General features: G+C 65.3%; 55 protein-coding genes and 1 pseudogene (1 of these 56 running past the window's edge). 41 read left to right on the forward strand and 15 right to left on the reverse strand.

Going from position 1 to position 56,279, the window contains the following annotated elements:
• A protein-coding gene (locus FGU64_RS17860; RefSeq protein WP_139954391.1) for a hypothetical protein crosses the window boundary here: on the reverse strand, positions 1–24 show its beginning. 315 nt of this gene lie to the left of the window's left edge; the window shows 24 of its 339 coding nt (coding positions 1–24); its start codon is at positions 22–24; its stop codon lies off the left edge, out of view.
• Between the two features lie 197 nt (positions 25–221).
• Here FGU64_RS17860 and FGU64_RS17865 point away from each other — a divergent pair, with 197 nt between their 5' ends.
• The 9 genes and pseudogenes from FGU64_RS17865 (at position 222) to FGU64_RS17905 (ending at position 6,496) form a co-directional block, all read left to right on the forward strand.
• Complete coding sequence (locus FGU64_RS17865) at positions 222–758, forward strand: sigma-70 family RNA polymerase sigma factor (RefSeq protein ID WP_139954392.1); 537 nt, start codon at positions 222–224, stop codon at positions 756–758.
• Position 759: 1 nt separating this feature from the next.
• Positions 760–1,395 (forward strand): NrsF family protein, encoded by a 636-nt coding sequence (locus tag FGU64_RS17870; RefSeq protein WP_139954393.1) that lies wholly within the window; start codon positions 760–762, stop codon positions 1,393–1,395.
• 64 nt (positions 1,396–1,459) lie between these two features.
• The gene (gene lepA, locus FGU64_RS17875; protein ID WP_139954394.1) at positions 1,460–3,274 is read left to right on the forward strand and encodes a translation elongation factor 4; all 1,815 of its coding nucleotides are present in this window, start codon (positions 1,460–1,462) and stop codon (positions 3,272–3,274) included.
• A gap of 394 nt (positions 3,275–3,668) precedes the next feature.
• On the forward strand, positions 3,669–3,860 hold the full coding sequence (locus FGU64_RS17885; RefSeq protein ID WP_139954396.1) for a DUF2283 domain-containing protein: 192 nt from the start codon (positions 3,669–3,671) through the stop codon (positions 3,858–3,860).
• A gap of 28 nt (positions 3,861–3,888) precedes the next feature.
• A pseudogene (locus FGU64_RS17890) lies at positions 3,889–4,071 on the forward strand (hypothetical protein); the annotation flags it as partial.
• Positions 4,072–4,135: 64 nt separating this feature from the next.
• Entirely contained in the window at positions 4,136–4,240 is a 105-nt protein-coding gene (locus FGU64_RS23755) for a DUF6471 domain-containing protein (RefSeq protein WP_281405279.1), read from the forward strand.
• A 23-nt stretch (positions 4,241–4,263) separates the two neighbouring features.
• Entirely contained in the window at positions 4,264–4,353 is a 90-nt protein-coding gene (locus FGU64_RS23760; RefSeq protein ID WP_281405280.1) for a DUF6471 domain-containing protein, read from the forward strand.
• Positions 4,314–5,177: a hypothetical protein gene (locus FGU64_RS17900; RefSeq protein WP_180375561.1), complete on the forward strand. Its 864-nt coding sequence runs from the start codon at positions 4,314–4,316 to the stop codon at positions 5,175–5,177. Before FGU64_RS23760 ends, FGU64_RS17900 begins: the two co-directional genes overlap by 40 nt.
• A 698-nt stretch (positions 5,178–5,875) precedes the next feature.
• Positions 5,876–6,496, forward strand: a complete 621-nt coding sequence (locus tag FGU64_RS17905; RefSeq protein ID WP_139954398.1) for a hypothetical protein — start codon at positions 5,876–5,878, stop codon at positions 6,494–6,496.
• On the opposite strand, the gene hutC is transcribed toward FGU64_RS17905, so the two are convergent.
• The gene (gene hutC, locus FGU64_RS17910) at positions 6,439–7,194 is read right to left on the reverse strand and encodes a histidine utilization repressor (protein ID WP_139954399.1); all 756 of its coding nucleotides are present in this window, start codon (positions 7,192–7,194) and stop codon (positions 6,439–6,441) included. The genes FGU64_RS17905 and hutC overlap by 58 nt on opposite strands.
• On the reverse strand, positions 7,191–8,477 hold the full coding sequence (locus tag FGU64_RS17915) for a formimidoylglutamate deiminase (protein ID WP_246671366.1): 1,287 nt from the start codon (positions 8,475–8,477) through the stop codon (positions 7,191–7,193). Before FGU64_RS17915 ends, hutC begins: the two co-directional genes overlap by 4 nt.
• Before the next feature lie 184 nt (positions 8,478–8,661).
• Between FGU64_RS17915 and hutI the strand changes: the two genes are divergently transcribed.
• The 10 genes from hutI to FGU64_RS17965 all read left to right on the forward strand — a co-directional run bounded on the left by hutI (position 8,662) and on the right by FGU64_RS17965 (position 19,473).
• Positions 8,662–9,900: an imidazolonepropionase gene (hutI, locus tag FGU64_RS17920; RefSeq protein ID WP_139954401.1), complete on the forward strand. Its 1,239-nt coding sequence runs from the start codon at positions 8,662–8,664 to the stop codon at positions 9,898–9,900.
• Between the two features lie 11 nt (positions 9,901–9,911).
• Positions 9,912–11,447, forward strand: a complete 1,536-nt coding sequence (gene hutH / locus FGU64_RS17925) for a histidine ammonia-lyase (protein WP_139954402.1) — start codon at positions 9,912–9,914, stop codon at positions 11,445–11,447.
• 237 nt (positions 11,448–11,684) lie between these two features.
• A complete protein-coding gene (gene hutG, locus FGU64_RS17930) occupies positions 11,685–12,488 on the forward strand; it encodes an N-formylglutamate deformylase (RefSeq protein WP_139954403.1) in 804 nt (267 codons plus the stop codon).
• Between the two features lie 15 nt (positions 12,489–12,503).
• Complete coding sequence (hutU, locus tag FGU64_RS17935; protein WP_139954404.1) at positions 12,504–14,189, forward strand: urocanate hydratase; 1,686 nt, start codon at positions 12,504–12,506, stop codon at positions 14,187–14,189.
• Between the two features lie 21 nt (positions 14,190–14,210).
• Positions 14,211–14,780 carry a HutD family protein gene (locus tag FGU64_RS17940; RefSeq protein WP_139954405.1) on the forward strand — a complete coding sequence of 190 codons (570 nt, stop codon included), beginning with the start codon at positions 14,211–14,213 and terminating at the stop codon, positions 14,778–14,780.
• Between the two features lie 61 nt (positions 14,781–14,841).
• On the forward strand, positions 14,842–15,327 hold the full coding sequence (locus FGU64_RS17945) for a hypothetical protein (RefSeq protein WP_139954406.1): 486 nt from the start codon (positions 14,842–14,844) through the stop codon (positions 15,325–15,327).
• Positions 15,328–15,448: 121 nt separating this feature from the next.
• Positions 15,449–16,327 carry an ABC transporter permease gene (locus FGU64_RS17950; RefSeq protein WP_139954407.1) on the forward strand — a complete coding sequence of 293 codons (879 nt, stop codon included), beginning with the start codon at positions 15,449–15,451 and terminating at the stop codon, positions 16,325–16,327.
• Complete coding sequence (locus FGU64_RS17955; RefSeq protein ID WP_139954408.1) at positions 16,324–17,166, forward strand: ABC transporter permease; 843 nt, start codon at positions 16,324–16,326, stop codon at positions 17,164–17,166. The genes FGU64_RS17950 and FGU64_RS17955 overlap by 4 nt, the downstream gene beginning before the upstream one ends.
• The gene (locus FGU64_RS17960; protein WP_136354939.1) at positions 17,163–18,305 is read left to right on the forward strand and encodes an extracellular solute-binding protein; all 1,143 of its coding nucleotides are present in this window, start codon (positions 17,163–17,165) and stop codon (positions 18,303–18,305) included. The genes FGU64_RS17955 and FGU64_RS17960 overlap by 4 nt, the downstream gene beginning before the upstream one ends.
• A 4-nt stretch (positions 18,306–18,309) precedes the next feature.
• Complete coding sequence (locus tag FGU64_RS17965) at positions 18,310–19,473, forward strand: ABC transporter ATP-binding protein (protein ID WP_139954409.1); 1,164 nt, start codon at positions 18,310–18,312, stop codon at positions 19,471–19,473.
• 18 nt (positions 19,474–19,491) lie between these two features.
• On the opposite strand, the gene dapF is transcribed toward FGU64_RS17965, so the two are convergent.
• Positions 19,492–20,391, reverse strand: a complete 900-nt coding sequence (gene dapF, locus FGU64_RS17970; RefSeq protein WP_139954410.1) for a diaminopimelate epimerase — start codon at positions 20,389–20,391, stop codon at positions 19,492–19,494.
• A 370-nt stretch (positions 20,392–20,761) separates the two neighbouring features.
• Here dapF and FGU64_RS17975 point away from each other — a divergent pair, with 370 nt between their 5' ends.
• Positions 20,762–23,092, forward strand: a complete 2,331-nt coding sequence (locus FGU64_RS17975; RefSeq protein ID WP_139954411.1) for a membrane-bound PQQ-dependent dehydrogenase, glucose/quinate/shikimate family — start codon at positions 20,762–20,764, stop codon at positions 23,090–23,092.
• 24 nt (positions 23,093–23,116) lie between these two features.
• Here the strand turns inward: FGU64_RS17975 and FGU64_RS17980 are convergent, their stop codons facing one another.
• The 4 genes from FGU64_RS17980 to FGU64_RS17995 all read right to left on the reverse strand — a co-directional run bounded on the left by FGU64_RS17980 (position 23,117) and on the right by FGU64_RS17995 (position 30,066).
• Positions 23,117–24,232: a helix-turn-helix transcriptional regulator gene (locus tag FGU64_RS17980; RefSeq protein ID WP_139954412.1), complete on the reverse strand. Its 1,116-nt coding sequence runs from the start codon at positions 24,230–24,232 to the stop codon at positions 23,117–23,119.
• A 160-nt stretch (positions 24,233–24,392) separates the two neighbouring features.
• Positions 24,393–25,730, reverse strand: a complete 1,338-nt coding sequence (locus FGU64_RS17985) for an AcvB/VirJ family lysyl-phosphatidylglycerol hydrolase (RefSeq protein WP_139954413.1) — start codon at positions 25,728–25,730, stop codon at positions 24,393–24,395.
• Positions 25,727–28,345: a bifunctional lysylphosphatidylglycerol flippase/synthetase MprF gene (gene mprF / locus FGU64_RS17990; protein WP_180375562.1), complete on the reverse strand. Its 2,619-nt coding sequence runs from the start codon at positions 28,343–28,345 to the stop codon at positions 25,727–25,729. The genes FGU64_RS17985 and mprF overlap by 4 nt, the downstream gene beginning before the upstream one ends.
• A 182-nt stretch (positions 28,346–28,527) precedes the next feature.
• Complete coding sequence (locus FGU64_RS17995; RefSeq protein WP_139954415.1) at positions 28,528–30,066, reverse strand: DegQ family serine endoprotease; 1,539 nt, start codon at positions 30,064–30,066, stop codon at positions 28,528–28,530.
• Between FGU64_RS17995 and FGU64_RS18000 the strand changes: the two genes are divergently transcribed.
• Positions 30,065–30,280: a hypothetical protein gene (locus FGU64_RS18000; protein ID WP_139954416.1), complete on the forward strand. Its 216-nt coding sequence runs from the start codon at positions 30,065–30,067 to the stop codon at positions 30,278–30,280. The two genes, FGU64_RS17995 and FGU64_RS18000, sit on opposite strands and share 2 nt — an antisense overlap.
• A 193-nt stretch (positions 30,281–30,473) precedes the next feature.
• On the opposite strand, the gene uxuA is transcribed toward FGU64_RS18000, so the two are convergent.
• The gene (gene uxuA / locus FGU64_RS18005; protein WP_139954417.1) at positions 30,474–31,664 is read right to left on the reverse strand and encodes a mannonate dehydratase; all 1,191 of its coding nucleotides are present in this window, start codon (positions 31,662–31,664) and stop codon (positions 30,474–30,476) included.
• Between the two features lie 213 nt (positions 31,665–31,877).
• On the opposite strand from uxuA, the gene FGU64_RS18010 reads away from it, so the two are divergent.
• The 4 genes from FGU64_RS18010 to FGU64_RS18025 all read left to right on the forward strand — a co-directional run bounded on the left by FGU64_RS18010 (position 31,878) and on the right by FGU64_RS18025 (position 34,990).
• Positions 31,878–32,327, forward strand: coding sequence for an Rrf2 family transcriptional regulator (locus FGU64_RS18010; protein WP_139954418.1), 450 nt, complete (start codon positions 31,878–31,880; stop codon positions 32,325–32,327).
• A gap of 85 nt (positions 32,328–32,412) precedes the next feature.
• Positions 32,413–33,609 (forward strand): MFS transporter, encoded by a 1,197-nt coding sequence (locus tag FGU64_RS18015; RefSeq protein ID WP_139954419.1) that lies wholly within the window; start codon positions 32,413–32,415, stop codon positions 33,607–33,609.
• Positions 33,610–33,642: 33 nt separating this feature from the next.
• A complete protein-coding gene (locus FGU64_RS18020) occupies positions 33,643–34,104 on the forward strand; it encodes a MaoC family dehydratase (protein WP_139954420.1) in 462 nt (153 codons plus the stop codon).
• 196 nt (positions 34,105–34,300) lie between these two features.
• A complete protein-coding gene (locus FGU64_RS18025; protein WP_139954421.1) occupies positions 34,301–34,990 on the forward strand; it encodes a glutathione S-transferase family protein in 690 nt (229 codons plus the stop codon).
• Positions 34,991–35,115: 125 nt separating this feature from the next.
• Here the strand turns inward: FGU64_RS18025 and FGU64_RS18030 are convergent, their stop codons facing one another.
• A complete protein-coding gene (locus tag FGU64_RS18030; RefSeq protein WP_139954422.1) occupies positions 35,116–36,618 on the reverse strand; it encodes an MFS transporter in 1,503 nt (500 codons plus the stop codon).
• Positions 36,619–36,677: 59 nt separating this feature from the next.
• Between FGU64_RS18030 and FGU64_RS18035 the strand changes: the two genes are divergently transcribed.
• Both FGU64_RS18035 and FGU64_RS18040 read left to right on the forward strand, forming a co-directional pair.
• Positions 36,678–37,319 (forward strand): TetR/AcrR family transcriptional regulator, encoded by a 642-nt coding sequence (locus FGU64_RS18035; protein ID WP_210239035.1) that lies wholly within the window; start codon positions 36,678–36,680, stop codon positions 37,317–37,319.
• Positions 37,320–37,366: 47 nt separating this feature from the next.
• Positions 37,367–37,852, forward strand: a complete 486-nt coding sequence (locus FGU64_RS18040; RefSeq protein WP_139954423.1) for a DUF6653 family protein — start codon at positions 37,367–37,369, stop codon at positions 37,850–37,852.
• A gap of 58 nt (positions 37,853–37,910) precedes the next feature.
• On the opposite strand, the gene FGU64_RS18045 is transcribed toward FGU64_RS18040, so the two are convergent.
• A complete protein-coding gene (locus FGU64_RS18045; RefSeq protein ID WP_139954424.1) occupies positions 37,911–39,335 on the reverse strand; it encodes an MFS transporter in 1,425 nt (474 codons plus the stop codon).
• Between the two features lie 105 nt (positions 39,336–39,440).
• Between FGU64_RS18045 and FGU64_RS18050 the strand changes: the two genes are divergently transcribed.
• Positions 39,441–40,037, forward strand: coding sequence for a TetR/AcrR family transcriptional regulator (locus tag FGU64_RS18050; RefSeq protein ID WP_139954425.1), 597 nt, complete (start codon positions 39,441–39,443; stop codon positions 40,035–40,037).
• Between the two features lie 36 nt (positions 40,038–40,073).
• Here the strand turns inward: FGU64_RS18050 and FGU64_RS18055 are convergent, their stop codons facing one another.
• Positions 40,074–41,051 (reverse strand): zinc-binding dehydrogenase, encoded by a 978-nt coding sequence (locus tag FGU64_RS18055; RefSeq protein WP_139954426.1) that lies wholly within the window; start codon positions 41,049–41,051, stop codon positions 40,074–40,076.
• Positions 41,052–41,146: 95 nt separating this feature from the next.
• On the opposite strand from FGU64_RS18055, the gene FGU64_RS18060 reads away from it, so the two are divergent.
• On the forward strand, positions 41,147–41,539 hold the full coding sequence (locus FGU64_RS18060) for a helix-turn-helix domain-containing protein (protein WP_139954427.1): 393 nt from the start codon (positions 41,147–41,149) through the stop codon (positions 41,537–41,539).
• A gap of 54 nt (positions 41,540–41,593) precedes the next feature.
• On the opposite strand, the gene FGU64_RS18065 is transcribed toward FGU64_RS18060, so the two are convergent.
• On the reverse strand, positions 41,594–42,142 hold the full coding sequence (locus FGU64_RS18065; RefSeq protein ID WP_246671367.1) for a CGNR zinc finger domain-containing protein: 549 nt from the start codon (positions 42,140–42,142) through the stop codon (positions 41,594–41,596).
• A gap of 133 nt (positions 42,143–42,275) precedes the next feature.
• Here FGU64_RS18065 and FGU64_RS18070 point away from each other — a divergent pair, with 133 nt between their 5' ends.
• Positions 42,276–43,208 carry an alpha/beta hydrolase gene (locus tag FGU64_RS18070; protein ID WP_139954429.1) on the forward strand — a complete coding sequence of 311 codons (933 nt, stop codon included), beginning with the start codon at positions 42,276–42,278 and terminating at the stop codon, positions 43,206–43,208.
• Positions 43,209–43,272: 64 nt separating this feature from the next.
• Here FGU64_RS18070 and FGU64_RS18075 read toward each other — a convergent pair whose 3' ends face one another.
• On the reverse strand, positions 43,273–44,178 hold the full coding sequence (locus FGU64_RS18075) for a LysR family transcriptional regulator (protein WP_139954430.1): 906 nt from the start codon (positions 44,176–44,178) through the stop codon (positions 43,273–43,275).
• A 105-nt stretch (positions 44,179–44,283) separates the two neighbouring features.
• Between FGU64_RS18075 and FGU64_RS18080 the strand changes: the two genes are divergently transcribed.
• The 5 genes from FGU64_RS18080 to FGU64_RS18100 all read left to right on the forward strand — a co-directional run bounded on the left by FGU64_RS18080 (position 44,284) and on the right by FGU64_RS18100 (position 47,979).
• Entirely contained in the window at positions 44,284–44,898 is a 615-nt protein-coding gene (locus tag FGU64_RS18080) for a nitroreductase family protein (RefSeq protein WP_139954431.1), read from the forward strand.
• 149 nt (positions 44,899–45,047) lie between these two features.
• The gene (locus FGU64_RS18085) at positions 45,048–46,265 is read left to right on the forward strand and encodes a molybdopterin-dependent oxidoreductase (RefSeq protein ID WP_139954432.1); all 1,218 of its coding nucleotides are present in this window, start codon (positions 45,048–45,050) and stop codon (positions 46,263–46,265) included.
• 11 nt (positions 46,266–46,276) lie between these two features.
• Positions 46,277–46,588: a cytochrome c gene (locus tag FGU64_RS18090; protein ID WP_139954433.1), complete on the forward strand. Its 312-nt coding sequence runs from the start codon at positions 46,277–46,279 to the stop codon at positions 46,586–46,588.
• A gap of 99 nt (positions 46,589–46,687) precedes the next feature.
• A complete protein-coding gene (locus FGU64_RS18095) occupies positions 46,688–47,221 on the forward strand; it encodes an RNA polymerase sigma factor (RefSeq protein ID WP_139954434.1) in 534 nt (177 codons plus the stop codon).
• Positions 47,222–47,238: 17 nt separating this feature from the next.
• On the forward strand, positions 47,239–47,979 hold the full coding sequence (locus tag FGU64_RS18100; RefSeq protein WP_139954435.1) for a hypothetical protein: 741 nt from the start codon (positions 47,239–47,241) through the stop codon (positions 47,977–47,979).
• 341 nt (positions 47,980–48,320) lie between these two features.
• Here FGU64_RS18100 and FGU64_RS18105 read toward each other — a convergent pair whose 3' ends face one another.
• The gene (locus FGU64_RS18105) at positions 48,321–48,806 is read right to left on the reverse strand and encodes an Lrp/AsnC family transcriptional regulator (protein WP_139954436.1); all 486 of its coding nucleotides are present in this window, start codon (positions 48,804–48,806) and stop codon (positions 48,321–48,323) included.
• A gap of 288 nt (positions 48,807–49,094) precedes the next feature.
• On the opposite strand from FGU64_RS18105, the gene FGU64_RS18110 reads away from it, so the two are divergent.
• Genes FGU64_RS18110 through ugpC form a run of 6 tightly spaced genes read left to right on the forward strand, consistent with a single transcriptional unit; the run spans position 49,095 to position 56,087 of the window.
• On the forward strand, positions 49,095–50,819 hold the full coding sequence (locus FGU64_RS18110; RefSeq protein ID WP_139954437.1) for a methylmalonyl-CoA mutase family protein: 1,725 nt from the start codon (positions 49,095–49,097) through the stop codon (positions 50,817–50,819).
• A gap of 12 nt (positions 50,820–50,831) precedes the next feature.
• On the forward strand, positions 50,832–51,242 hold the full coding sequence (locus FGU64_RS18115) for a cobalamin B12-binding domain-containing protein (RefSeq protein ID WP_139954438.1): 411 nt from the start codon (positions 50,832–50,834) through the stop codon (positions 51,240–51,242).
• Complete coding sequence (locus tag FGU64_RS18120; protein WP_180375563.1) at positions 51,235–52,776, forward strand: AMP-binding protein; 1,542 nt, start codon at positions 51,235–51,237, stop codon at positions 52,774–52,776. The genes FGU64_RS18115 and FGU64_RS18120 overlap by 8 nt, the downstream gene beginning before the upstream one ends.
• Positions 52,773–53,954, forward strand: coding sequence for a thiolase family protein (locus FGU64_RS18125; RefSeq protein ID WP_180375564.1), 1,182 nt, complete (start codon positions 52,773–52,775; stop codon positions 53,952–53,954). Before FGU64_RS18120 ends, FGU64_RS18125 begins: the two co-directional genes overlap by 4 nt.
• Positions 53,954–55,003: a methylmalonyl Co-A mutase-associated GTPase MeaB gene (gene meaB / locus FGU64_RS18130; RefSeq protein WP_139954441.1), complete on the forward strand. Its 1,050-nt coding sequence runs from the start codon at positions 53,954–53,956 to the stop codon at positions 55,001–55,003. The genes FGU64_RS18125 and meaB overlap by 1 nt, the downstream gene beginning before the upstream one ends.
• A gap of 1 nt (position 55,004) precedes the next feature.
• Complete coding sequence (gene ugpC, locus FGU64_RS18135) at positions 55,005–56,087, forward strand: sn-glycerol-3-phosphate ABC transporter ATP-binding protein UgpC (protein ID WP_139954442.1); 1,083 nt, start codon at positions 55,005–55,007, stop codon at positions 56,085–56,087.
• The last annotated feature ends 192 nt before the right edge of the window (positions 56,088–56,279 follow it).

Below are 56,279 nucleotides of genomic sequence, written 5' to 3' on the forward strand. Positions count from 1 at the left end.
CGTGATCCGGGCGGAAAGGGTCATCGTGGTCTCCTGTGTCGTCGGGGCGCCCGGTCCGGGCGATGGCAAGATCGCCTTGCTCATGGCCGGGATTTCGGCGGCGGGCGGCGGATGTTACCGTAGCCGTGCTACACGGATGCGTGATCGCGCCGTTGCTTGGATAATTTCCGCCGAGGCCGTAACAACGGGCGGCAACCGCCGAAGCACAGGGAGACGACTGCGTGCGCAGCGCCGGCGAAGAGGAGCTTGCGGATTTGCTGAGGGCATCGATCGCCGGCGACGAGCGGGCCTATGCGGCGTTTCTGGAAAACGTCGCCGCGCGCGTGCGCGCCTTCGCCCGCCGCCGCATGGCGCTGGGCGGCGCCGATGCCGAGGACATCGTGCAGGAAACGCTGCTGGCGATCCACCTGAAGCGCCACACCTGGCGGCAGGACGCGCCCGTGCTGCCATGGGTGTTCGCCATCGCGCGCTTCAAGATGATCGACGCATTCCGGCGCTCGGGGCGGGCGAAGGAGGTCGACATAGAGGCGTTCTCCGAGACGCTGGCCGAGCCGGAGACGGAAAGCGCCAGCCGCCGCGACATCGGCCGGGCGATCGAGGCGCTGACGCCGGCGCAGAAGGCGGTCGTCTCCTCGATCTCGGTCGAGGGCTGCTCGATCGCTGACACCGCCCGCGCGCTTGACATGAGCGAGGGCGCCGTGCGCGTCGCCTTCCATCGCGGGCTGGCGGCCATCGCCGCCCGCTTCGGGAAGCCCTGAGATGGAAACCGAGGACCTCATCAAGGCCCTGGCGCGGGATGCGCGCGCCGCCGGGCCGTCGCTTGCGGCGACGCTGGCCGGCGCGCTGCTGCCGGCTTTGCTGGTCGCCGCCGTCGTCTTCTTCGCCGTGCTCGGCCCGCGCCCCGATTTCATGGCGGCCGCCGCCACGCCGCGCTTCCTGCTCAAGTTCGTCGTCACCGGCGTGCTCGCCGCCACCGCCTTCGCCTGCCTGCCGGCTTTGCTGCGGCCGGGCGCCAAGAACCGCGCCATGCCGCTGCTGCTGCTCGCCCCGGCGATCATCGCCGTCGCCGTGCTCGGCGAATTCGCCGCCATTCCCCGGGTGGACTGGGCGGCGCGCTGGATCGGCACCAACAACCTCGTCTGCCTCGCCTCCATCCCGCTGATCGGCGCCGGCCCGCTGGCGCTGTTCCTGGCGGCGCTGCGCCGCGGCGCGCCGACGAGTCCCGCCCTGGCCGGCGCCGTCGCCGGGCTTCTGGCCGGCGGCATCGGCGCGCTGTTCTACGCCGCCCACTGCACCGACGATTCGCCCTTCTTCGTGGCGACCTGGTACGGCATCGCCATCGCCGTGCTCGCCTTGCTGGGCGCGGCGCTCGGCCGGCGCCTTCTGCGCTGGTAGGGATGCGCCGGCGAGTCCGCTGCCGCTTGCCGCCGCACCGCCCCCCTGCTAAAGGCCGCGCACCATGACAACGCCGCTTTCCCACATCCGCAACTTCTCCATCGTCGCCCATATCGACCATGGCAAGTCGACACTCGCAGACCGGCTGATCCAGCTGACCGGCGGTCTCGACGCGCGCGAGATGGCCGGCAAGGAGCAGGTGCTCGACAATATGGACATCGAGAAGGAGCGCGGCATCACCATCAAGGCGCAGACCGTGCGCCTGAACTACCGCGCCAGGGACGGCGAGAACTACGTCCTCAACCTCATCGACACGCCCGGCCACGTCGACTTCGCCTACGAGGTGTCGCGCTCGCTCGCCGCCTGCGAAGGCTCGCTGCTGGTGGTCGACGCCAGCCAGGGCGTCGAGGCGCAGACGCTGGCCAACGTCTACCAGGCCATCGACAACAACCACGAGATCGTCGTGGTGCTGAACAAGATCGACCTGCCGGCGGCCGAGCCGGAGCGCATCAAGGAGCAGGTCGAGGAGGTCATCGGGCTCGACGCCTCGAACGCGGTGGAAATCTCGGCCAAGACCGGCCTCAACATCGACGCCGTGCTGGAGGCCATCGTCCACCAGCTTCCGCCGCCGCGCGAAGGCGACGCCTCGGCCCCCCTCAAGGCCATGCTGGTCGACTCCTGGTACGACGCCTATCTCGGCGTCATCGTTCTGGTACGCGTCATCGACGGCGTGCTGAAGAAGGGCCAGACCATCCGCATGATGGGCACCGGCGCGAAATACCCGGTCGAGCGCACCGGCTTCTTCACGCCCAAGATGGTGCAGGCCGACGAGATCGGCCCCGGCGAGTTCGGCTTCATCACCGCTTCCATCAAGGAGGTGGCCGACACCCGCGTCGGCGACACCATCACCGAGGACCGCCGCCCGACCGCGAAGGCCCTGCCGGGCTTCAAGCCGGCGCAGCCGGTCGTTTTCTGCGGCCTGTTCCCGGTCGACGCCGCCGACTTCGAGGACCTGCGCGCCGCCGTCGGCAAGCTGCGTTTGAACGACGCCTCCTTCTCCTATGAAATGGAAACGTCTGCCGCGCTCGGCTTCGGTTTCCGCTGCGGCTTCCTCGGCCTGTTGCACCTGGAGATCATCCAGGAGCGGCTGGAGCGCGAGTTCGACCTCGACCTGATCGCCACCGCGCCCTCGGTCGTCTACCGCATGAACCTCAACGACGGCACGACGAAGGAACTGCACAACCCGGCCGACATGCCGGACGTCGTCAAGATCGCCTCCATCGAGGAGCCGTGGATCCGCGCCACCATCCTCACGCCCGACGACTATCTCGGCGGTATCCTGAAACTGTGCCAGGACCGGCGCGGCATCCAGGTCGACCTCTCCTACGTCGGCAAGCGCGCCATGCTGCAATACGACCTGCCGCTGAACGAAGTCGTCTTCGACTTCTACGACCGGCTGAAGTCGATCTCCAAGGGCTACGCCTCCTTCGACTACCACCTGACCGACTACCGCGAGGGCGACCTCGTCAAGATGTCGATCCTGGTCAACGACGAGCCGGTCGACGCGCTCTCCATGCTGGTCCACCGCACGGCGGCGGAAAAGCGCGGCCGCGCCATGGTGGAGAAGCTGAAGGAGCTGATCCCGCAGCACATGTTCAAGATCCCGATCCAGGCGGCCATCGGCGGCCGCATCATCGCCCGCGAGACGATCTCGGCCCTGCGCAAGGACGTCACCGCCAAATGCTACGGCGGCGACGTCTCCCGCAAGCGCAAGCTGCTCGACAAGCAGAAAGAGGGCAAGAAGCGCATGCGCCAGTTCGGCAAGGTGGACATCCCGCAGGCGGCGTTTATCGAGGCGCTTAAGATGGGGGATAACTGAGCCGCTGCCCGCCGCCACCGTTTCTGGTTTCCCCTCAGGAAATCAACTCCTGATTGCATTTGGAGAGAAAACAATCTTGTAAGATGCGTTGTAGTCTGGCAGGAGTATGATAATATTCCTACGGGCTGTTTGATATGAACTCCCTAAAGCCAATTTTCTATACGGCGCATGCCGCGACAGGAATTCGTGAACGGGAAATCGAGCGCCGTTGGGTTGAACGAACCGCTCGCGAACCGGAATGGAGCACGAGCGACCCCGGTCATGTTGAGGTCGAACGGCGCTTCAGGCTCATACCCGAACGCGATGACCGTATCCTTCGCGTCGCCGTAGTGGAAACGCCCGAGGAAATCCGTATAATCACGGCGTTCCTCGACCGCCGTGCGAGAAAGCCGATATGACGCCGAAGTTCGAATACGATCCCGAGGCCAACGCGGCCTATATCCGTTTCTCTTCCGAGCCCATACTTGAGAGCGAGGAAGTCTCCGATGGCATCGTTCTCGACTATGACAACGAAGGGCATATCGTTGGCATGGAGGTACTTGACGCACGGCAACATCTGCCCGCCGCGATGCTCAAGGCCGCCTGACTGCAACAAGTTCCCGTAGGTCATTTTCGCCCGCGAGACGATTTCCGCCCTGCGCAAGGACGCCCCCGCCAAATGCTACGGCGGCGACGTCTCCCGCAAGCGCAAGCTGCTCGACAAGCAGAAAGAGGGCAAGAAGCGCATGCGCCAGTTCGGCAAGGTGGATATCCCGCAGGCGGCGTTTATTGAGGCGCTGAAGATGGGGGATAATTGACGACGGCGATCCGACCGTAGGTCGGTCGCCGGAAAATCGATCCGGTGGATCGATTCTGGGCAATATGGCAGAAAAGGACTTTGAAACCCCAGCGGCGAACCTCCTGAAAGCCGAGTCGAAGCGGAAAGGCGTCACCTATTCCCAGCTTGTCGAGAGGCTGGCTACATAAGCATTGACGGGAAGGAAGTGAACGTGCGGAATACGCCCTCTAGGGGCAAATTCACGGCGGCGTTTCTTCTGCAATGTCTCACGGCGATAGGGGTGGGTTCTCTAAGGCCATAACCGCTGCATTTGCGGCTATTTTTGTTGTCTTGATCCTTGTCGCGACGTGGCATCTGGCGGCGTTAAATTCCAAATATAGACAAACCGCGAACCAGCAGGCCAGCCAATATACCGGCAACGTTCAAGATCGCATAACCAACACCTGCGCCGACTTCACGCCGTCCGTGTATGTGGAATGCGCAAGCCAGATAATACGATCCACCGAAGAGACTACAGCCGCTCAATATGGTCTAGCCGCTCAGCGCAGCATGGTTTTGTGGGCAGCTGCTATGTTTTGGGCTACGGTAGGAACGGCTTTCATCGCAGCAATCGGTATTTATTACGTTCGCAACACTTTGCTTGAAACTCGCAGAATTGGACAAGCCCAGGTTCGAGCTTATCTCGGCGATGACAGCGCCAAGTTCGAGTGGGACGATTCTACCAAGCGCCCAAGGGTATCTAATATCGAAGTAAGTTGGAAAAATTTTGGGCAATCGCCCGCTTTGTTTTGCGGTCTGTCTATCCTCGTTCACGGCATTACTGACGACGAATATGGGAAGCCGCTGCCCGAGAGTGATATTGCACTTTCAAATCAGGAGTTTGGTACGCTTCATATCTCTTCCGGCGCCCGAAATTGGTGTGGCGGCGCAAGCCTTTCCGAGCATGAAACAGCCGAGTGGCTTGCGGGGAAAACTCACATCATCGTTCATGCTGTCGCCAGATATCGAGATGTCTTTGGTAAAATTCATACGAGCGAGTTTTGTCAGTCTGCGCATCATGTCGTATCGACAGATAGGGCTATCGTGCGCTTCCGTGTTTATCCCCATCACAACAACGCTACATAGCGCTACAAGTTGGATACACTTCCATCTGCGCATAACGCAGCCCTTTCTGTAGGACCGGCTCAAATGCAGGTCAGCAGGCCGTGGCGCATTTGACCAAGACGCGGCGAGGCGCTCCCTTCTCCCCTTGTGGGAGAAGGTGGATCGGCGCGCAGCGCCGAGACGGATGAGGGGTGTTGGACGACGTGCGACAGCGCCAAGCTGGAGTACCCCTCATCCGACCGCGCTTTCGCTTCGCTCGGCGCGGCCACCTTCTCCCACAAGGGGAGAAGGGAATGCTCTCGTCGCACCTCCCTCCAAAAAATCTATCCCCCTCCTCTCCACCTCCCGCATAATCCCCTCCGTCTCTCCTGCCGGGAACGTTTCCGGAGTCGTTCGCAAGCGGGGAGGGATCGGCGCCTCCGTTCCATGGCCGACGAAGCCGTGGGGCCGGGGAGGTCGCGTCCGAGGGTTCCCCTGGGGGTAATACGGCCCCCGCGCGCTGGACGAGCGCTGCAAGCTTCGGCCGGTGGCGGCGCAAATGCCGTCATCGTGTGCCGTGGCGAAGCGGAACGGACGCGGACAGAAATCGCCGGGCGGCGGTCTTCGGATCGCAGACTTTAGAATTCGGCAGCGCTCCGAAGGCCGCCGTCTTCCCGGACTTTCCTTTCAACCGGCTTCGCGGCGCGGTGATGCGCCCGCGCGCCCAGCGGAGACTTGTCATGCGCCCCAAGCCAAGACCCGCCGCCGAGAAGCCCTTGCTGTCGCAGGCCGGCAATCCCTATCCGCCGGGGCTGGAGCCGGTCGTCATCGACTTCACGCCGCTGCCCGGCGTGCCGCTCGAGCGCATGTGGCCGCGCCCGCTCGATCCCGACCCGCCGCCGCCGGACCGCGCCGGCATGGTCGCCTTCGACACCTATCTCTATGAGGCGGACCCGGACGTGCCGCACCTGACGCTGTGGCTGGAGCGGCAGCGGCCGGACGAGAGCGACGAGCGCTACGCGCATTACCGCGCCGACCTCGAGCATCACTTCCACGTCCACGCCGTCGCGCTGAAGATCGTCCAGCGACTCGCCACTGTCTCGGGGTCTTGCGCCTCCTGCCGCGAGCACGCCTGCCGCCGGCAGGGACGTTGCGTCGGCGTGCGCGACACCGGCCGCTTCGACCTGCCGTTCGTCCTATACCCGCCCTGCGTGCCGCTCGACCTGGAGATCATGGAGACGTTCCGCCAGGCGGTCGGGCGGCTGCTCGACGAATGGGAGCGGGAGGAGGCGGCGCGGGCGGCTCAGCCGCCGCCGGCCGGCGTGAAGGAGGCGACCAGCGAGTGCCGCTCGCCCGGATAGGTGAAGGTGGCGTGGGTGATCGGCCCGCCATTGTGCCAGGTCCGGCGCTCCACCACCAGGCAGGCGGTGCCGGGCTGGACGGCGAGCCGCGCGGCGGTTGAGGCGTCGGCGGATGCTGCGTGGATGCGGTGCTCGGCAGCACTCCACGGCACGCGCTCCACCAGCCAGCGGCCGGGCGCGGTGGCCGAGAAGTCGGCGTCCGCCGCTTCCGGCACGGCGGAAAGGTTGATCAGCCGCTCCTCCAGGCAGAAGGGGGCGGGGCCGGCGCGGTGCAGGGCGGTGACGGCGAGCACCCGGGCCGAGCCGTCGAGGTCGAGCCGGGCGCGCTCGGCGGCGGTGGCGCGGTGCACCGCATGCGCGACGATGGCGTAGGAATAGGGCAGGCCGGTCTGCTCGACCTCGCGCGAGATGTCGTGGATCTCCAGGATCGCCGCCTGCGCGCGCGGCTGCGCCACGAAGGTGCCGGACTTGCGCCGCCGCTCCACCAGCCCCGCCTTGGCGAGCTGCGTCATCACCTTGTTCACGGTCATGCGCGCGCAGCCGTACTGGCGGGCAAGGTCGACCTCGAAGGGCAGGCGGTGGCCGGGCGGCCATTCGCCCGAGACGATGCGCGTCTCGATGTCGGAAAGGATGCGCTGGTGCAGCGTCCTGTCCGTGCCAGTGACCGCGTCGGGCGGCGGTGCGGCGTCGTCGCTCATGCCGAGGTCAGCGCGCGCATGGCGGCGGTGAAGCGCGCCGAGATCGCCTCGCGGTGGATATGGCGGCCGTCCTCCACCACGCGCCGGCCGCGCGCCCACACCGTCTTCGGCCTCAGCGCGCCGGCGAAGATCCAGGCGTCGAGGCATTGTGCGGCGTCGAGATACGGCACGGCGGCCGTGTCGAGCGAGACGAGGTCGGCGGGCTGGCCGGGCTCCAGCTTCGCCGCGCAACCCAGCGCCTGCGAACCGCCGGCCAGCGCGCCGGAAAACAGCGCCGCACCGGTGGACTGGCCGGGCCGGGCCGCGACGTTGCGGGCACGGTTGCCGAGGCGCTGCGAATATTCCAGCAGCCGCAGTTCCTCAGCGACCGAGATCAGCACGTTGGAATCCGAGCCGACGCCGAAGGCACCGCCGGCATGTGTGAAATCCGGCAGCGGGAAAATCCCGTCGCCGAGATTGGCCTCGGTGATGGGGCAAAGGCCGGCGACCGCGCCGGACCGCGCCAGCCCCGCCGTCTCGTCCGCCGTCATGTGGGTGGCGTGGATGGCGCACCAGCGGCGGTTCACCGGTGCATGGCTGAGCAGCCACTCCACCGGCCGCGCGCCGGACCAGGCGACGCAGTCCTCCACCTCCTTGACCTGCTCGGCGACATGGATGTGCACCGGCCCGTCGCCGGCAAGTTCGGCGGCGGCGATGAGTTCCTCCGGCGTGACGGCGCGCAGGCTGTGCGGCGCGACGCCGATCACCGTGCCGGGCAGGCCGACTGCGATTTCACGGCTGCGCTCCATCAGCTTGGAAAAACTGTCGAGCGAATTGATGAAGCGGCGCTGGCCGTCGGCGGGAGCGGCGCCGCCGAAGCCGGCATGGGCGTAGAAGACCGGCAGCAGCGTCAGCGAAATGCCCGTCTCCTGCGCGGCGGCGGCGATGCGCGCACCCATCTCGGCAATGTCGGCGTAGGGGCGGCCGTCGCTGTCGTGATGCAGGTAGTGGAACTCGCCGACGCGCGAGAAGCCGGCCTCCAGCATCTCCATGTAGAGCTGCGCCGCCACCGCCTCGACCTGGTCCGGCGTCATCGACAGGGCGAACTTGTACATCAGCGTGCGCCACGACCAGAAGCTGTCGTCGGCGGGGCCGCGCACTTCCGTCAGCCCGGCCATGCCGCGCTGGAAGGCGTGGCTGTGCAGGTTCGGCATGCCGGGCACGACGAGGTCGTGCCGCTCGTCGCCGACCTGCGGCGCGGCGTCCGGCTCGACCGAGCGCAGGACTGCGCCGTCCAGTGTCAGCCGAACGTTCGAGGCCCAGTCGCCGTCGAGCCAGGCGTTCCGTGCGAAAATCGTCTCCACCCTGCATCTCCCTTTCGAGCGTATTATCATGCGGCTTGCGGGCGTCGATCGGAAATCGAATTCGCCCTCTTGCCAACGCAACTATTATGTATATACATGATCGCAGAAAAGGGAAGTGGGTCGCATGGCTGCCGGAGGAGAAAAAGTCGTGAGTAAGGGTCGCACGCTCTGGCTGAATGCCCGGCTCGCTACGCTGGATACCGCGCTGCCGGGACTCGGGCTGGTCGAGCGCGGCGCCGTGGTCGCGGAAGGCGGACGTATCGTCTATGCCGGCGCGGAGGCCGACCTGCCGGCTGCGCTGCGCACCGATGCCGAGACGGTCGACGTCGAGGGGCGGCTCATCACGCCCGGCCTGATCGATTGCCACACCCATCTGGTCTATGCCGGCAACCGTGCCCACGAATTCGAGCTGAGATTGAAGGGCGCTTCCTACGAGGAAGTCGCGCGCGCCGGCGGCGGCATCGTCTCCTCGGTCAAGGCGCTGCGCGCCGCGAGCGAGGCCGATCTGGTACGCGAAACGCTGCCGCGCCTCGACGCGCTGATCGCCGAGGGCGTCACCACCGTCGAAGTGAAGTCCGGCTACGGCCTCGACCGCGACAGCGAGATCAAGGCGCTGAAGGCGGCCCGCAAGCTAGCGGAAGTGCGCCCTGTTTCGATCCGCACCACCTTCCTCGGCGCGCACGCTTTGCCGCCGGAAATGAACGGCGACAAGGCCGCCTATATCGACCGCGTCGTCAACGACATGCTGCCGGCGGTCGCCGCTGCCGGCCTCGCCGATGCGGTCGACGGATTCTGCGAGGGCATCGCCTTCTCGCCTGAAGAGATCGCCCGCGTCTTCGACGCCGCCAAAGCGCTCGGCCTGCCGGTCAAGCTGCATGCCGACCAACTGTCCAACCTGCATGGCGCGGCGCTCGCCGCTTCCTACGGCGCGTTGTCGGCCGACCATCTGGAATACACCGATGCCGAGGGTGCCGCCGCCATGGCCAAGGCCGGCTCGGTCGCGGTGCTCCTGCCCGGCGCCTACTATTTCATCCGCGAGACGAAGCTGCCGCCGGTCGATGCCTTCCGCGCCGCCGGCACCCGGCTGGCGATCGCCACCGACAGCAACCCCGGCACCTCGCCGCTGACCTCGCTGCTGCTCACCATGAACATGGCCGCGACGCTGTTCCGGCTGACGGTGGACGAGTGCATCGCCGGCGTCACCCGCGAGGCGGCGCACGCACTGGGCATCGCCGACCGCACCGGCACGCTGGAAGCCGGCAAGGACGCCGACCTCGCCATCTGGGATGTCGAGCGGCCGGCGGAGCTGGTTTATCGCATCGGTTTCAACCCGCTGTGGAAGCGGGTCTTCAAGGGACAGTGAGGAAAGACAAAATGACCATCGTCGTGACGCCGGGCAGCACGCCGCTCGCAGCACTGGAAAAGATCTACCGCGAAGGCGTCCCGGCGCGGCTCGATCCGTCCTTCCATGCGGCCATCGAAAAGGGTGCCGCGCGCATCGCCGAGATCGCCGCCGGTGAGGCGCCCGTCTACGGCATCAACACCGGCTTCGGCAAGCTGGCCTCGATCCGCATCGCGCCGGCCGATGTGGCGACCCTGCAGCGTAACCTCATCCTGTCGCATTGCTCGGGCTACGGTGCGCCGCTGCCGGAAAACGTCGTGCGCCTTGTCATGGCGCTGAAGCTGGTTTCGCTCGGCCGCGGCGCTTCCGGCGTGCGGCTGGAGGTCGTGTCGCTGATCGAGGCGATGCTGGCCAAGGGCGTCGTCCCGATGATTCCCGAAAAGGGCTCGGTCGGTGCTTCCGGCGACCTCGCGCCGCTCGCCCACATGGCGGCGGCGATGATGGGCGAGGGCGAAGCCTTTTATAAGGGAGAACGCCTGCCGGGCGCGAAGGCGCTGGAAAAGGCCGGGCTGAAGCCGGTGGTGCTGGCGGCCAAGGAAGGTCTGGCGCTCATCAACGGCACGCAGGTTTCCACCGCCTTGGCGCTGGCTGGCCTGTTCCGCGCCCACCGCGCCGCGCAGGCGGCCCTGATTACCGGCGCGCTCTCGACCGACGCGGCGATGGGCTCGACCGCGCCGTTCCATCCCGACATCCACACGCTGCGCGGCCACAAGGGCCAGATCGACACCGCCGCCGCGCTCCGTGCCCTGCTGGAAGGCTCCGTCATCCGCGAAAGCCATCTCGAAGGCGACCAGCGCGTGCAGGACCCGTATTGCATCCGCTGCCAGCCGCAGGTCGACGGCGCCTGCCTCGACATCCTGCGCCAGGCCGCCCGCACGCTGGAGACAGAGGCCAATGCCGTCACCGACAATCCGCTCATCCTGTCCGACGACACGGTGGTTTCGGGCGGCAACTTCCACGCCGAGCCGGTCGCCTTCGCCGCCGACCAGATCGCGCTCGCCGTCTGCGAGATCGGCGCGATTGCCCAGCGCCGCATCGCGCTCCTGGTCGATCCCGCACTGTCCTTCGGCCTGCCGGCGTTTCTTGCAAAAAAGCCCGGCCTCAACTCCGGCCTGATGATCGCCGAGGTCACGTCCGCCGCGCTGATGAGCGAAAACAAGCAGATGGCGCATCCGGCCTCGGTCGATTCGACGCCGACCTCGGCCAACCAGGAAGACCATGTGTCGATGGCCTGCCATGGCGCGCGCCGGCTGCTGCAGATGACCGACAACCTGTCGGCCATCGTCGGTATCGAGGCCTTGTCCGGCGCGCTCGGCGTCGAGCTGCGCAGCCCGCTGGAAACCAGCCCGGAGCTGAAGCGTGCCATCGCCGCGCTGCGCGGGCGGGTGAAGACGCTGGAGGTCGACCGCTACATGGCCGACGACATCGCCGCCGCCGCCGCCATGGTCGCCGACGGCTCGCTCGCCGCCTCGATCTCCGCCGGCATCCTGCCGGCGCTGGAGGGTTGAGATGGGTGAACTTCCCGCCGGTGTGACCACTGTCTCCCCAAGCCGGGCAATCGCAGACGGCGTCGTGCCCCCACCCCTAACCCCTCCCCTCAAGGGGGAGGGGGACTTTGCGGCAGTTCCACAATGCGCCGACATTAGCGATTTTGAACGAAACTGCCGTGTCGGCGTCTCCCTCCCCCTTGAGGGGAGGGGACAGGGGTGGGGGTGCACGACGGTCGAAATGAAGGAGTTCAGCCAATGACCTCCGTCGTCGAAGTCCGCCGCGGCTCCTCGCCCGTCATCCTCGGCTTCCCGCACACCGGCACCGACGTTCCGGCCGATATCCGTGCCCGGCTGAACGACAACGGCCTGCTGCTCGCCGACACCGACTGGCACATCCACCACCTCTATGACGGGCTGCTGGACGACGCCACCACCGTGCGCGCCACCTTCCACCGCTACGTCATCGACGCCAACCGCGATCCGGCCGGCACAAGCCTCTATCCCGGCCAGAACACCACCGGGCTGGCTCCGGAGACGGATTTCGACGGCAAGGCGATCTGGAAGGACGGCGAGGCGCCGACCGCTGAAGACATCGCCGCGCGGCTGGCGGAATTCCATGTGCCCTACCATGCCGCGCTTGCCGCCGAGATCGAGCGGGTGAAGGCCTTGCACGGCGTGGCGATCCTCTACGATTGCCACTCGATCCGCTCGCACATCCCATTCCTGTTCGAGGGCAAGCTGCCGGACTTCAACATCGGCACCGATATGGGCAAGACCTGCGCGCCGCAGATAGAGGCGGCGGCGGTGGAGGTCACCTCTGCGGCGCAGGGCTATACCTCGATCCTCAACGGCCGCTTCAAGGGCGGCTGGACCACCCGCCATTACGGCCGCCCGCAGATGGGCGTCCACGCCATCCAGATGGAACTGGCGCAGTCCACCCATCTGGCGACCGAAACCGTTCCCTTCGCCTATGACGAGGGCAAGGCGGATCGGTTGCGCACGCACCTCAAGACCCTTTTGCGGCGGCTGGAAGTGCTCGCCGCCGACCTGAAACCCTGATCCGGGAGAGCGAAAATGTCCGATCCGCGTCACAATGAACGTGAAGTCCGCAGCCCGCGCGGCGACCAGCTCAGCGCCAAGAGCTGGTTCACCGAGGCGCCGCTGCGCATGCTGATGAACAACCTCGACCCCGACGTCGCCGAGCGGCCGCATGAGCTGGTCGTCTATGGCGGCATCGGCCGCGCCGCCCGCACCTGGGCTGACTTCGACAAGATCGTCGCCACGCTGAAGACGCTGGAGGAGGACGAGACGCTGCTGGTCCAGTCCGGCAAGCCGGTGGGCGTCTTCAAGACGCACAAGGACGCGCCGCGCGTGCTCATCGCCAACTCCAACCTGGTGCCGCATTGGGCGACCTGGGACCACTTCAACGAGTTGGACAAGAAGGGCCTTGCCATGTACGGCCAGATGACGGCCGGCTCGTGGATCTACATCGGTACCCAGGGCATCGTGCAGGGCACTTTTGAGACCTTTGCCGAGGCCGGCCGCCAGCACTATGGCGGCAACCTCAAGGGCAAGTGGATTCTCACCGGCGGCCTCGGCGGCATGGGCGGCGCGCAGCCGCTGGCCGCCGTCATGGCCGGCGCCTGCTGCCTGGCGGTCGAATGCGACGAGACCCGCGCCGATTTCCGCCTGCGCACCCGCTACGTCGACGCCAAGGCGCACACGCTGGACGAGGCGCTGGCGCTGATCGACCAATGGACCAAGGCCGGCGAGGCGAAGTCCGTGGCGCTGATCGGCAACGCGGCGGAAGTCTTCCCCGAACTGGTGCGCCGCATGAAGGCCGGCGGTCCGCGCCCCGACATCGTCACCGACCAGACCTCGGCGCACGATCCCATCCATGGCTACCTGCCGCTCGGCTGGACGGTCGCCGAATGGCGCGCCAAGCAGGAGAGCGACCCCAAGGCGGTGGAGAAGGCCGCGCGCGCCTCGATGAAAAGCCACGTCGCCGCCATGGTCGACTTCTGGAACGCCGGCGTGCCGACGCTCGACTACGGCAACAATATCCGCCAGGTGGCGCAGGAGGAGGGGCTGGAGAACGCCTTCGCCTTCCCCGGCTTCGTGCCGGCCTATATCCGCCCGCTGTTCTGCCGCGGCATCGGCCCGTTCCGCTGGGCCGCCCTGTCGGGCGATCCGGAGGACATCTACAAGACCGACGCCAAGGTGAAGGAGCTGCTGCCCGATAACAAGCACTTGCACAACTGGCTGGACATGGCGCGCGAGCGCATCGCCTTCCAGGGCCTGCCGGCGCGCATCTGCTGGGTCGGCCTCGGCGACCGCCACCGCCTCGGCCTCGCTTTCAACGAGATGGTGGCCAAGGGCGAGCTGAAGGCGCCCATCGTCATCGGCCGCGATCATCTGGACAGCGGCTCGGTCGCCTCGCCCAACCGCGAGACGGAATCCATGAAGGACGGTTCGGACGCCGTTTCCGACTGGCCGCTGCTCAACGCGCTGCTCAACACCGCCTCGGGCGCGACCTGGGTGTCGCTGCACCATGGCGGCGGCGTCGGCATGGGCTTCTCGCAGCATTCGGGCATGGTCATCTGCTGCGACGGCTCGGAAGACGCGGCGCGGCGCATCGGCCGTGTGCTGTGGAACGACCCGGCCACCGGCGTCATGCGCCATGCCGATGCCGGCTACGACATCGCGCTGGACTGCGCCCGCGAGCAGGGCCTGCGCCTGCCCGGCATCCTCGGCAACTGAGGCGCGGGCGGGAGCGGTTCCATGCAGTTCGTGCCGGCCGGCGAGTTCAAGACGATGCCGTGGAAGAACGGCCTCGGTATCACCCGCGAGGTGGCACTGGGCGGCGATGCGGCCGCCTTCGACTGGCGCGTTTCCATTGCCACAGTCGGCGCCTCGGGTCCTTTCTCCGCCTTTCCCGGCATCGACCGCACCATCGCGGTCTTGCGGGGGGAGGGGATGCTGCTCGACGTCGACGGCGCAAGGCATGAATTGCTGGCGGCCGGCGAACCGTTCTCCTTTGCCGGCGAGGCCAGGGTCCATGCCGACTGCATCGGCGGCGAGACGACCGACTTGAACATCATGACACGGCGTGCGTCTTTCGCCCATGTGATGATGCGCCTGCGACCGGCGGAGCCTTTCACCTTCATCGGTCCGGCCGGCCTGACGTTCCTCATCTGCAACGGGTCGTTCCGGCTGGAGATAGGCGGGAAAGGCTACGCCGCGCAGCCGCTCGACGCCGTCTGCGACATTGCGGAAGGCGACCGTCTGCGGATCGAGCCGCAGGGGCAGGCGGACCTGTTCCAGATCACGGTCGGGCAGGCACCGCACTGAGGCTTGGAAAATCCCGCTCCCATGCGCTACCCCAGACAAGGAGAGATTCGGGGAACGCGCCATGGCCAAGACCGTCAGCAGCTTCGTGCTCATCACCGCGCTCACGGCGCTCCTGATGGCGCTGTCGATCGCGCTGGCCCGCCACGGCTACGCGAGCTTCGGCGCGCTGGGCGCCCGGCGGCTGGACGGGCTGGCGAGTGCCGCGACCTTCATCCCGCTGGCAGCCATCTATTTCTTCGGTGTAGCACTTCTGATGATCCTGCCCTTGCGGGCGGCCGCCTTCGTTCTCGTCAGCGGCGTGGAGCCCGTCTACTGGGCCGCCGTCGTGCTGTTCGCCACCATCGTCGGCTGCCTGCTCGCCCGCGTCGCCTTCGGCCAGACCGGGGCTCTGAAGGTGCTGCTCGACTGGCAGTTCGTCTTCGTCGCGGCCGTCGTCGGCTGCCACGCCATCCTCAACGAACTGCGCCGCAACGTGCTCCTGCGCAGCCTTGCGCTGGTTCTCGCGATTGCCGCGAGCCTCGCCTGCCTGTTCTGGATTTTCAGCTAGCGGCGGCCGCTGGACGAACGAAATTCTGCGCAAGCCCTGTGGACATCGCCGTTCCGATGACCCAATCTTGGCCGCGGGAACAACAAGCGCCGCGCAGACGGCGCCGGTATCAAGAGTACGCATGACCAAGGGATGGACATTGTACGACCCCCGGCTGGCATGGATGCTGGTCGCGCCGGTCCTGCTGCTGCTCATCTTTTTCCTGCTGCTGCCAATCGCCATGATGGCGGTCTACACCTTTTTCACCTTCGTCACCGCGGGCGTCGAGCAAGGCACGCTGACGGTCGCGAACTGGCACGAGTTCTTCACCGACAGCTATTATCACGGCTTTCTGTTCAAGACGCTGAGGGTGGGCGCGATGACGGCGCTCATCTGCGGCGTGTTCGGCTACTTCCCCGCCTATTTCATCTGGGCGACGACCTTCAAGCACAAGTGGCTGCTGCTGCTTCTCCTGATCGTGCCGTTCTGGATTTCCTTCACCATCCGCACCTTCTCCTGGATCAATATCCTGGGCGAGCAGGGCGTCATCAACGTTACGCTGCTCAGGCTCGGCCTGATCCATGAGCCCCTGCAGATGCTCTACACCGAGGGCGCGGTCATCCTCGGCCTGTTGCACTTCCTGCTCCCCTACATGATCCTCAACGTCTATGTGAGCCTGGAAAGCATCGACCGCACGCTGATCTCGGCGGCCCGTTCCATGGGCTGCACCAGCGCGCAGGCTTTCCGCGAGGTGACGTTGCCGCTGTCGCTGCCCGGCCTCGCCGCAGGCCTCTTGCTCTGCTTCGTGCTGGCGGCCGGCTCCTACGTGACGCCGCAACTGCTCGGCGCCGGACGCGACGCGCTGTTCGGCAACCTCATCTACGACACCATCATGGGCCAACTGAACTGGCCGATGGGCGCCACCCTTTCCATCGTCCTGTTCGTCGTGCTCGGCTTCTTCGCCGCCATCTACACCCGCTACATGGGCATGTCGCAGATCGTGAAGGGGCTCGGCGGATGACCGCGCAGACGGGAGACAAGGAAGGCAGATGGGCTTGGCGGCTGACCGGCTTCATCACCGTCTGCGTCTACATCTTCATGTTCGCGCCGATCATCGCCACCGTCGTCCTGTCGTTCAACTCCTCGATGTTCGGCGGCTTCCCGATGACCGGCTTTTCCCTGCAGTGGTATGTCAAGCTGCTGGGCAACGAGCAGGTGCTGGCCGCCTTCCGCACCTCGCTGTGGATCGCGGTGGTGACCGCCATCGTCACCACCGCCATCGGGCTGGTGACGGCCTTCGCGCTGGTCCGCTTCGATTTCCGCGGCAAGCAGATACTGTCGACGCTGGTGATCCTGCCGGCACTTGTGCCCGAAACCATCCTCGGCGTCGGCCTGCTGGTGCTGATCAAGGCGGTCGACCAGCCGCGTACGCTGCTCATCCTGGTGCTCGGCCACATCCTGCTGGCCGTTCCCTATGTCGTGCTGATCGTGCAGGCGCGCATGGTCGGCGTGCGGCGCGTCTACGAGGAGGCCGCCCTTTCGCTCGGCGCCTCGCGCCTGGCCTCCTTCCGCGAGATCACGCTGCCGCTGCTTCTCCCGGCGGTGATCGCCGGCGCGCTGCTCGCCTTCACCATCTCCTTCGACAACACGTCGGCCAGCCTGTTCTGGCGGCCGGCCGGCGTCGAGACGATGCCGACGCAGATCCTGTCGATGCTCAAGATATCGATCAGTCCCGAGATCAACGCGCTCGGCACCGTCATGATCTTGGTGACGGTCGGCATTCCGCTGATCGGTGGCCTGATCCTGCAAAGCCTTACCCGATTGAAAAGACGTGGTGAACCCAAGGAGGAAACGCAATGAAACTCACCGACACCAAGCGGCTGGAAAGGCTGCACGATCGCTACATGAACGGCGGCCTCGACCGCCGCGCCTTCCTCGGCCTGACTGCTGCCGCCGCGACGTCCGTCGGTCTCACGATGCCGTGGATGGGACGCGCGCTCGCCGCCGTCACCGAAGTGCGCTTCGACGGCTGGGGCGGCACCGTGCAGGACGCGCTCGATAAATACGCTTTCCAGCCCTACACCAAAAAGACCGGCATCAAGGTGGTGCAGGGCACGTTCGGCGACGAGAACGAGATCATCACCAAGGTCAAGACGGCGAAGCCCGGCGACTTCCAGGTCGTCCATTCGTCGGGCGTCAACTATTACATCAAATACGTCAACGCCGGCATGACCTCGGAGATCAACGAGGCCAACATCCCGAACATGGCCAACGTGCTGCAGCCGATGATCGAGCCGTTCCGCAAGCTGACGCCGAAGCTGTCAGCCGTCCCCTACGATTATGGCACGACCGGCATCGCCTACAACACGGATGTGATCTCCGCCGAAGAGGCGAAGGAACAGGGCGTCAAGATGCTGTTCGACAAGAAGTACGCCGGCAAGATCGGCGGCTATGCCGACATGACGACGCGCGTCTGGTATGCCGCGCTCGCCACCGGGCAGGACCCGAACAAGATCGAGGACATGGACGCCATCTGGGCCAAGGTGCGCGAACAGCGCGACATCGCCAAGAAGTTCTGGGGTTCGGGCGCCGAACTGATGGACCTGCTCTCCAAGGGCGAGATCGTGGTGACCGACGCCTGGTCGGGCCGCGTCGCTTCCCTGCAGGATCAGGGACATCCGATCGGCTACCTCGACCCCAAGGGTTCCTACGCATGGATGGAGGACATGCTGGTCCTGAAGGGTTCGCCGATGGCGGAATGCGAGGAACTGATCAACTTCATGCTCGAGACGGATACGTCGATCGCCGTCGCCGAAGGTCAGGGCTATCCGCCTTCGCTCGATCCCACCAAGGTGAAGCTCACCGAGAAGATCGAGAAACTTCCGGCTTTCGATTCGACCGGAAAGATGGAGGCGCTGACCTTCGCCGATCCGAAATACTGGGCGGACAACGAGGACGCCTGGCAGAAGCAGTGGGACCGTATCGCGAAGGGCGCCTGAGCGCATGACAACCACCCAGCAAACGCCCCGGCCGGCTTCGGCCGGGGTTTCGGCCCAGCCGGCGGATGGCTCCGCCGCCGGCGTGGACCGGCACGCGGTCGAGTTCCGCGACGTCCAGATCGCCTATGGCAAATTCGTTGCCGTACGCGATTTCTCGCTGTCGATCGCCAAGGGCAGCTTCGTTACCCTGCTCGGCCCGTCCGGCTGCGGCAAGACGACGATCCTGCGCTCCATCGCCGGGCTGGTCGACATAAGCAGCGGCCAGATTTCCATCGGCGGTCGCCGCGTCGACGATGTGCCGATCTACAAGCGCAACATCGGCCTCGTCTTCCAGAGCTATGCGCTGTTTCCGCACAAGACGGTGTTCGACAACGTCGCCTTCGGCCTGAAATACCGCAACGTGCCCAGGGCCGAGATCGCCCGCAAGGTCGGCCAGGCACTGGAGATGGTGCGGCTGCCGGGATCTGAGAAGAAGTTGCCGTCGCAGCTTTCGGGCGGCCAGCAGCAGCGAATCGCGCTGGCGCGCGCCATCGTCTTCGAGCCCGAGGTGCTGCTTCTCGACGAGCCGCTGTCGGCGCTCGACGCCAACATGCGCGAGGAGATGCGCGTCGAGATAAAGAAGATCCAGAAGGCGACCGGCATCACGGCGATCTTCGTCACGCACGACCAGGAAGAAGCGCTCTCCATGTCGGACCGGATCGTCGTCATGAACGCCGGTTCGATGGAGCAGATCGGCACGCCGCAGGAAGTCTATGATACGCCGGCCACCGCCTTCGTCGCCGACTTCCTCGGCAAGGCGAACATGCTGGCCGGCACCGTGAGCGCCGTCGACGGGGCGAAGGTCACCGTCGCGCTGGCGGCCGGGCAATCCGTCTCGGTCGTTTCTCCCCGGCCGCTTGAACAGGGCGCCGCCGTAACGGTCGTCGTGCGGCCGCAGAAACTTTCGGTCGCCGCGGCTTCCGGCGAAAACCGGCTGTCGGGCCGCGTCGTCTCCACCTCCTATCTCGGCGGCAGCGCGATCTATGAGATCGACCTTGGCGGCAAGACGATCGTGCGCGCCAACAACGCTATAACCGGCCGGCTGGCGCGCGAAGGCGAGACTGTCGAGATCGGCTTCGATCCCGCCGGCTGCGTGCTTCTGGACGACAAGGGGCTGCGCATCGCCTGAGGCGAGACCGGCCGCGCGTCAGTCGAAATCGTACACCGTCTCGGCGACGACGAATCCCCGGCAGCAATACCCCACCGGGCCGGACATCACCGCCGTCGTGCCGTGGATCTCGATCTGCAACTGCCCGGCCGGCAGATGCACGGTGAAGCGCTCGCTTGTCGTGAGGCCCTTGCGGCGCGCGGCGAAGGCGGCGACGCAGGCGCCGGTGCCGCAGGCCTGCGTGGCGATGCCGGGTCTCTCCCAAACGGCGAGCTGGATCGTCGAGGCGTCCACCAGTTCCGCCACGCCGACGTTGACGCCCTCCGGAAACAGCGGGTCGTCATGGATGGGGGCTGCGTCCCGCGCTAGGTCGACGGCGGAAAGATCGTCGACGAAGAAGACGACATGCGGGTTGCCGATCCACAGGCCCATGCCGTGCCGCAGCGGGCCGCTTTCGACCGGCAGGTCGGCCATGTCGACTTCGTGCGACAGCGGAAAATCACGCCAGTTCCAGCCGATCGGGCCGAGCTCGACGCTGACCTCCATGGCGCCGGTGCGGCGGCATTTCAGCATCCCGCCTCTCGTTTCGAGGACCAGCGCGTCCGCCCCGCTTTCCTCCATCAGCAGATGGGCGACGCAGCGCGTGGCGTTGCCGCAGGCCGAGACTTCGCGGCCGTCGATGTTGAAGATGCGCATGGCGGCGGGGGCGCCGGCTGCCTTTCCTTCCGTCGAAGGCTGCTCGATGGTCAGCACCTGGTCGCCGCCGACGCCGACCTGGGGGTCGCAGATCTTGACGATGTCGCTGCGCGTGAAAGCGCGGCGATCCTCACGACGGTCGAAGATGACGAAATGGTTGCGCAGCCCGTGCATCTTGACGAACGGCCGCTCGCCGCTTTCAGCCGTCGGCGCGGACCTGGCAAGGGTCAGGGTATCGATCATCGCGTCTTTCCAGATCCGGAAGGAAATCGAGGCGGCGGCCCGCCGCTCTGTCCCGGCATGATGAGAAACCGGACCAGTCTACACGGATCGGCGGACAGGCAACAGGTGAGGGCGCCGCTCGGGCCTGGACAAAAGGCAGGGCCAGCCGAAACAAGTGATCTCAGAACGGCGTCGCCGACGTCGATTTTGCCAGCGCCATCCCTGCTCGCCGCAGTCGAGCAGGGATGGGCGACCCATCTCTTTGTTTCAGCCGCGTTTGTGCGACGCCGGACGATTCCGTCCGGTTGCAAAATGCTCTAGGGTGCCGCTCGGGGGCTGACTCGCGGCAGCCGGAAGCGCCGCCTCGGTCGAATGCCATCGGAGTGGGACAGTGAATATTCTTGCCAGATTGTATCTCCTCGTTCTGGCCCTCATCGGCCTCGGTCTGGCCGCCGCCGGCGCGTGGCTGATAGGTCTCGGCGGCTCGCCTTACTACTGCATCGCCGGCATCGCCTATCTGGTCTCGGCCCTCCTGCTCATGCGCGGCAAGGCGGCTGGCGCCTGGTTGGCCGTATTGGTCGCGATCCTGTCGGCGCCATGGGCGTGGTGGGAGGCGGGCAACGATTTCTGGGGACTGTTCGCGCGGCTGATGTCGCCGATCGCCTTGGCCGGCTTCGCGCTGCTTTTCGCACCCTGGCTTGCCGGCGGCATTCGCCGCGCCACCGGTGTCGGCGGAGCGGTCCTTGCCGCCATTCTCTTCGCGGTGGGCTTCGGCATGGCTTTCGTGCCCCACGGCGTCGTCAGCCCGTCGCCGGAAATCGCCGCCTACACGCCGGCCAAGGGCGACAACGCGCCGGCGGACTGGACGTCCTACGGCCGCACCACCGAGGGCCTGCGCTATTCGCCTTTCGACCAGATCAACCGCCACAATGTCGGCCAGCTCGAGCTGGCCTGGACCTATCGCACCGACAACAACGGCATCGGCCTCGACCAGAACACGCCGTTGCAGATCGGCAACCTCGTCTACTCCTGCAACACCAGCAACGTCATCGCCGCCCTCGACGCCGATACCGGCAAGCCGGCCTGGAAGTTCGATCCCAAAGCGTCGGCGCCGTTCTGGCAGCGTTGCCGCGGCTTGGGCTACTACAAGGTGCCGCAGGCCGAGGAGGTAGCCGGCAAGCTCTGCAACGAGCGCATCATCGAAACGACGATCGATGCCCGCCTGCTCGCCATCGACGCCAAGACGGGCGAACCGTGCTCCGAATTCGGCGACAACGGCACGGTGGCTCTCTCCCAGGGCATGGGCGAGGTGAAGTCGGGCTTCTATTTCCAGACCTCGGCGCCGCTGGTCGCACGCAACCTCATCGTCATCGGCGGCTGGGTGGTCGACAACCAGGAGGTCGGCGAGCCGTCCGGCGTCATCCGCGCCTTCAACGTCGTCACCGGCGCGCTCGAATGGGCGTGGGACCTCGGCAATCCCTCGATCACCAAGCTACCTCCGGAAGGGCAGACCTATACGCGCGGCACGCCCAACATGTGGACGACGGCGGCCTTCGACGACAAGCTCGGCCTGATCTATGCGCCGCTCGGCAACACCACGCCGGACTACTACGGCGCCAATCGTCCGGCTTTCTCGGATGAATACAACGCCACCCTCGTCGCCCTCGACGTGACGACAGGGCGCGAGCGCTGGAAGTTCCAGACCGTCCATCACGACATCTGGGATTACGACCTGCCGTCGCAGCCGGCCCTTCTCGACGTGCCGGACGGAAAGGGCGGCACGGTGCCTGCCGTGCTTCAGACCACCAAGCGCGGGCAGCTCTTCCTGCTCGACCGCGAGACCGGCGAGCCGCTGGCCGAGGTGCAGGAAAAGCCTGTGCCGCAAACCGGTGGCGCGCCCGAGGAGAAGCTTTCGCCGACGCAGCCCTATTCGGTCGGCATGCCGACCATCGGCGCCGAACGGCTGACCGAGCGCTCGATGTGGGGGCTGACCATGTTCGACCAGCTCGCCTGCCGCATCCAGTTCCGCAAGCTGCGCTATGAAGGCGATTTCACGCCGGTCGGCCTCGGCTATACGATCGAGCAGCCCGGCAACATAGGCGGCCTGAACTGGGGAAGCGTGTCGGTCGACGTCCCAAACAACCGCGTTTTCATGAACGATGTCAGGGCGCCGAGCATCTTCTCGCTGGTGCCACGTGACGATTACCCCGAATTTGCCAAGAAGGCGCATGCCGACGGCACCGGCCACGGCCCGTCGCCGCAGCAGGGCACGCCCTACGGTATGGCGACGGAGATGTGGACGTCGCCGCTCGGCGTGCCTTGCGTCCATCCGCCCTTCGGCACCATCACCGCCGTCGACATGACGACGCGCAAGATCGCCTGGCAGGTGCCGGCCGGCACCGCCGAACAGCTTGGCCCGCTGGGCTTCAAGTCGCACCTGCCGATGCCGATGGGCCTGCCGACCTATGCCGGGACCAGCGCCAGCGCCGGCGGGCTCGTCTTCTTCGCCGGCTTCCAGGACTATTATCTGCGCGCCTACGACGCGGCCGACGGCAGGGAACTGTGGAAATATCCGCTGCCCGTGGGCTCCAGCGCCACGCCGATGACCTACGTGTCGCCGGCGACCGGAAAGCAGTACGTCCTGATATCCGTCGGCGGCGCCCCGTACTCGGCCGACAAGGGCGATTACGTGATGGCCTTCACCCTGAAGGAGAAATCCTGAAGCCGCGTCAGCGGCGCTCCGGTATCAGAGCAGGCGACCCAGGAGCGCGATCAACTCGCTCTGCTTGTGGATGCCGGTCTTGTGAAAGATCGCCTTCAGCCGTTGCCTCGCCGTTTCAAAGGCTATTTCAAGCATATCGGCCGACTCTTTCAGGGAATTGCCGCGCAAAAGCATCTCGCAAAGTCTCCGTTCGGCGCGCGTCAGACCGAAGGCGGCGCCGAGCTCGTCCATCGTGTCGGTTTCGGCCGGCTTGGACAGGTTCCGCAGGACAAGCAGGAAGAGCGGGCGCCCGTAGAAAGGTGAACGAATTTCCACTCTCTTGGGTAGCGGCACGAGGCCGATCTGGTAGGAGCCATCGGTTAAGAAAATCCGGGTGGTCGCATCTGGTTCCAAGCCGGCCGCGAGAAGGCGAAGCGTGTCCGACAGCCAGCCATTGATGCCGGGTGCCGTGACGCGGAGACAGCCTGCTCGTATCGTGACAAGCTTCTGCCGGCGGAATTCGAGTTCGGCAGCCGGATTGGCGTCACGGACCCTCAACTGGTCGTCGACGACGCACGCAACGTCGCCGGAGCGGGAAACGAGCGCGGCAGCCGACCTTTCGCGGTCTACGGTCTGCCCGAACAAGCGCGTTGCTTGCATGGATCGGCTCAGGGGCCTGCTGATGCGACGCAGCAGTTCCAACGCGGGCTCGTCATATATGCCGGCCCGATCGATCCCGTAGTTCAATCCCACGAAAGCGAGGTTCTCCCGGTTCGTTTCCAAAATGAGTGCGGTCGCGGCACGCAAGTCGCGCGGTAGCCAATCGTAGAATTCCGTATGGCTGAAATTGCTGGATGGACAATCTCTTTCGCTGACGAGCACCGTGCCGGACGGTGCAGAGCGTAAAGGCTGTACCCAAGGGTTCAACCCGCTGTAGTGCTGTCGATAGCTGGCCTGGTAGTCCGGACCCAAATTCAGGATGCGGTCGTATTCAATCCTCAGCCGCCGCAGGTCGTAATGCTGAAATGCAATGCAGGCGCCTGGAAATGCTCCGCCAAGAATCTCAATGAAATCATCCCATGCAGTCGCATCGAACACCGCGCCATCGGCAATCTCGGCGATCTGAGCGGATGTGTCGGTTATGAATTTCTGATCGAACACTATATTTCGCAATTTCATCCCAGCCGACTGGGATATTTACCACGCAGGGGGCAAGTCATTCTAGCGAAATCGCCGAAAACAGAAGCATACACCAGGCCGGTGCATCGCGACGCATGTTGAAAAAATGGACACGCCAGTAATTTGGTTTGCGGCGGCCGATTTACAGCCGGTCCAGGAACTTCTGTGCTATCGCCTCATAGTTGCCGTCGAAGTGATGGCCGCCGTCGGTTTCGATATGGGTGAATGTCTGCAAGGCTGGATCACGGCAGGCACTGGCGTCTTCATCTTTGCCCGAAACGCAGATGACGCGCTCGACCGGCAGGGAGGCGATGGCCTTGGGAATGTCGTAGCCGCTGTCGTCGATACCGAGCCAGCCCGAAATCGTGACCTGGAAGGACGTGGACAGGCCCGGCGCCATCAGGGCGATGACCTTGGTGCGATCCTGCAATGCCTTCGGCAGCAGCGGCCAGGCGAAGGGAATGGTGTCGGCGCCGAAAGAATAGCCGATCAGCATCACCGGCAGCTGGCCGGTCGGGTCCGCGGTCTTGACGAGCGCGCCGACATCGGTCGCGAGGTCCTGCGGCGTGCGCTTGGCCCAGAAATAATGCAGCGCGTCCAGCCCGACGACATGAACGCCTTGCGTCGACAGCCATTCGCCGATGGTCTTGTCGAGGTCGCGCCAGCCGCCGTCGCCGGAGACGAGGATGGCGACAGCCCTCGGCTTGCCACTGGTGGCCGGCAGGTCGATGGCCGGCAGCTTGCCGAAAGGCTCGATCGCATCGGCCAGCGACGAGACGGCGGTGACGATCTGGCCGGCCGGATCGTCCATATCCAGCGCATCGACGGTGATGGTGTCCTGTGCCGACGCCTGGCCGCGCACGACATCGAGCGAGGCTTCGTCGACGAAGAGCGAGGCAGGCTCCGGCAACGCCACGTCGAAGGCGTAGCTGTAGCCCTTGCCGTCCGTCGCCTTGGTGGCGGTGGAGCCGGGGCAGAAGGGTAGCCTGAGCGTCAGCCTGTTGGCGAAGCCGGCGGCGACGGCACCGCCCAGCGTGTTGGCCGGCGCGTCGGCTAGCGCCGCATAGGCGAAGGTGGCTCCCTCCCCTCGCCCGACGACGATCGGCGGCAGGTAGGTCTGGATGTCGAGCTGGCGCTGCGCGGTCTGCGCGAGGTCGGTGATCTCGCCGACGACGTAGAGGCATTGGCCGTCCGCTCCGTCGAGCGCCCGCGCATAGGCGGCAAGGTCGACGCCCAGCACAACGTCGCCGTCCTTACGCAAGGCAGCGGCGACGGCATCGTCGGCGGAAGTCCAGCCGCCACGGTCGGAGAAATAGACGACCATCGCCTTCGGCGCTCCCTCGGAGGGCAGAAGCCGCACGTTCTCCAGCCGCCCGGCGCTCACCGTGGGCGCGGCGGGCGGTTGCGCCGATTGGGCGGAGGCGGAAGCCGAGCCGATGGCTGCAAAGGCAGGAAGAAGAAAGGCAAGAGAGTGTTTCATCGCTTGAAGATCCTGATGGGGCTGCCGGAAATGAGCGTGGTGACGTCGAGCAGGACCTGCGCCATCGCCAGACCGCCGGGACAGGCCAGGTATTGCGGCGTCCAGACCGGGTCGAACTTCTGCTTGAAGGCGCGCAGGCCCTCGAAATTGTAGAATTCGTCCCCGGCCCGGTAGATGAAGGTACCGACGCGGCTCCAGGTAGAGGCGAGCGGATGATCGGCGAGACCGGCCAAGGGTGCCGCGCCGAGGTTGAACCAACGGTAGCCTTCGGCCTTGCCGTAGAGCAGCAGGTGGGCGAACAGCGCTTCCATCATCACCTTCGAGACGCCGGGCCGGTAGCGCATCAGGTCGATGGAGCACTCGTCGCGGTCGCCGCTGCGCCACAGATTGGCGAAGGCGACGATTTCGCCGTCCCTGCTCAGTACCGCGCAGTCGAACTCGCTCATATAGGCGTCGTCGAAATAGCCGAGCGAGAACCCCTTCTCATGGCCGTTCTTGCTCTTCAGCCAGGCGTCGGACACGGCGCGAAGCTGCGGCAGCGCGTCCGGCACCTCGGCCTTGGGGATGACGGAAAAGGCCAACCCTTCGCGCGTCGCCTTGCCGATGGCGTAGCGCAGCGGCTGCCGCACGGCACCCTCCAGGCAGAAGCCCGTCAACTCGACGCGCGCCACCTCGCCGATCTTGAGGATCGCCAGGTTCATGTCGAGGTAGGCGGGCAGGAATTCCGGCTGGACGGCATAGAACACCGCCCTGACGCCGGCGTGGTCGGCGGCCTCGGCGAAGCGCCAGATCAGCGCCCTGGCGGCCTTGGGGTCGCCGACGGGATCGCCCATGGTGATCCAGCTCCGGCCTGAGACGGCGTACATGAGGAAGGCCCTGCCGCTGGTCGACACCATGAATGTCTTGTCGCCAAGCAGCGCCAGGCAGGACTGTGTGTCGGACGACGTTTCCAGGACATGGCGCACGGCCTCAGGGACAGGCTCCGGTCCGGCGCGTTTCGCTTGCCCCGGCCGGTTGATGATGGCGTCGGCGGCAATCGTGGCGGCAACCATGGCAAGTGCCAGCGTGGCACGCAGGAAGCGCGGGGCGTCGCCATCCCAGGCGAACTGCCACCACAGGTCCGACTGGTACTCGACATGTCGGTAGGCGAGCAGCCCGACCAGCGTGGCGGCAATGATGACGATGGCGATGAGACCGATCCAGGTCGGATCGGGGCGAAAGGAGCGCCAGTCTCCGCGCCGGTAGAAGGCTCGGCGGTACACCAACAGCACTAGCGCGACGGCGATCAGGACGACCGCCTCTTCCCAGTCGAGGCCCTTCAGCAGCGAGAAGGCGGCGCCCGACAAGAGCAGCGCTATCGCCGCGATGCGGGCGAAAGCGATGCGCCGGTAAAGGCCGCGCGCGATGACCACCAGAAGCAGGCCGGTGATCGAGGCGAGCAGGTGCGAGGCTTCGGCGAACGGCAGCGGCAGGATATCGCTCAGCCAGTCGGTGCGCTCGACGGCGGCGGGCGTGTTGCCGGACAGAAGCAGCACCATGCCGCCGGCAAAGGCGAGCGTCGCGGTGATCGGCGGCACCACATGGCGCGTCACCGCGAGCGTGCGCCCGGCAACCGTGGAGACGGTGGAGCGGACGCGGTAGATCTCGAACGCGAGCAGCGCGGAAGCCGCCAGGAGCAGCGGCAGCAGGTAGTAGACGAGCCTGAACAGCACGAGTGCGGCCACCACGTCCGGCCGGGTGCCGGCACCGAGGCCGAGCAGGATCGTCGCTTCCAGCACGCCGAGCCCGCCCGGCGCATGGCTGACGAGGCTGGCGATGATGGCGGCGACGAACAGGATGAGGAAGACCGCGTAGCCCGGCGCGATGTCGGCCGGCAGCAGCACATAGAGGGCGGCCGCAGCAGCACCGATATCGATGGCGCCGATGACGATCTGCGCCAGCGCGCTGCCTGCCGAAGGCAACGGAAAGTCCCAGCCGAGGATGGAGACCTGGTGATTGCCGCGTGACAGCCAGACGACGACGGCGGCCAGGCCGGCCATGATCGCGCCGCCGAGGATACGGTCGCCCGCCGGCGTCAGCACGGCCAGCGCCGGCAAACCGACCGGATCGAACAGAAGGGCGAGCCCGACGATGGTCGAGAGGCCGCCCCAGAAGGTGAGGAAGGAGATGCCGACGATGCGGCCGACATCGGCGGCATCGACGCCGGCCGATTGGTAGATGCGGTAGCGCACCGGGCCGCCGACGAAGACGTGGAAGCCGATGGCGTTGGAAAAGCCGTAGCCGACGAAGCCGGCGAACAGGGCGAGGCGTGCCGGCACCTTGCCGGGCGCGACGCGGCGCACCGCCATCACGTCGTAGCAGGCCATGGCGACGAAACTGACGAAGGTGAAGGCCAGCGCCGGCGCGACCGTCTTGAACGACGTGTCGGCAAGGGCTGCCTCGATCTGGTGCAGGTGCACCTTGCCGCTGATCGCGTGGATAACGAACAGCGCGATCGCCACCGCTGCCGCGCCGACGATCGGACCGAGAACACGCGGCTCGACGATGCGGTCGATGGCGCGCGCCAGAGCGCCGCCGACCTGGCGTTCTTCGGGCGAAGTGTCTGTGTCAGTCATGTCTGCGGCCGGGCCTTGCCTTGCGGGAGTCGCAAGCGCCCAGATTGTGGCAAAGGCAAGGACGGGAGTGCCCGTCCCGCCTTGCCTGATCGGCCCCCGCCCGTTGCGCATCATGCCGATAAAGATTGTGCCCGCAGCATGGTGACCGCAGGCACGATTTTCATGTCGGAACAGGAACGATGTCAGGCGTTGCCGAACGGCACGCCGACGAACATCTCGGTGTCGCCGCGCTCGACTTGCAGCAGCACGGACTTGCGCCCGGCTTTCTCGGCCGTCTTCAGCGCCTTCATGGCATCACCGGCACTGGTCACTGGCTGCTGGTTGATCGAGACGATGATGTCGCCGCGCTGGATGCCGCTGTCGGCCGCGGGCTTGTCGTTGGCGACCCGCGTGACGATAACGCCCTCGACCGACGGATCGATGCCGAAGCGGTCGCGCATCGTCGGCGTCAATCCTGCAAATCCGATGCCCAGAGCGGAATCGGACTGCATCGCCGAACCCGGCTGCGCGCCGTTGTCATTGTCGGCAGATGCCTGCTTCTCCTCGCTGCCCTTGCCGGCGGCAATGGACAGATCAAGCGACTTGCCGTGGCGCCAGACGGTGATGTCGGCCTTGTCGCCGGGGGCCATGTCGGCGACCAGCCGCGACAGGTCCTTCGGCGTGGCGATGGGCTTGCCGCCCAGCGCGGTGACGACATCGCCGCTCTTCAAACCGGCCTTGGCGGCGGGCGAACCATCGACGACCTGGGCGACCAGCGCGCCGGACTCGCTGCTAAGGCCGATCGCGTCGGCGACATCCTTCGTCACCGACTGGATCTCGACGCCGATATAGCCGTGCTCGATCTTGGCGCCGGTCTCCAGCTTGGCGACCACAGCCTCGGCCTGGTCGGAGGGAATGGCGAAGCCGACGCCGACATTGCCGCCGTTGGGCGAATAGATGGCGGTGTTGATGCCGACCACCTTGCCGTCGGCATCGACCAGCGGGCCGCCGGAGTTGCCGTGGTTGATCGCGGCATCGACCTGGATGAAATCGTCATAGGGACCGTTGTGCAGGTCGCGGCCGCGCGCCGAGACGATGCCGGAGGTGACGGTGGTGCCGATGCCGAACGGATTGCCGATGGCAAGCACGGCGTCGCCCGCTCTCAGCTTGTCGGAATCGCCCCAGGAAAGCGTGGGAAGCGGCTTTCCGGCATCGATCTTGACCACGGCGAGGTCGTTCTTGGCGTCGTGTCCCACGAGCGTGCCCTTGTATTGCTGGCCGTCGTCAAGCGTCACCCGGATATCGGTCGCGCCGTCGATGACATGGTTGTTGGTGACGATCATTCCGTCGGACGAGACGATGAAGCCGGAGCCGAGCGCCATGGCCGTCTGGGTCGGCCGGCGCTGCTGCGGCAGGTGGCCGAACGGGTTCTCCTCGCCGAAGAACTGGCGGAAGAAGTCGTCATAGGGCGAGTTCGGGCCGAACTGCTGCTCGAACTGTTGCTGTCCATCGGCAGAGGTGTCCTGCACCTTCATCTTTGTGGTTATGGTGACGACGGCCGGTTTATCGGCCGCCACGATGTCGGCATAGGAGGGCAGTGCCTGCGAGGCTTGCGGAATGCCGGCGGCACCGGCGTCGCCGACCATCAGCGTCGTGCCGGCAGCAAGTGAGACGGCCAGCAGGGCGACGCCGGCGAGCGCCAGGATGCGGTTGCGGTGAGTGGTGAAAGACTGGTTCGACATGGAATATCTCCTCGGAGGTCCCGTCACCGATGCCGCACCGGAACCGTGGAACATCGGCAAGCCGTCTGGTCGCGTCGGGTCGCGGCCGCTGTCCATTGGCCGCCGGCGTTTCCCGGCCTCGATCAAAGAGCTAGCGCTGCACCCGGCCGGCTTCAAATTAATTCGAGGTAATGAAATGAAGGATACTTATATGGATGGATTGGCCGGAAATTGAGCTTCGAAAATACTGAAATTGTCAAATTGTTGGCGTCAGAAACACGAAGCCGATATTGAATATCACGAAGCGGTTACTGGCTTTTTGCGTGGCCTTGCCCTGAGATTCGTCGGGTTTATAAAGAAGAGCCGGTTCTGGAAAGATATCGCGCGCCGCCCAAAGAGAGACGTGATCGCCACGATGGCGCAGTATCTCAGGCCGGACGCATCGATTGAATGGCGCGGATGATGCCGCGGAGTTCGGCCAGCCCCTTGAGGCGGCCGATGGCGGGATAGCCGGGGGTGACCTTCTTGTTGAGGTCGTCCAGCATGCGATGGCCATGGTCGCTGCGATAGACGATCTGTCGGCCCGGCTCGCGTCGGCGATCTTCTTCCAGCAACGCCAGCAGCACCTGCACCATATCGACATCGCCGTCGAGATGGTCGGCTTCGTAGAAGCTCAGGCCGTCGGCCTCCCGCCGCGTCGCGCGCAAGTGTGCGAAGTGGATCCTGGCCGCAAAGCGCCGCGCCATCGCGGGCAGGTCGTTGTCGGGCCTGACGCCGAGGCTGCCGGTGCAGAAGCACATGCCGTTGGCCATGGAAGGCACGGCCTCGAAGAGTGCCGCATAGTCCGCCTCGGTGGAGGCGATGCGCGGCAGGCCGAACAATGGCCGGGGCGGGTCGTCGGGATGCAAGGTCAGCGAGACGCCGAGACCCTCGGCCACCGGCGCGACGATCTCCAGAAACTCGATCAGGTGCCGGCGAAGTCGCGCGGCATCGACATGCGCATATTGCACCAGGCGATCGCGAAAGGCCTCGATGGAGAGTGGCTCGGTGGTCGAGCCGGGCAGGGCGCTGGTGATGTTCCTGACGATGGTCGCCTTGTCCTCGTCCGACATCGCCTCATGGATAATCCCGGCGCGTTGCCGCTCGGCCTCGTCATAGTCCGCCTGCGCGCCGGGTCGCTGCAGGATATGCAGGTCGAACGCCGCGAAGCGGCCTCGGTCGAAACGCATTGCCGTGGCGCCCGTCGGCAAGGGATGGTCGATCTCGGTCCGCGTCCAGTCGACGACGGGCATGAAATTATAGCAGACAATGCGGATGTCGCAGGCGGCCACCGCCTCCAGGCTGGCGATCCACGCCTCGATCTCCGCCCTGGCAGCCTTGCCGGTGCGCTTGACCGCATCGGGAATGGGAATGCTTTCCACGACCGACCACGTCAGCGGCGTGCGGCCCGGCGGCGTGGCCTCGATCATTTCCTTGCGGGCGAGGACATCCTTTTCTGTCCAGGGTTGCCCGATCGGCACATGGTGAAGGGCCGAAACGATCTGGCTTGCCCCCGCCTGCCGCACCTCGTCCAGCGACACACCCGCATCCGGCCCGAACCAACGCCAACCTTCAAGCACTGACAAATTCTCCATAGCCGATGCCGCGAACAGATCTCGCACTGTCCATGCAATTGGTTGGCACACTAATATATTAGTGTGCCAAGGGCAACAGATGTTCATCCCGGCGCGGGCCGCTCTGTCCGTGATCGACCCTTTGGTGGCCGCGCGGCTTCGGCGGCGGGATTGACACCGCCTTGATGTAACAATAATGGTTACATCAAGGAGATCAAGATGAGCGCCAATTCCCGCCTCACCGTGGCCGTCCACATCCTTTCGTGGATGACGCTCGTGGCGCGCACGCGCGCCGATCCGGTCACGTCCGAGCGGATCGCGCTGAGCGTCAACACCAATCCTGTCGTCATCCGGCGCACGCTTGGGCTTATGCAGAAGGCCGGGCTGGTGCGAAGCCATCGCGGCGTGAACGCCGGCTGGACGCTTGCCAGAAGCGCCGGGGCCATCACGCTGCGGGAGGTGTTTGCCGCGCTCGGAGAGGGCGGGCCGTTTGCCCTGCATCCTTCGCCACCCAACCCGTCCTGCCCGGTCGGGCGCGGCATTCAGCCCGTGCTCGGCCGCGTCTACGGCGCGCTGGACGATCTGATCGAGCGACAGCTGTCACAAACGACCATCGAGCAGCTGCTCGATGAAACGCTTTCGGTAACACCTGAACCGAACCGGCCTTAGGCCTGGCGAACCGGCACTGCGGCAGGGTGAGTTTCACATCAATTGATGTAACAAAAATAGTTACAATTAAAGGGAAGGCTCTGGAATGGATATCCGTCTGCTCGTGCTCGCTTTAGGCACGTTTTCGATCGGCACGGACAGTTTCGTCGTGGCGGGCATCCTGCCCGATGTCGCCCGTTCCTTCGACATTGAAGTGGCGGCGGCGGGGCAGTTGATCACCGTCTACGCGCTCGCCTATGCGCTGATGACGCCGGTCATGGCCACCGTGACGGCGCACTGGCAACGGCGAACCGTGCTCGTGGCGGGCCTCGCCGTCTTTATCGTCGGCAATGTGCTCACGGCGTTGCTGCCGACATACGATTTGATCCTGGCGAGCCGTGCCCTGGCGGGCCTTGGCGGCGCGATCTTCACGCCCGCCGCCAGCGCCACGGCGGCGGCTCTCGTTTCGCCCGAGCGGCGCGGCCGGGCGCTGGCGATCGTCATGGCGGGCCTGAGCGGTGCGACCGCGCTCGGCGCGCCCATCGGCACCCTTGTCGGCAGCCTTGGCGACTGGCGGCTGACGATGTGGTTCGTCGCGCTGTTGGGCCTATTGGCGATGATCGGGGTCCGCACGCTGCTTCCGCAGATGACGCCTCCTCCGGCGTTGCGGTTGCGCGAGCGGCTGGCGCCCGTCGCGGATCCTCGCGTGGCGATGACGCTTCTGACCACGCTTTTCGTGCTTTCGGGTCTGTATACGGTCTACACCTACATCAGCATCGCCTTCGAGCGCGCCACCGATGGCGACGGTTCCCGCCTGGCCGCGCTGATCTCGATATGGGGTGTTGCCGCCATTGTCGGCAATCTGGCGGCCGGCTCCCTCACCGACAGGTTCGGAAGCCGGCGCATCATCAACATTTCGCTGGTGGTCGCTGTCCTGGATTTCGCTTTCATGCCGATGGTCAATGGAACGTTCGCCGGTGCGAGCGTCGTCCTGGTCATCTGGGGTCTTGCGGGCTGGGGGATTCTCGTGCCGCAACAGCATCGCCTGATCGGGATCGCGCCGGCGAAGGGGCCGCTGGTCATCGCCTTGAATGCTGCGGCGATCTATATCGGCGTCTCGCTCTCCGGCGCGCTCGGTGCGGTCGTCCTGCACATGCTGGCTCCGGGCTTCCTCGGGCCGGTCGGAGCCGTCCTCATCCTGGCCGGCCTGGTGACGGCCGAATTGGCCAACCGCCTGATCGCTGGGCGGACCCCAACACCCGTTGCCTCGGGCGCGGCCCCCGAAAGCTCATGGCGCACCTGATCGCGCAACCGGAACTCAGCGAAGGATTCAACAATGCCAGTAGAAGCACTCTATCTTGAGGATTTCAAAGTCGGCCAGACATTCCGGGCCGGTGCGTTACGCATGGACGCCGAGGCGATCACCCGCTTCGCCGCGGAGTTCGATCCTCAACCCTTCCATCTCGATCCGGCCGCCGCCGAAGCCTCGTTCTTCGGCGGCCTTGTGGCGAGCGGCTGGCATACTGCAGCGGCGACGATGCGTCTGCTGGTGGGCGGCGGACTCCCGGTCGCCGGCGGTGTCATCGGCGCCGGTGGAGATGAAATCCGCTGGCCGCGCCCCGTCCGCCCCGACGACACGTTGAGCGTCGAGACGGAAATCCTGGAGGTAAGGCCGTCCCGCTCCAACCCCAAGGTTGGCCTGCTCAAGGTCCGCATGCGAACCCTCAACCAGAACGACGAGGAGGTGCAGGTCGCGGTGGCCAACATCCTCGCGCCGACACGAAATGCCGGCGGCTGATGTCCCTTCGATCGAAGGGGCGGCGCTTCTATCGGCGATCGATGTCGATGGTGTCACCCTTGATCAAAAGGGAACGCGAAACCGGGCGTTCTTGCTTGTAGACCTGATGCGGATGTTCTGCATTCGATGAAGAACTGGTAGCGGAAGCTGGGAACCCAGTGTTCTCTGGCGTCATGGAATCAACGGGGCCTCTCGAATGTACGAGCTTTACATCGCCAACAAGAATTACTCGTCGTGGTCGCTGCGGCCATGGATCCTGATGAAGATGCTGGCTATCCCTTTCGTTGAAAAGCTCACTCCATTCGGTGACAGCTTGTCGGCGCTCAGCGATCTGTCGCCGACTGGCAAGGTTCCTTGCCTGGTTTCCGGCAAGACGGTCGTTTGGGATTCATTTTCCATCGTCGAGTTTCTTGCAGAGCGCCATGAAGGCGTCTGGGCGGCCGACCCGGAATTGCGCGCCTGGTCGCGCTCGGTCTCAGCGGAAATGCATTCCGGCTTCATGGCGTTGCGTGATCTGTTTACGATGAACCTTGGGCTTCGCATCCGGCCGAACCCGTACAGCGCCGCATTGAAGCGGGACATCGACCGTATCGAATCCATCTGGACACAGGGCCTGGCGAGATCCGGAGGGCCGTTCCTCGCCGGTTCGCGGTTCACGGCGGTGGACGCATTCTTCTGTCCTGTCGCTTTTCGTTTCATGACCTATTCGCCGACTGTCGGCCCGGAAGCGCGCTCGTATGCCGAGCGTCTCCGTTCTCTCGACTGCATGGAGCAATGGTATCAGGCTGCGTTGCAGGAAACATGGCGCGACGAGGAGCATGAAGCCGAGGCTCGCGCGGCCGGCAAATGGCTTGAGGACCTGCGTGCGGAAGAGGTTGCGTTGTAGTCCCCGGCCCGCGCTTGGGCCTGTCCAGAAGGTTGGGCCTTGTATCGTGGCAGCTCCAGCCGGACGCGAACAACACACATCATCGGCTTTTTGAGCTGATGTAGGCCTTCGAACGGACTTCAGGCTTACTCCCGAGAAGGCCGGCCAGTCGCTCGCGTCAACAGGTGGAAGCCTACGAAACTCGCGACAACGGCGATGAGATTGTAGATCGTCGCCATCGAGAGCGCATGGCCGAAGGCGGCGGCGCGCGCGCCTGGTGCAAGGTCGGCCGTCTGCGGCGCGAAGGAAAAGAACAGAACCCCGACGATCGCAACGCCGAACGAGGTTCCCATGACCTGCAGGGTGCTGACGATTCCCGACCCCATTCCTGCCTGATCGTTGCGCACGCCGCCAAGGACGGTGTTGAGCGCCAAAGGAATGACGAGGCCTTGTCCTGCGCCGTTGAGCATCAGGGCGATGATCAGCAGAGACAGATTGGCAGGCGCAAGCGCTCCCGTGGCGATGGCGACAAGGAGACTGAGGCCGAAAATGGCCACGCCGGTCAAAAGCGCACGATGGCCAATGGCAGCCGCCAGCTTTGGGCTGATGAGAGCTGCTGCGAAGAAGGTAACGGCGGAGGGCGTGAACACAGCGCCTGCCCAGAGAGGCGAAAGGCCGAGACCGGGCTGCAACAGCATCGTCAGGGACAGGAAGAACGAACTGATCGCCGAATAGAAGAGAAAGATGCCAGCGACGCCGTAAACGAAGCGGATGTTCCTGAACAGGCTCACATCGATAATCGGAATCCCACCGCCGGCCGACAGACGGCGCTCATAATAGGCAAAGTAAACGAACACCGGAATGGAAAGAGCTGGAAGCGCAAGCGACCACCATGGCCAACCATAATCCTGCCCCTCCATGAAGGGAAGGAGGAGGAGCGCAAGACCGATGGCGGCGATGACTGCGCCCCGAAGATCGAGTCTGGCCGCACCCGGTGCCCGCGTCTCGACGATCAGAAAGCGCCCAGCGATGAGCGCGACGATGCCGATCGGCACATTGATCAGGAAGACGAGACGCCAGCCGAGATCGGCCACGCCATAATCGATCAGCACGCCGCCGGCGAGTTGCGAGATACAGGCAGCAACGCCCTGAACCGCTCCCATGATGCCGAATGCCCGGCGTCTTTGCTCGCCGTCGAACAGGATGCGCAGTGAGGTGAAGACTTGGGGCATCAGGAGAGCTGCCCCAACTCCCTGCAGGGCGCGCGCACCGATCAGCATCGCAGGAGACTGGGCAAAGCCGCACAGGGCCGAGGCAATTGTAAAGACCGCCATGCCGATGAGAAACAGCCGGCGGCGGCCATAGAGATCGCCCAGGCGTGCGCCGTTCAGCAGCATGACGCCGTAGGGAACGCTGTAGCCGACGATGAAGAGCTGAACCTCGGCGGCCGTCGCATGGAGGCTGCCGCGCATGTTGTCGAGAGCGACGTTGACGATGAACAGGTCGAGAACCGTCACGAAATTGCCGACCAGCAGGACTGAAAGCGATAGCCATCGGTTTCCATGACAGGATCGGGTTTCGCCGGTTTCGGAAACGAGGTCGATGTGTTGCGGGCGCGAAGCCGCCGCATCCGTTCTCGAGATTGACATTTCGTAGCTCTCTGTTAATATATATACGATCGTATGTATATTATTATTGGAGATGTCAATTGGCGATTTCCGAGAAAGAGAAGATGATAGGCGTGGACCGCCGGCGCCTGCGCGGTGAGAGGGCGCGCGCATCGATTCTCGAACATGCGATTGCGATTGCCTCGACCGACGGTCTTGAAGGCCTTTCGATCGGGCGGGTTGCGGCCGATGCCGGCGTGGCCAAAGGGAACATTCAAGTGTTGTTCGGCGACAAGGAGAGCTTGCAGCTCGCTACCCTTGAGAACGCTGTCGAGCTTTATCAGCGCGTGGTGCTCGATCCGGCGATGGCGCTGGCAACGCCTGCCGTCAGGCTCGAGGCGGTTATCACTGCCTGGTTTGACTTTGTCGAGAAGCGGGTTCTGCCCGGAGGGTGTTTCCTCAATGCGATCAGCAGTGAGTATCGGGCGCGTCCCGGCCGCATTCGCGATCGCATCAACGAGCATCGGGCGGCAATCCGCGATCGCTTCGCAACTCTTTTACGGTTGGGACAGGAAGCCGGAGAATTCCGGAAAGAGCTGGACATAGACCAACTGGTATTCGAGCTGGTGGCCTTCCAGGCGGCCGCCAACGTCGCGGCGCTTATGGGCGACACGGACGAGTTTACGCTTGCTCGATCGGCTTCGCTGAACCGCATTCGCGGCGCGCGGGGCTGCACCCGTTAGGACGCCGATATGGCACGATGAGCGCCGTCCGGGCAGAGGAACGGGCAATGAAGCCGGATCACGCAATCAGCCGCGCGATGGGCATGGATGACGACAAATGGCTTCGTCATGCGAATCCATGGAGCGTGTGGACACGGCTTGCTTCGGTTCCTGCCTTTGCCATGGCGATCTATTCGCGGATTTCGCTTGGTTGGTGGTGCCTGCTTCCCGTTGCCGTGATCGTGGTCTTTCTCTGGCTCAACACCCGCGTCTTTGCACCGGCTCAGACCGATCAGCGATGGGAAACCAGGGCGATACTCGGTGAAAAGCTATGGCTTAATCGCCGGTCTGTTCCCATTCCCGATCATCATCGGCTCGCGACAAGATGGATCGTAGCGGGAAGTTCGCTCTCGGCCGTCCCGATGGCGATAGGTTTGTTTTGGCTTGATCCATGGGCGACTGCATTCGGTGCCGCGGGCGTTTTCTTCGGCCAGACCTGGTTTCTTGACCGTCTGGCCTGGCTCTATTCTGAACAGGCCGACAATCAGGGATAACTGGCATGTTTGGCCCGACATCCGCTCATGCGAGATGTCGGGCCAATCGGACCGAAGCTTACGCAGCCTTGGCCTTCGACGGCAGCGCGAAGGCTGCGAGCAGGCTGACGACAATGCCCGCGGCGGCCAGCCAGAAGGCGAGCTGTATGCCTTCCGCCATGGCAGCGGTCAGCGCTTCTCCCTCCAGGCCGCCGAGGTGGCGGTTGGCGAGGGCGATGAGCACGGCGAGGCCGATGGAATTGCCGACGCTGAGCGTGGTGGAAGCCATGCCGGACGCCACGCCCTGTTCGTCGTGGCGCACGCCCGTTGCGGCTGCGATCCACATGCCCGTCCAGACGATGCCCTGGCCGATGCCCGACACGATCAAGCCGGGAACGATGGCAAGGTAGCCGTTGCCGATCTCGACGCCGGGCACCATCAGCGCCGTACCGGCCGCGCCCACCGCCATGCCGCTCACCAGCGTCGCCCGCATCGAAAGACGCCGTACCAGCCGCTCACCGAACTGGGTGCCGATGACGATGGCGACGGACGGAACGAGGAAGGCGAAACCCGTTTGCAAAGCCGTTAGTCGCTGCACGGTCTGGAACAGCACGGTCAGGAAGTAGGGCAGGGCGCCAAAGGTGCCCATGAACAGGAAGGTGATGATCATGCTGGCGACGAGATTGCGGTTGGTGAACAGCCGCAGGGGCATCAGCGGATCGGCGCTGCGCGCTTCGATCAGCGCGAAAGCGATCAGGGACACGGCGGAGAGGATGAGTGCTGTGACAACGCTGGCGGCCCGCCAGCCGATCTCAGGTCCTTCCACCAGAGCAAAGACCAGTGCCGTCGCGCCAACGGTGACGCTCAAGGCGCCCGGCAGGTCGAAGCTACGGCGCTCGTAACGGACGGGATCGCGCGGGATCACGAGGAAGGCGGCGGCGATCGCGATGCCGGCCAGCGCCACGTTGACGTAGAAGACGGCTGGCCAGCCCCACGTCGCGGTGAGAAAGCCGCCGGCCAGCGCGCCGACACTGAGCCCGCTTGCGCCGGCACCGCCCCATACGGCCAGCGCCTGGTTGCGCTCCCGCCCTTCGGCGAACAGGCGGTTGATGAGCGAGAGTGTGGCCGGGAACAGAAAGGCCGCGCCTATGCCCTGCACGGCGCGCGCCGCGACGATGATTTCCGGCGACCAGGCGAGCCCGCCGGCGAGCGAGGACAGCGCATAAAGCCAAAGCGCGAAGATGAACACGCGCCGCTGGCCGATCAGGTCCGCCGCGCGCCCGCCGAACAGCAGGAAGCCGCCGCACAGGACCATATAGGCGCTGACCACCCATTGCAGGGTCTGGCCGGAAAATCCGAGACCGGCGCCGATTTCCGGCAGCGCGACGAAAACGATGTTGATGTCGAGCGAATAGATGAGTTGGGCGAAGGCAAGCAGTGCAAGCGCCGCGCCCCTTCGCCGGCTGATGCCCAATGCCGGCATCGCGTCAGCCTGTACGGTCATGTCGATCTCCATTTTGACGATTCTTTGTTGGTTGACAAAGAATGCAGGCTTGCACCGGACCGTCAAGTGAATTATTTGTCGTTCGATCAAGAAAGGAGTGGAGCGATGGCCGGCCGCCCGCGCGAGTTCGATAGGGAGATGGCGTTGGCGAAGGCGCGCGACGCCTTCTGGGCGCGCGGCTACGAGGGCGTGTCGATGGCCGACCTCGTGGATACGCTGGGGATCGCCTCGGCGCGCATCTACGCCGCCTTCGGGTCGAAGGAAGCGCTGTTTCGGGAAGCCGTCGAACTCTATGCGACCGAGGAGGGCGGCTTTGCCGAGCGAGCGGTGGCGCAAGAGCCGACGGCCACGCGCGCCATCGAGCGCAGTCTTCGGGAAGCGATCGAGAACTGCACGCGAAAGGATCGACCGGCAGGGTGCATGGTGGTGTCGGCCGCCACCAACTGCGCGGTCGAGAACGACGGCGTGCGGGACTTCCTCGCCGAGTATCGTGCCCGGCGCACGGCGTTACTGCGCGAGCGTTTGAAACGCGCCGTCGCCGAAGGCGAATTGCGCCCGGATACCGACGCCGCGGCGCTTGCCGATCATTACGCGGCGATCCTCATCGGTCTGGCGGTACAGGCCCGGGATGGCATGCCGCGAAAACGGCTGCTGGCGACGATCCCGGCCGCGATGCTGGCGCTTCGTGCCGCCGCCGCGTGATTCCTCTCGCCGCCGCACAGGGTGGAACGGACGTACTCAGGGCTGCAGGACGATCTTGCCGATGCTGGCGCGGTTTTCGCTCAGCCGGTGGGCATCGGCTGCCTGTTCGAGCGCGAAGCGTGCGCCGATGACGGGAGCCAGTTTCCCGCTCGCAGCCAGCCGGAACAGTTCGGTCAGGTCCTGCCGCAGGTTGCCCGCCTGAAGAAGCGGGATGAGGGCAAAACCTTTGACCGTCTGCCCGCGCGCGAGCAGCCCGTTCATGGTCACGGTGTCGACAGCAAAGCGGCCGAGCGCGCCGAACAGCAGGGTTCCCATAGGTGCCAGCAGCGGCGCGACGGCTGTGCCCAGTTCTCCTCCGACGAAATCGTATGCGGTGGAAAAACCGTCCCCGCCGCCCGCGGCCGCACACTGGGCAAGCCAGTCATCGTCGCGGTGGTTTACGGCGACATCGGCGCCCAAGGACAGCGCCATGTCGAGCTTTTCCCGCGAGCCGGCGAGCGCCACGATCCGGCTGGCGCCCGCCTGTCTTGCGAGTTGGATCAGCAGCGTCCCCACGCCGCCGCCGGCTGCCGTCACCAGAACCGGCTGGCCTTCCGGAGCAGTCTGTCGCACGGCATGGAGTGCTGTGAGGCCCTGCACCTGCAAGGCGACGGCGGCGTCGAAGAGCACGCCATCCGGCAACGGCACGCAGGCCGACTCGCTGGCCACGACATGGTCGGCATAGCCGCCGTCCCTGCCATGGGCGAACAGCGGCACGGCGACCCGGCTGCCGACAGGCAACGTGGCTTCCGCCCCGGCCGCTTCGACCACACCGGCGACCTCGACGCCGAAGCGAGCCGGCAGCGGCGGTGTCACTGCATAGCGGTCGCGCCGCATCAGCACCTCGAAGAAGTTCACGCCCGAGGCATGGACGCGCACCAGCACATCGTTCTCTGCGCTGATTTCGGGACGTGCGATCTCGCGGATCTTCAGCACGTCCGGCTCGCCGAATTCGTCGATCTGGATGATTTTCATGGCATCGGCCCCTTTTCAGTTGAAGGGGTTTTCTAACGGTACGGCTGTCGGCTACTCTACGGAGAAGTTTCTCCTATACGGAGCAAAAGGTAAGTATGACCAAGCCGATCAAGAGCCTGCCGGTGCTGCCGATCGAGCGCGCCATCCGCACGATTTCGGGCCGGTGGAAGGCGGTGATCCTGTATCACCTGTTCGACGGGTCGAAGCGCCTGTCGGAGCTGACGCGGCTGATTCCGTCGATCAGCCAGAAGGTGCTAGTCCAGCAGCTTCGCGAACTTGAGGCGCATGGGCTGGTCGGGCGTGAGGTGTTTAGGCAGGTGCCACCCCGCGTCGATTATTCGGCGACCGCGCTCGGACTCAGCCTGGAACCGGTGATGCTGGCCCTGTGCGACTGGGGCCAACGGCACGCCGAGGCGCTCGACGAGGCGGACCGCATGGCCGATTGCATCGTGCGCCCGGTGAACACCAAACCCCGCCCGGCGGCCTGACGGCGGGCTGACGACGGTTTGCGGGAAAGCGGCTCGGCCGTTCTCTCGGCCTAGTCAGGCAGGCGTTCCCGAGCGTCTTGCTCGTGCGCGGTGACTGGCGGCCTTTTCTCGATTGCCGCATGTTTCCATGCTGCACCAGCGGCGCTTGCCGTTCTTGCTGGTGTCGATGAACAGCATCACGCAACCGGGATGCTCGCATCGGCGCAGCCTGTCCGGCCGCCCCGATACCAGCGTATGTGCGAAGTCCGCTGCCACCTTGCCCAACAAGACGGTTGCCGTCCCGACCGCGAAGCGCGACGCCAGCTCCCAACCGGCGCCTTTCTCGACAAGGGTCGAGACGACAGGGCTGCGGGCGAGCTTTTCGTTGATGGCACTCACCGTGGTCTTGGGCGGCGCACGACCTGCCAGCAGGCTTTCCGCGCCCTCGCGCAGTACGGCGCGGAACCGCAGCGTCTCCTGCATCTCTGCCTGATCCGGCTCGAACGGATCATGCGGCCCGATTTCTCCAGTAGCGCGGGCCCAGCGCCCCAGCGCCTCGGGCCTGTCGATGAGATCGCCTCTGCCGCCGCCGGGAAGCGCCGGCTGGGTGTTGAGGAAATCCACCCACAAGGCGTTGCCGAGGAATGGAAAATCGAGAGCGGCCATAAGTAACCTTTAAAATCGCACTTGACGAGTTACCACAATCGGCAATAACCATCAAATTGTTATTTTAACGGTTATCATGATGGAGAAGGGTATGAACCACGGCCAGACGGCAGCCCGCGCTTTGTTGACGCCGGACACGGAAGCCACCGATTTCTTGGCGCAGGTGCGTTACCGCACGGCGACGGTTGACGGGGTCGAGATTTTCTACCGCGAGGCGGGCGCGGCGAATGCGCCGGTCATTCTGCTTCTGCACGGCTTTCCGACGTCCTCGCACATGTTCCGCGACCTCATCCCCCGTCTGGCGCCGCATTACCGCGTCATCGCGCCCGACTATCCGGGCTATGGGTTGAGCAGCGCGCCCCCGACGACGGATTTTGCCTATACGTTCGACAATCTTGCCGATGTCATTGACCGTTTCACGCAGGCTCTCGGGCTCGATAGCTACGCGCTCTACATGCAGGATTTCGGCGGGCCGGTGGGCTTTCGTCTGGCTGTACGGCATCCGGAACGCGTCCGTGCCCTCGTCGTGCAGAACGCCAACGCTTATGAAGTGGGGTTGTCGCCGGCCATGGACGCGGCTCGGCCCGCCTGGGAACGCCGAACGCCCGAGACGGAAGCGACGCTGCGCGGCTTCCTGACGCCCGAGACCACCCGCTTCCAGTACCTTCACGGCGCGCGCGACCCGAGCCTTGTCAGCCCCGACGCCTGGCTGCATGCGCAGGCGGGGCTGGATCGCCCTGGCAATGAGGCGATCCAGCTCGCCTATCTCCACGACTACGGGTCCAACCCCAGGCAATATCCGGCGTGGCAGGACTATCTGCGCCGATACCAGCCGCCGACGCTCGTCGTCTGGGGCCGCAACGATCCCTTCTTCACGGAGGCCGGCGCGCTGGCCTATCGAGGAGACGTGGCGGCCTGCGAACTGCACCTGTTCGAGACCGGTCATTTCGCGCTGGAGGAGGAAGCACCGACGATCGCGCGCCTGATCCTCGATTTCCTCGGACGGAAACTGCCGGTGCGGTAACCAGCCGTTCGCGCCGCGCCCTGCTTGAATGGTCGATCTCGAAATGGGCGGTCGATGATCCGGGTCAGGCGGAACGCGGCGTGACCTTGCCGAATTCGTCGATCAGGAAATCCAGGAAGGCACGGATTTTTGGCGCGACATGCTGCCGTGACGAATAGACGGCATAGAGCGTCGTTTCCACCGTGCTCCAGTCCTCCAGGGCGGACCGGAGCCGGCCATTCGTCAAATCGTCCTCGACGTAGGGAAGCGGCATCAGGCTCACCCCGAAGCCCGCTCGCAGGGCATCACGCACGGCAAGGCTCGACGAAACGGAATAGCGCGCGGCGACGGCAATCCGTTCCGTCCGCTCGCCCTTCGTGAACTCCCAGCTGTCGGCATGGCCCGAGAGGCTGAACCGGATGTGCTGGAGGCCCGTCAGATCGGAAGGCGTGCGCGGTGTCCCGTGTTTCTCGAAGTAGGAGGGAGCGGCGCACAGCACGTGCGGCATGGTCGCCAGCTTCCGTGCGATCAGGCTGGAATCCTCGAGATTGTCGCTGCCTCGTATGACGAGGTCGAAACCTTCCCGAACCATGTCGACCCGCCTGTCGTCGAGCTGCAGGTCAAGCTTCAAGTCTGGATAACGTAACAGGAACTCGGGAATGGCATCCGACAGTCGTGTCAATGTCACGGTCATCGGCGCGTTGACGCGCAAGGTGCCGCTCGGAGCGGTCTTGACGGGGCATAGAGCTTGATCGGCCTCGGCCAGCGCGTCCAGCCCGCGCGCGACGTGATCGAGATAGAGCCGGCCTTCCTCGGTCAACGCCATGCGTCGTGTTGTCCGGTTGATGAGCCGTGCGCCGACATGTGCCTCCAGCTCGGCGATGTTCTTGCTGACGGCGGCCGGCGAAAGCCCGAGCCTGCGACCGGCTTCGGCGAAGCTGTTCAGCCCGGCGACATGGCGAAAGACTGTCAAGGCTGTCAGCCGATCCATTTTATCATTCTCTGCTGGTAAAGGGTAAGTTGCAATTAACGCATATTATCGCCTGTAGGTGAATTCTCTACCTCGTTCCGAAAGCATTCAATCCGGAGCGACGGAATGACCAACCCCACCATCTCTCTCATCGAGCGGCGCGTATCCGCCAACCTGTTCGATGCCTCCCATACCTTGACGGATGCCGAGATCGAGGAGCTCGTGCGTCTGGCGACCCGCGCGCCGACCGCCTACAATCTTCAGAACTGGCGCTTCATCGCGGTCCGCGCCGCGCAAACGAAAGCGCGCTTGCGTGCGCTGGCATGGAACCAGCCCAAGGTCGAGCATGCAGCCGTCACCTTCATCGTTTGCGGCGTGCTGCCCGACGCGGAAACGCTGCCCGAAAGGCTGCAGCCATCGGTCGACGCCGGCTATATGCCGGCTGGCATGCCTTCGGCGTGGCGAACCGCTGCCGGCGGCCAGTATGCCGATCCACAGGCCGCGCGCGACGAGGCCGTGCGCTCGGCGACGCTGGGCGCCGCGACGCTGATCCTTGCCGCCGAAGCGCTCGGCCTCGCCTCAGGCCCGATGGTCGGTTTCGACGCGGAAGGCGTGGCGCGCGAATTCGGCCTCGCGCGGGACGAGGTGCCGGCCATGCTCGTCGCGGTTGGCCGTGCCGCGCCCGGCAACTGGCCCCAGAAACCCCGTCGTCCGCTTGCGGAGGTTCTGGAAATTTCATGAAAGCAACCCCGCCGGATCGGGTCCATGGCACACCGTCTTCGTCGCGGTGCCGAGACCGGCCTGCCTGGTCCCGGGATTCTTTCATCGGCGATGGAATAATTTGGCGGCGATGCGCGTCTCTTCTGGCTCAATAACCCTGGAGAGGACGAATGATCAGCAGACGCCAGATGCTCAAAACCGCAGGTTCGGTGGCGATCGGAGCGGCCGGTGGCATGACCTTGTCGGGATTTGCCGCCCGCGCCGCCGAGACCGTGGTGCTTCCCTTCGCCAATGGCGAAAGACCGCTGGTGACATATCCGGGCAAGCGACCGCTGATTGGCCAGACGGCGCGGCCGCCGCAGCTCGAAACGCCGTTCAGCGTCTTCAACGAAGGCATCATCACGCCCAACGACGCCTTCTTCGTGCGCTATCATCTGGCCGACGTTCCGCTCGACATCGATCCCGCCGCCTATCGCATCGAGGTCAAGGGCTCCGTCGACAACGCGCTGTCGCTTTCGCTCGACGAGTTGAAGGCGCTGCACGATCCCGTCGAGATCGTCGCCGTTCACCAATGTTCGGGCAACAGCCGCGGCTTCTTCGAGCCGCGCATGGGCGGTGGCCAGTCGGGCAATGGCGCCATGGGCAATGCGCGCTGGAAAGGCGTGCCGCTGAAGGCCGTGCTGGACAAGGCCGGCGTGAAGGCAGGCGCCGTGCAGGTGTCGTTCAACGGGCTGGACGGCCCGGCGCTGCCGGAGACGCCCGATTTCGTCAAGGCGCTCGACATCGACCGCGCCCGCGACGGCGAAGTCATGATCGCCTACGGCATGAACGGCGAGGATCTGCCCTGGCTCAACGGCTTTCCGGTGCGGCTCGTCGTGCCCGGCTGGTACGGCACCTACTGGGTCAAGCATCTCAGCGAGATCACGGTGCTGGACAAGCCGCTCGACAATTTCTGGATGCAGAAAGCCTACCGCATTCCGGACAACGATTGCACCTGCACCGAGGCCGGCAAGCCGGCGGACAAGACTGTTCCCATCAACAGGTTCAAGGTGCGCTCCTTCATCACCAGCGTGGCGGGCGGCGACAAGGTCGGTGCGGATGCGCCGCTCAAGCTGCGCGGCATCGCCTTCGACGGCGGCTCCGGCATCAAGGAGGTGTCGATATCGATCGACGGCGGCAAGACTTGGCAGCCGACCACCCTCGGAGAGGACCTCGGCAAATATTCGTTCCGCGAATGGACCGCCACCGTCAAGCTTCCCAGGGGCGAGCACGACCTGAAAGTGCGAGCCACCGCCAATGACGGTGCGATACAGCCCGAAACGCAGCCCTGGAACCCCTCGGGCTATATGCGCAACGTCATCGAGACCACCAAAGTCATCGCGGCCTGAGGAGGACGATCATGAAGCTCATTTCCATCAAGGCCCTTCTCGTCTCCGCGGCCGCGTTGCTCGGCGGCGGCTATGCGCTGGCCGATACGCTGTCCTACGAAATGCCGGACGAGACTGCCGAGTTCAAGCCGGGGCCGGGTGTCGAACTGGCGCAGTCGAACTGTGCCGCGTGCCATTCCGCCGATTATATCAACACCCAGCCGCCCAAGATGGGTCATGCCTTCTGGGAAGCCGAGGTCAACAAGATGAAGAAGACCTATGGCGCGCCCATCGACGACGCCGACATAAAGGGCATAGCCGACTATCTGTCGGCCACCTACTGAGAAAGGATGGTATAGGCTCGAAGATCACAGCCCAGCTACCGGCAGCGGCCTCTTCCCTTCGCGGGGTGGCGGCCAGGGCGGGAAGCCAGGAGAGGGACGATGCTGACGCGCACGCGTTTCGAAGTGCGGTTCGCGCCTTACCAGCAGCGGCTCTACGGTTTCGCGGTCGCCATGACGGGCGATCGCGATCGCGCCCGTGATCTGTTGCATGACTGCGTGGTTCGGGCCGCGGCGGCGCGCGACCGTCCCGTAGACGAGCCTGCGTTTCGAGCGTGGCTGTTCGCCATCATGCGCAATCTGTGGATCGACCAGCTTCGTGCCGAGGAACGGCGGTCTCGAATGACGCAGACGCTGTCCGACGCGATGGCTCTCATGCCGGTTTCGCTTGAAAGCGTGGTTGCCGAAAGTTTCGCCGTGCGGCAGGCCTTCGAGCTTTTGTCGCACGACCATCGCGAGATACTGGCGCTGGTCGATATTTCCGGCTTCAGCTATCAGGAGGCGGCCGATCTCCTCGGCGTGCCGCGCGGCACGGTGATGAGCCGTATCAGCCGCGCCAGGCAGGCGCTGGCAGGACTTCTGGCGGATGACGCTCCGCGGGTCGTCTCGCTTGTACGAAAAACAGGACCAACATGAGCGCTACGGATCTCGAAATGCTGAACGCCTATGTCGATGGCGAACTTTCGCCCGACGCCAGCGCGCTCATGGAGGCGCGTGTCGTGTCCGATCCCGCGCTGGCAGGGCAGGTCGAGGCGCTGCGCCGGATGAAGCGGCAGGTCGCCGCCATGGGGAACGACTATGTCGTCGTCCCGGCGCCGCGCAGCGGTGTGCGCATGCGTCCCGTCGCCATTGCCGCGGCGGCAGCCGCTCTATGCCTGGTGTTCCTGGGTGGATGGCTTGGCGCGCTCGCTTTCGATGGACGCGCGAAATCCCCTTCGGGTGACGAGATCGCCCAGGCGCTGATGCTGCATGACGAGTGGTCCGCCCGGATTCTCGATGCCGCCGCACCGGCCATCGATATCAGAAGCTTCGATGCCCCCGAGCTCGGTGCGGCGGGCCTTTCGCTGGTCTCGCTGCGTTCCGATGTGATGCTGGATGGCCGACCGGCGGTGCAGGCCGGCTATGCGGGCCGGCACGGCTGCAGGCTGAGCCTGTTCCGCATGACCGGATCCGGTCAGGCGCAGTCCCTTCACGTCGCGAGCGACGGCGAGGCCCGCTCGGCCACATGGGCGGACACTTCGTTCCGCTACGCTTTGGTGGCGCGCAAGCTCAACGGGGACCGTTTTGCAGCCCTGGCCGATGCGCTGCAATCCATGACCTCGCGCCAGGGGCAGCCGGCATCGCAACAGGTGGTCGCGGAACTGAAGGGCGCCCATCAGCCGTGCAGCGGGTGAAAGAACAGCGGCGGCATGGCGCGGCAATAAACAGCGCGACACAGACACCCGGTGGCCGCTCTCCTGCCGCCTTGGTACGATTGCCCATGTGATGGTTCCGGGGATCGAAATTCCGCCATGGCTGCATCCGCCGGAGCGAATGTAGCCGCGTGTGCCTTGCCAAATCGAGCCTCGCCTCGTTCCGAGGCACTTGATTTCGACCTTGCCTGAACTTCCCGCAGGCTTCCCGCAGCGTGCCGTCTTCAATCGACGCCACAGTCGCTCCGCGCCGTCGCATCAGTACGAAGAAGACAGTTAGGCGTCGGTCGTGCCGAAGGGGGCGCGCCGCCAGTCGCAGCGCCCTATTTTGCCGATTTCATGATGCTGGGTTTGGGGGAGAACTTGAAGACGCGTTTGTGCGTCTCGAGGATCGCGCGCGTATTGACCCGCACGATACCGTCGACGTTGGCGAGCTGGTTTGTCAGGAAATCGACGAATTCGGCGTTCGAACTGAAGGTGGCGCCGGCGAAGATGTCGAAGCTGCCGGTGGTGATGTAGACGAAATAGATTTCCGGCAGGTCCGAGAGCTTTTTAGCGACCCGGCGGATGTTCTTCGTCTCGACCTCGATCTCCATCATGATCCAGGTCGTATGGCCGAGATTGAGCGGATTGGTCAGCGCGGCGAACTCTATGATGTTCGATTTGATCAGGCGACTGAGCCGGTTGCGTACGGTCGATTCCGGGACGCCGAGGGAATCGGCTATGGCCTTGGCCGGTGCGCGGGCGTCTTCATGCAGGTGCTTGATGATGCCGGCGTCGAGATCGTCAAGGTTGGCTGCCACTTCCATGAACGTCGCTCCGTATCTGTCCCCGAGGCAACTATTACGGAGCGCCTCCTGCTAACGCAATGAGGCGCTGGCCTGTGTCGGCAGGTCGTCGGGCCGCTTGGCGACCGGTCGCTGGTGGCCGTCTTCGCTGCGATTGACGGCGGAATCCGGCTCTGATGGCAATGAAAACCATATTTTTCTGCTGTATCAGCAAAATCATTTGCCAAATTATGTCGAAAACTTCATATTGACGAAAGATGGATATCGATTTCGCCAACTTGTGGTTTCAGTGTGGCGGGAGGAGAGCGGATGCTTGGTGCATCGCAGAATGGTCGCGCGGCGACGGGTGAAGAGGCGGACCCTGCGCAGGACGGCGCGACAGCCGACGCCTATCGCCGCTGGCTGGCCGGTGCCTATGCCGAGGATCTGGCGCGGCATGGCGCCCGCAAGTCCTTTCGCACCGATGTCGGACTCGAGATCGCGCCGCTTTACACGCCGGCGGATCTGGATCGCATCGGCTTCGACTATGGCCGCGATCTCGGCTATCCCGGCGTTTTCCCTTATACGCGCGGCGATCGTGCGGGCATGTTCCGCACCGACAGTTTCGTCGTCTCCGCTTATGCGGGCTTCGGCGATGGCGAGGTTTGCAACCGGCGTTTCAAGCGCTTGCTCGAGATCGGCGCAGAACAAATTCTCGTCGCGCTCGATCTGCCGACCCAATGCGGCTACGATTCGGACCACGATATGGCGGCGGCCGAAGTGGGGCAGGTCGGTGTCGCCATCGATACGCTGGCCGACATGGAAGCCCTGTTCGACGGCATTGCCGTCAACACCGTGCGGCGCGTCGGCACGCTGGGCAACTCGATCGGACCGATCGTGCTCGCGCTTTACGCCGCGCTCGGCGAGAAGCAAGGGGTTGCGTGGAAGGACTACACGGTCAACCTGCAGAACGACCCGCTGAAGGAATACATCGCCCGCGGCACGCAGATCCTGCCTGCCGAGCCGGCGGCGCGGCTCGCCTGTGACGCCGTCGCCTGGTGTATAGACGCGGCGCCGCACTGGTCGCCGATGACGGTTTGTTCCAACCACATCAACGCCGGCGGCGCTGGTGCTTCGATGGCGTTGTCGATCGCGCTTGCCAACGCCCTGCACTACATCGACCTGATGCTGGCGCGAGGCCATGCCATCGACGATGTCGCGCCGCTCATCCACATGTTTCCCGACGAGCGGCACGACTTCTATGTTTCGATCGCCACGCTCAGGGCGCTGCGCCGCATCTGGGCGCGGCTGATGAAGGAGCGCTACGGCGCGACACGCGGTGAGGCGCTGGCGCTCAGAACCACCGTCTACGGGCATGGCCAGGAAGCCCTCCAGGAGCCTCTCAACAACATCGTGCGCACCGCCTTCGGCACGCTGGCCTACGTGCTTGGCGGCGCGAGCTATGTCTATCTCGCAGGCTATGACGAAGCCGTCTCGACGCCAGGCGAGGACTCGATGCGGGTGGCGCTGCGCACCCTCCAGATCATCGCCGGCGAGCATGGCCTCGCCGACGCTATCGATCCGCTCGGCGGTTCCTACCTGATCGAAACGCTGACGGCTGAGGTCGAGGCGCAGATTCTCGACGGTCTGGCCGAGATCGAGAGGCTGGGCGGCGCGCTCGCCGTCATCGAGACGGGCTATGGCCGCCGGCTGATGACCGAGGGGGCGGTGCGGCGTCAGCGCGCCATCGATACGGGCGAGCGGCCGTGGGTCACCGTCAATCGCTTTCCGGTCAAGCCGGACGTGCCCAACACCGCTTTTCGGGGCGATCCCGAGGCAACCCGGCGTCAGCTTGCACGGCTGGCTGAGGTCAAGGCGCAGCGCGACGGCGCGCGGGTAAAGGTGTTGCTTGCCGAGATCGATCGTGCCTGCGCCGAAGGACGTAATTGCATGCCTGCCGTGCTCGACGCCGTGCGGGCCCATGCCACGGTAGGCGAGATCTGCCAGGTCTGGCGCGACCGTTTCGGCGTGTTCACGCCCTCCACCGATTTTTGAACTGGAGCGGGAATGACAGGGCGACGGCTGCGCATACTGATTGCGAAAGTAGGGCTCGACGGCCATGACGTCGGTGCGCGCGTGGTGGCGCGCGGGCTGCTCGATGCCGGCATGGAGGTCATCTATACGGGCTTGCGCCGCACGCCCGAGGAGATCGTGCGGGCGGCCATCGAGGAAGACGTCGACTGGATCGGCATCAGCCTCTTGTCCGGCGCTCATCGTGTTCTCGTGCCGCGCATCCGCGCGCTTCTTGCCGCCAGCAGCGCGGACGATATCCGCCTGATGGTCGGCGGCATCATTCCTCAGGAGGACGTGGCGGAACTCGAGGCGGTGGGCGTCGCGCGCGTCTTCCTCTCCGGCACTTCCATCGCCGAGATCGTCCAATTCCTCGAACGCACACGCATGGATGGCGCGAATGCTTGATATCAATTACGGACATGGCAGCACGACCGGCCGGCTGATGAGCCAGGCGGTGCAGCGCTTCGGTCCGCGCACGGCCCTGATCGCCGGCGAACGGTCGTGGAGCTTCGACGCGTTCGAGGCCATCGTCTCGAAATTGGCCGACGGTCTCGCCGGTCGCCTTTCGCTCGGCAGCCGCGTCGCGCTGATGATGGGCAATCGCGCCGATTACCTGTTCCTGCAGGCGGCGATCGAACGCGCCGGACTGGTCCGCGTGCCCGTCAACGGGCTGGCCACGGCGCACGACGTGGCGCTGATCGATGCCGACTGTGCCCCCGGCGCCATCTTTCACGATCGGGCCGCCGCCGCCCGCATTCCCACCCGCGACGGGCTTTGGCGCATCTGCGTCGAGGGCGACACAGCGCACGGCGGTCCGTCCTACGCCGAACTGCTGGCGACCGAAGCGGCGGCGCATTGCGAAGGCCCGCGCCTCGATGACCTCGCCTCGATCAACTACACCTCCGGCAGTTCGGGACGGCCGAAGGGCGTGATGCTGACGCATCGCAACTGGGCGGCGGTTTATCGCAACATGCTGATAGACCGCGATATCCGCGCCGACGACACGATCGCCCACATCGGGCCGCTGACCCATGCCAGCGGCGCTTATTTCACGCCGTGGTTCCTGCGCGGTGCGGCCAACCTGCTGATCGAAGGCGGCTCCGTCGAGGCGCTGCTGGCCGCTATCGAGCGCCATCGCGTCACCGTCTTCACCTGCGTTCCCACCGTGCTGACGCGTATCGTCAACCATCCGCGCGTCGCCGCGTTCGACCTCTCTTCGCTGCGCCTGATCGGCTACGGTGCCGAACCGATCCCGCGCAACACACTGGTGCGCGCGCTCGACCTTTTCGGCCCGATACTGGAGCAGAACTACGGGCTGACCGAGGCGATGATGACCTGCGCGACGCTGCCGCCGCGGGACCACTTCGATGCCGGCGGCAGGCCGCGCCTCGGTGCCATCGGCCGCCCTTACAGTTTCGTCGAGATTGTGCTGCGCGACCAGGCCGGCAGTCCGGTGCCGGTCGGTGAAATCGGCGAGATCACCGTCCGCTCCGATCACGTCACCGTCGGCTATTGGGGCATGCCGGAAGCCACCGAGCGGGTGCTGCGCGACGGCTGGCTGTGGTCCGGCGATCTCGCGCGGCTGGGCGAAGACGGCATCATCTCCCTCGCGGGCCGATCCAAGGACATGCTGATATCGGGTGGCTTCAACATCTACCCGCAGGAGATCGAGGCGACGCTGACGGGTTGCGCCGACGTGATCGAGGCGGCCGTCATAGGCTTGCCCGATCCTGCTTGGGGCGAGATCGCTGTGGGCTTTGTGGCACTGGCGGCGGGCTCCCCGCGCCGCGCCGATGACATTCTGGCCGAGATCAAGCCCCGGCTCGGCATCCGCACGCCGAAGCGGCTCGTGATACTCGACCATTTGCCGAAGAACGCCAATGGCAAAGTCGACAAGAGGGCGCTGCGCGCCGCCAACCTCGAAGCGGAGGAATCGTGAGCGCGACCGTCGTCATCGCCGCCCCGGCGCGAACGCCTTTCGGCCGCTTCGGCGGCGCGTTGCGCGACCTGTCGGCGCCCGTGCTGGGCGCCGTTGCGATCGATGCCACGCTGGCGCGTGCCGGCCTGCCGTCAGCGGCGATCGAGGCCGCCTATCTGGGTGTCGGCATGATCGGTTCGGGCATGTTGACGCCGGTACGGCAGGCGGTGCTGCGCTCGAGGCTGCGGCAGGAAACGCCGTCCTTCGGCGTCGACCGCGCCTGTTGCTCGGGCATGACGGCGATCGGCCTTGCCTTCAAGGACATCAGGGCCGGCGAAGCTTCGCTGCTTCTGGCCGGCGGCTTCGAGAGCCTGTCGCGCACGCCGCGGCTTCTGCCGCGCAGCCATTCCAGCCGTGTGGGGCCGGTCTCGATGGACGATCCGCTGATGATGCGCGGCGAGGTGGTTCAGGCCTCGATATCCGGTTACACGGCGCGCGAGGCGCTGCAGCATGGCGTCGACCGGGCCATGCAGGACGAATGGGCGCTGCGCAGCCACGAACGCTATTTCGCTGCCGAAGCGAAAGGCTTCTTCGGCGCCGAGCGGGTGGCTTGCGACACGGCATCGGCCAGGCTCGACCGGGACGAGGGGCCGCGCTCCGACACCTCGCTGGAAAAGCTCGCCGGGCTGAAGACGGTCTATGACAGCGAGACGGTGACGGCCGGCAACGCTCCGGGCCTGTCCGATGGCGCGGCGGCGATGATCGTGGCGGAAGCGTCTGCCGCAAGCAGGCAGGGTCTGGCGGCGACGGCGACGATCCTCGCCTATGCGCAGGTTTGCGGCGGGCCGACCTCGGGCTCCTACACGCCGGCGGTGGCGATCCATGAAGTGCTGCGCAAGGCGGGCCGGCGGCTCGACGAGGTGGCGCTGATCGAGATCAACGAGGCGTTCGCGGCGACGCCGCTGGTTTCGACGCTGAAGCTTGCCGATGGCGACAAGGCCGGCGCGGAGCGTCTGAGACAACGCACCAACGTCCACGGCGGCGCGGTCGCCATCGGTCATCCGCTCGGCGCCACCGGCGCGCGGCTGGTCATGACGCTCGCCGCCGGCCTGCGGGCGCGGGGCGGCGGACTGGGCGTGGCTGCCATCTGTGGCGGCTTCGGCCAGGGCGACGCCATCCTTATCGAGGTCGAAGGCTGATGGATGCGACCGAGCGCAGGCGTATTGCCCGCGCGGTCAGCGCGGCGGAAAACCGCGCCGGCGACTATGAGGCGGTGCTGCGCGCGGCTTATGCGGCGCAGGGGCAGGCGCGCGTCATCGGCGTCGCCGGTCCGCCCGGCGCCGGCAAGTCCACTTTCGTCGATCGTCTGGCGACGCTTCTGGCACGAGCCGGGCGGCGCGTCGCCGTTGTCGCCATCGATCCGTCCAGCCCCTTTTCGGGCGGCGCGCTGCTCGGCGACCGGGTTCGCCAGGGCGATAGCGCAGCGGAAGAAAACGTCTTCTTCCGCTCGCTTTCGGCGCGTGGCGCCACCGGCGGCCTGAGCGAAGCGGCTGTCGACGTCATTGCCGTGCTTGCCGGCTCCGGTTTCGATCATGTGCTCCTGGAAACGGTCGGGGTCGGCCAGTCCGACGTCGAGATCCGCGAAATCGCCGATTGTACGCTGGTGATGACCGTGCCCGGCCTCGGCGACGCGGTGCAGGCGGCGAAGGCCGGGTTGATGGAGGTCGGCGACATCTTCGTCGTCAACAAGGCGGATCTCGCGGGTGCGGCCGACACCGCCCGGCATATCCGCGCCTCGATCGCCGCAGCCTATATGGGCGAGCCGGGGCTCAATCCGGTGAAACGGACACAGGCCGGCGGCTTTGCCAGCGCCGGCATGCGCGCGCTGATGCGCCGCCACGGCGACATGGCCACCGACGCGGCCGTCTGGGTGCCTCCGGTCCTGTGCGTCTCCGCCGCGCGTGGCGAGGGGATCGCGGCGATCGCAGAGGCCGCCGACACCTACCTGGACTGGTTCTCGCAGTCCGGCCGGCAGGCCGGACGCGCGCGTGAACGCACCAGCCGGCAGATATTGCGCACGCTTTCGGCGCTGCTTGTCGAGCACTTCGTCGGGCCGGACGGCTTTTCGCCCGCGGTGGCGGCATGGGCGGAGCGCATTGTGGCGGGCGAAGCGAGCCCGGTCGAAGCGGCGCGCGCGCTGGCCAGTATGGCTGCCATGGAAAAGGCGATGGATTCCGAAGGAGGGTGACATGGCGACGGTGGAATTGCGCGAGGTGCGCAAGAATTTCGGCAGCCTGGAGGTGGTCCACGGCGTCGATCTTTCTATTCGCGAAGGTGAATTCGCCGTCCTCGTCGGGCCGTCGGGCTGCGGCAAGTCGACCTTGCTCAGGATGATTGCCGGTCTCGAGGCGGTCTCGTCAGGCGCGGTGATGATCGGCGGCGAGGTGGTCAACGACCTGCCGCCCAAGGATCGCGACATCGCCATGGTATTCCAGAACTACGCGCTCTATCCGCACAAGACCGTGGCCGCGAACATGGAGTTCGGCCTGAGGTTGCGCAAGGTGCCCGACGCCGAGATCGTGCGCCGGGTCACGGCGGCGGCCGAGATCCTCGGCCTCGCTGATTTGTTGCAGCGATATCCACGCCAGCTCTCGGGCGGCCAGCGCCAGCGTGTCGCCATGGGCCGCGCCATCGTTCGCGAACCTTCAGCTTTCCTTTTCGATGAGCCGCTCAGCAATCTCGACGCCAAGTTGCGCGTGCAGATGCGCACCGAAATCAAGGCGCTGCAGAAACGGCTCGGCACGACGTCCATCTACGTCACGCACGACCAGGTCGAGGCGATGACTATGGCGGATCGTATCGTGGTCATGCGCGGCGGCCACATCGAGCAGGTCGGCGCACCCCTCGACCTCTACGAGAGGCCGGCGAACATGTTCGTGGCCGGCTTCATCGGCTCGCCGGCAATGAACTTCATCTCCGGGACCATGGCGCGCAGCGGTGCAGGACCGGCCTTGCAGGTGCCCGACAGCATTCTCATACCGTTGGGCGGTGATCGGCCTGACGAGGCCGGCCGGCCGGTGGTGCTCGGCATCAGGCCGGAACACCTGACGCTTTGCAGTGCGGGCGAGCCGGGTGCGTTGGCGGCGGCAGTGCGCACCGTCGAGCCAACCGGCTCGCAGACCTTCGTTTTCGCGGAGCTCGCCGGTGGCCGGCAGGTCTGCCTCATCGTTGCGCAGCCGCGTGGCCTGACGGCGGGTACGCCGGTCAATCTGCGGGTCGATCCGGGCGCAGTTCATCTGTTCGATGGCGACAGCGGCAGCGTGCTGAATTGAAGTGCGGGGCAGCCGCCGGCTACTGGGCGTGACCGGTTCGGCTCCATGGCCAACGGGTGACCGTCAATTCGACGCGTATGGTAAAACCGCTTTATTACGATATAATTTCTGCGTTTTACGCAATATTTTCACGCAAATTATGTTGAAAACGTATATTCGATCAACTATGGTGGCAGACAGCGACAAGACCGG

The organism is Mesorhizobium sp. 8, assembly GCF_006351905.1.
GTDB lineage: Bacteria > Pseudomonadota > Alphaproteobacteria > Rhizobiales > Rhizobiaceae > Mesorhizobium > Mesorhizobium composti.

Coding starts and splice junctions, on each gene's coding strand:
- FGU64_RS17870 (WP_139954393.1), top strand. CDS start 760: ATGGAAACCGAGGACCTCATCAAGGCCCTGGCGCGGGATGCGCGCGCC.
- lepA (WP_139954394.1), top strand. CDS start 1,460: ATGACAACGCCGCTTTCCCACATCCGCAACTTCTCCATCGTCGCCCAT.
- FGU64_RS17885 (WP_139954396.1), top strand. CDS start 3,669: ATGACGCCGAAGTTCGAATACGATCCCGAGGCCAACGCGGCCTATATC.
- FGU64_RS23755 (WP_281405279.1), top strand. CDS start 4,136: ATGGCAGAAAAGGACTTTGAAACCCCAGCGGCGAACCTCCTGAAAGCC.
- FGU64_RS17900 (WP_180375561.1), top strand. CDS start 4,314: ATGTCTCACGGCGATAGGGGTGGGTTCTCTAAGGCCATAACCGCTGCA.
- FGU64_RS17905 (WP_139954398.1), top strand. CDS start 5,876: ATGCGCCCCAAGCCAAGACCCGCCGCCGAGAAGCCCTTGCTGTCGCAG.
- hutC (WP_139954399.1), bottom strand. CDS start 7,194: ATGAGCGACGACGCCGCACCGCCGCCCGACGCGGTCACTGGCACGGAC.
- hutI (WP_139954401.1), top strand. CDS start 8,662: ATGGCTGCCGGAGGAGAAAAAGTCGTGAGTAAGGGTCGCACGCTCTGG.
- hutH (WP_139954402.1), top strand. CDS start 9,912: ATGACCATCGTCGTGACGCCGGGCAGCACGCCGCTCGCAGCACTGGAA.
- hutG (WP_139954403.1), top strand. CDS start 11,685: ATGACCTCCGTCGTCGAAGTCCGCCGCGGCTCCTCGCCCGTCATCCTC.
- hutU (WP_139954404.1), top strand. CDS start 12,504: ATGTCCGATCCGCGTCACAATGAACGTGAAGTCCGCAGCCCGCGCGGC.
- FGU64_RS17940 (WP_139954405.1), top strand. CDS start 14,211: ATGCAGTTCGTGCCGGCCGGCGAGTTCAAGACGATGCCGTGGAAGAAC.
- FGU64_RS17945 (WP_139954406.1), top strand. CDS start 14,842: ATGGCCAAGACCGTCAGCAGCTTCGTGCTCATCACCGCGCTCACGGCG.
- FGU64_RS17950 (WP_139954407.1), top strand. CDS start 15,449: ATGACCAAGGGATGGACATTGTACGACCCCCGGCTGGCATGGATGCTG.
- FGU64_RS17955 (WP_139954408.1), top strand. CDS start 16,324: ATGACCGCGCAGACGGGAGACAAGGAAGGCAGATGGGCTTGGCGGCTG.
- FGU64_RS17960 (WP_136354939.1), top strand. CDS start 17,163: ATGAAACTCACCGACACCAAGCGGCTGGAAAGGCTGCACGATCGCTAC.
- FGU64_RS17965 (WP_139954409.1), top strand. CDS start 18,310: ATGACAACCACCCAGCAAACGCCCCGGCCGGCTTCGGCCGGGGTTTCG.
- dapF (WP_139954410.1), bottom strand. CDS start 20,391: ATGATCGATACCCTGACCCTTGCCAGGTCCGCGCCGACGGCTGAAAGC.
- FGU64_RS17985 (WP_139954413.1), bottom strand. CDS start 25,730: ATGAAACACTCTCTTGCCTTTCTTCTTCCTGCCTTTGCAGCCATCGGC.
- mprF (WP_180375562.1), bottom strand. CDS start 28,345: ATGACTGACACAGACACTTCGCCCGAAGAACGCCAGGTCGGCGGCGCT.
- FGU64_RS18000 (WP_139954416.1), top strand. CDS start 30,065: ATGGAATATCTCCTCGGAGGTCCCGTCACCGATGCCGCACCGGAACCG.
- FGU64_RS17995 (WP_139954415.1), bottom strand. CDS start 30,066: ATGTCGAACCAGTCTTTCACCACTCACCGCAACCGCATCCTGGCGCTC.
- FGU64_RS18010 (WP_139954418.1), top strand. CDS start 31,878: ATGAGCGCCAATTCCCGCCTCACCGTGGCCGTCCACATCCTTTCGTGG.
- FGU64_RS18015 (WP_139954419.1), top strand. CDS start 32,413: ATGGATATCCGTCTGCTCGTGCTCGCTTTAGGCACGTTTTCGATCGGC.
- FGU64_RS18020 (WP_139954420.1), top strand. CDS start 33,643: ATGCCAGTAGAAGCACTCTATCTTGAGGATTTCAAAGTCGGCCAGACA.
- FGU64_RS18025 (WP_139954421.1), top strand. CDS start 34,301: ATGTACGAGCTTTACATCGCCAACAAGAATTACTCGTCGTGGTCGCTG.
- FGU64_RS18030 (WP_139954422.1), bottom strand. CDS start 36,618: ATGTCAATCTCGAGAACGGATGCGGCGGCTTCGCGCCCGCAACACATC.
- FGU64_RS18040 (WP_139954423.1), top strand. CDS start 37,367: ATGAAGCCGGATCACGCAATCAGCCGCGCGATGGGCATGGATGACGAC.
- FGU64_RS18045 (WP_139954424.1), bottom strand. CDS start 39,335: ATGACCGTACAGGCTGACGCGATGCCGGCATTGGGCATCAGCCGGCGA.
- FGU64_RS18050 (WP_139954425.1), top strand. CDS start 39,441: ATGGCCGGCCGCCCGCGCGAGTTCGATAGGGAGATGGCGTTGGCGAAG.
- FGU64_RS18055 (WP_139954426.1), bottom strand. CDS start 41,051: ATGAAAATCATCCAGATCGACGAATTCGGCGAGCCGGACGTGCTGAAG.
- FGU64_RS18060 (WP_139954427.1), top strand. CDS start 41,147: ATGACCAAGCCGATCAAGAGCCTGCCGGTGCTGCCGATCGAGCGCGCC.
- FGU64_RS18070 (WP_139954429.1), top strand. CDS start 42,276: ATGAACCACGGCCAGACGGCAGCCCGCGCTTTGTTGACGCCGGACACG.
- FGU64_RS18075 (WP_139954430.1), bottom strand. CDS start 44,178: ATGGATCGGCTGACAGCCTTGACAGTCTTTCGCCATGTCGCCGGGCTG.
- FGU64_RS18080 (WP_139954431.1), top strand. CDS start 44,284: ATGACCAACCCCACCATCTCTCTCATCGAGCGGCGCGTATCCGCCAAC.
- FGU64_RS18085 (WP_139954432.1), top strand. CDS start 45,048: ATGATCAGCAGACGCCAGATGCTCAAAACCGCAGGTTCGGTGGCGATC.
- FGU64_RS18090 (WP_139954433.1), top strand. CDS start 46,277: ATGAAGCTCATTTCCATCAAGGCCCTTCTCGTCTCCGCGGCCGCGTTG.
- FGU64_RS18095 (WP_139954434.1), top strand. CDS start 46,688: ATGCTGACGCGCACGCGTTTCGAAGTGCGGTTCGCGCCTTACCAGCAG.
- FGU64_RS18100 (WP_139954435.1), top strand. CDS start 47,239: ATGCTGAACGCCTATGTCGATGGCGAACTTTCGCCCGACGCCAGCGCG.
- FGU64_RS18105 (WP_139954436.1), bottom strand. CDS start 48,806: ATGGAAGTGGCAGCCAACCTTGACGATCTCGACGCCGGCATCATCAAG.
- FGU64_RS18110 (WP_139954437.1), top strand. CDS start 49,095: ATGCTTGGTGCATCGCAGAATGGTCGCGCGGCGACGGGTGAAGAGGCG.
- FGU64_RS18115 (WP_139954438.1), top strand. CDS start 50,832: ATGACAGGGCGACGGCTGCGCATACTGATTGCGAAAGTAGGGCTCGAC.
- FGU64_RS18120 (WP_180375563.1), top strand. CDS start 51,235: ATGCTTGATATCAATTACGGACATGGCAGCACGACCGGCCGGCTGATG.
- meaB (WP_139954441.1), top strand. CDS start 53,954: ATGGATGCGACCGAGCGCAGGCGTATTGCCCGCGCGGTCAGCGCGGCG.
- ugpC (WP_139954442.1), top strand. CDS start 55,005: ATGGCGACGGTGGAATTGCGCGAGGTGCGCAAGAATTTCGGCAGCCTG.